Origin of the sequence: Lentzea sp. NPDC051838 (assembly GCF_040681245.1) — a bacterium.
Taxonomy (GTDB): domain Bacteria; phylum Actinomycetota; class Actinomycetes; order Mycobacteriales; family Pseudonocardiaceae; genus Lentzea.
The window spans coordinates 1-57,002 of record NZ_JBFAYI010000041.1 but is presented as its reverse complement, the minus strand read 5'-3'; the positions used below and the strand labels follow the sequence as shown (position 1 = coordinate 57,002).

Here is a 57,002-nt window from a genome sequence, read left to right as displayed (position 1 = left end):
GCCTCGCCGCGACACGCGAGCAAGTACGCGATGTTCTTGCCCTGCCGAGTCCATCGCGCGATGGCGCCCGCACCGCCGTACTCCATGTCATCGGGATGAGCGACGACGACCAGCGCGCTCGACCAGTCTTCCGGGACAGCTTGTAGATCAGCCATGCCCCGCAGGATGCGCGTGAACGTGCGCGCGCTGCAACCGATGTACCGAATGCCGCAGACGGTGCTCTACGTCGTGTGCGATCCGATGCGCTTCCACGAGAGAGGTCTCGCGCGCCACCACCACGGTCAGCTCGGCCAGCTGCCCGTGCCCGGACCAGCGCATCCGCACGTCCTCCACGGCGAGCACCCCCGGCGTCTCACCCGCGACCTCGGACGCCGACGCCACCACCACCGGGTCGGCCGCGTCGAGCAACCGCCCGAACACCTGCTTCCCCGCGTCGACCAGCACGACGCCGATCATCACCGCGACGGCCAGACCGACCACCGGGTCGACCCACCACCACCCCAGCCATGAGCCCAGCGCAGCAGCAAGCACCGCCAACGACGTGTAGCCGTCCGTGCGCGCGTGCAGTCCATCAGCCACCAACGCAGCCGAACCGATCCGCCGCCCCGCCCGGATCCGCCACTGCGCCACGAACTCGTTGCCCAGGAATCCCACGACCGCGGCCACCGCGACGGCCGGAACAGCCGTGACAGCACGGGGTTCGATCAGCCGCGACACGGCCTCGTATCCGGCGAACACGGCGGAGAACGCCATCAACGCCACCACGGCCACACCGGCGAGGTCCTCGGCCCGCCCGTAGCCGTAGGGGAAGCGCACCGACGCGGCCCGGCGGCTCAACCAGAACGCGATGCCCAGCGGCACCGCCGTCAGCGCGTCCGCGAAGTTGTGCACGGTGTCGGCGAGCAACGCCACCGACCCGCTGAACACCACGACGACGGCCTGCACCAGCGCCGTCGCCATCAGAACGGCGAACGACCACCACACCGTGTGCTGAGGATCGGTGTGGTGGCCGTGCCCGTGTCCGTGCCCATGCCCGAAGCCCATGGCAGAAGACGCTACCCTGAATTTGTCCACTGTGGACTAATGCACAGCTTTGCCTACTGCCAAAGGCTAGTTGTAACTAGAGCTGGGCGTTGATGACCGAGTAGTACGGCGCGATCCGACCGTAGACGCCGGGGTAGCGAGGCGCCGCGCAGCCCTGGCCCCACGACGTGTCACCGATGAGCTTGCCACCGAAGACCAGCGGGCCGCCGGAGTCGCCCTGGCAGGTGTCCACGCCACCCTGCGGGAAGCCCGCGCACACCATCGAGGTGTTGCTGTACTGCGAGTACGCGGTCTTGCAGGTCGCGTCCGAGGTCAGCGGCACGTTGGCCTTCAGCAGGTACCGGGACGCGGAACCACCGGAGGACGTGGTGCCCCAGCCGAGGATCAGCGCGGAGTTGCCCGCCGCGTACAGGGCGGTGTCGGCCGGGGTGGCGAGCGGCAGGGTGGCCGAGCTGATGTTGCGGTCCAGCGTCAGCACGGCGACGTCGTAGCCGGCGGTCGCGGTGGTGTAGCTCGGGTGGACCCAGATCTTGGTGACGTTGGCCGTGGTGCCGACGGTGGTCTGCTTGTCGTCACGGCCGTGGACGACGCGCGTGCTGGCGGGCGTGCGGCCCTTCACGCAGTGTGCGGCGGTGACGACCTTGTTGGCCTTCACGAGAGTGCCGCCGCAGAACTGGAAGTTGGCGGTCGTCGTCAGCATGACGACCCACGGGTACGTCGAGGTGCTGGCTCGCGTGCCACCGACGATCATCGGCGACACGTCGTCGGCATTCGCTGCCGGTGCGGTGAAGAAGATGCTCGCGAGTGATGTGACCACGACGGACAAGATCAGGCGACGCAGGGTTTTCGCCATAGCTGCCAGTCCTTCCCGATGACGCTGTGTGTGCACGGTGTCGAGCGGCGGCACACACAGCGTCACGGGCGGAGATTCGGCGGCATAACCGCCATTAGTCGTACATGTCCGACTTCACAATTGACTACTGGATGATTTTACGAGCCTTGAACGCGGCCGAGACCGTGGCGGCATCCGCGTCACCGTAGAGCTTCTTGGCCGTGGCGACGGTCGCGTTCGCGGCCTGGGCGAAGTTGGTCGACGGCGAGTACGAGAACTGCGACTCCAGCACGATCTTCGCCGACTTCTCGCGGCCGAAGGCCTTGTAGATGTCGAACAGCGCGCGCGACCAGATCTCGCCGTCGTCGTGCACCTCACCGGTCTTGTCGTCGGTGGTCTTGTTGGTGTCGGTGCGACGGATGCAGTGCGGCGTCGTGGTCGTGTAGGACGTCGAGTCCCAGTCCATGATGCACGCGAACGGCGTCGTGGCCGTGTCCTTCGAGTCGCGCGACGCCATGATCAGCGCCCACCAGTCGCCGAAGCCCTCACCGATCGCGCCGCCCTCCGCGGACGAGCCGAAGCCCGGCACCTGGGCGTCCTGGATCGCGTGGCCGAGCTCGTGCCACACCACCTCGAGGTCCTCGGCGTCGTCCACACCGCCCGTGCCGAAGGTGATCTGGTCCTTCGACGGGTCGTAGAACGAGTTGTCGTCGGTCAGTCCGAGCGTCGTGAACTTCTGCTTCTCGTTGTTGACGTTCTTGAAGCCGAGGCTCTGGATGTACTTCTGCGCCTCGGTGATGCCCCAGTAGGCGTTGGTCTGCTCGAAGAACGGGTTGTGCCTGGTGTACTCGAACTTCCGGGTGCTGCTCTTGGCGAGCTTGCTCGTGGCACCCGTGATGTACGCGAAGTCGCCCCTGAGGTACCCGGAGCTGTCCAGGTTGGTCACAGCGACGGACTTGTACGCGGTGGTGGGCACCGCCGAGTCGGCGTCGTTGCCGTCCTTGAGGCTCTCGTTCTGCAGCGCCACAACAGGGTTCGGGCTGAACACCTTGCCGGTGCCCTCGGCGTGCTTGACCAGGCTCTCGGAACGGACGACGGCGCCGGTCTCCGCGTGCACCAGGGTGCGCTCGGATCCCTTGCCGTTGTCGGAGATCACCTCGTAGACGAGGCCGGTGCCGGGCAGCACCTTGAGGTTCGCCCCTTCGGGCACACCGGCGGACTTCGTCTTGGCCGACTCGGCGGTGATGGCCGGCGTGACGTCGACCGACCCGACCGCGAGGCGACCGTCGTCCACGGTCTTCTCGCCGGTCGCCTTGTCGACGTGCTCGACGTAGTAGGCACCCAGCACGGGTTTGCCGTCGAAGGTCTGCTCGTACCAGGTGTGCGTGGCGGTCAGCGAGTCCTTGACCGTCAGCAGCCGCAGGCCTTCTTTCGGAGCCGCGGCCTGCGCGTTGACGGTCAGCAGGGAAATGGCGATGCCGGCGGTGCAGGCGACAGCGACGAGACGACGCGCTCTCATGTCGGTCTCCAGTGCTTCGGGCCCAAGGCAGGGGGAGGGCCGTGTGCATGGCGACGCTAATCAAGAAAAGTTGAGGAGAGACCCTACGAAAGAAGGAAAAACATCAGCGTTCCCACACTCCGGGAACAACAACTACGTCCGCTTCGACCGGATCGTCCAGCGTTGGCCCGGTTCCAAATGCGACGAACGCGACCGCCGCACCGTGCGCGGCCAAATCGCACGCGCCGTCGTGACGAACCTCCGTGCCGGCCCTCAAGATCGGCGAGACCGCGTCGATCGCTTCGGGAGTTCCCACCACGAACGCGGCGCGCCGGATCTCCGCCTCTGCCCGCGGCGTGCGTTCCTCCGCGTCGCCAGGACCGAGTCCGACCAGCGCCAGCCGCCCGCGCGGCAGGACTCGTGCCGCGGCCACAGTCACGTTGTCCCGCTTGAACTTCTCGGCCGCCAGCTCGACCGGCGCGCCGTGCCCGAGGATCTGGGCGCCGCGCACCGCCGCCGCCTCCGCCACGCTCGCGGTGCCCATCGAGTTGCGCACCACCGAGCTCGGGTTCGGCACACCGATCTCGGCCAGCTCCTCGGTGGGGAACGTCAGCAGCTCGGCCGTGTCGCCGTGCCAGAAACCCCAGTCCTCCACGGCGTCCACGATGCCCGGCTCGTCCGCTTTGGCGTCCGCCGTCGCGAACGCCTTGATGGCACGCAGATCCAGACCGCCCTGCGCGTCCAGTTCGGACAGTGCGGCACCGACGCTCGTGGCCGACGCACCCCGCGTCGAGCCCACACCGACGACCAACGTGCGCGGGATGATCCGCAGCACGTTGTCCTTCGGCCCGGCGGCGCGGTCGTCGATGACGATCATCCAGCTGGCGTCCTCGCCCGCCGCGACGACGTTGGGCGGCAACGCGGGCAACGGGAAGCCCAGTGGGTTGCGCAGCACGACCTTCTCGCCCGACTCGATGGCGGCGGCACAGGCTGCCAGGTTGCCGTCCGCGGTGGCGTCGAGCTGTTCGACGAGCTCGTCCAGCACCGAGTCGATCGACGGTCCGCCGGTCACCACCGCCGTGCGACCCAGCAGATCGGCGACGTGACGGGCGAACGTGTCCGCGTCCCCCGCCAGCGCCACCACGAAATGCGCGTCGACGCACACCACGGCGGGATCGGATCGCCTGTCCCGCAACAACGGCGCGATCAACCGGACCGCGGTGCCCGCGTCGAGGAAGAGGACGGCGGCGCCGAGACGGGGCCACAGACGAAGGACAGCGGGCTTGACGGCACCGTCGGGGACGACCGCGTCCGAGCCGAGCAGGCCCGCGAGATCGGCCGCGTCGCCGCGCTGCGCAGGGCCAGCGAAGACACCGATCACTTCTTGGTTCCCCACAACAAAGTCACCGGGACCGCCGGAGCGAAACCCGTGTCGAGCAGGCGGGAGGCGGTCCAGTGCACGCCCTCCACCTCGTAGCCGGCGGCCACCAACGCATCCCGCGCGGGCACGATCTCGGCGACGCTCTCCGTCGCGACGACCAGGCGTCGTGCGTTCACGGCCGCGCACGCCTTCACCTCGGCGAGCTGACCACGGCCGACGAACACCGCGTCCGGGCGAGGCAAGGCAGCCGTGTCCAGTTCGGCTTCTTCCACGCGCACATCAACGCCGTGCGCCGCGGCGTTCGCGATGATGCGCACGCACTGCACGGGATCCGGCTCGACCGCGAGCACCGCCGCACCCAGCCGGGCGCACTCCACGCCGACCGCGCCGGAACCGGCCAGCACGTCCCACACCAGCACGCCGGGACGCGGGGCGAGCCGCGCCAGCACGAACGCGCGCACCTCCGCCGCGAGCACGTGCGAACGGCTCGCGAACTCGTCGTCCGGCAGCGCCCAGCCGTCGTTCGACCGGAGGAACTCGTTGTCCGCCAAGCACAACACCGCGTCCGGGGACGTCCAGCGACGGGTCACCGCGTCACGCGGGTCCACCGGGATCAGCTCATCGGAGTCCGACACCGTCAGCGTGCGGCGCCAGCCCGCGAGGCCCGCGCCGATCTCGGCGGGACCGATGCCGTCGGTCAGCTTCACGATCACGGCGGACCGGGCGCGGCACACGTTCAGCGCGGGACGCAGGCCGTCCGCCGCGTCGACGACCTCGACGGGGCGCCCGGCTGCCTCCCGCAGCTTCTCGACTGTCATCAGTTGCTGGGCCGCTTCGGCCTACGGGCGGCGGGCTTCTTCTTCGCGGTCGACGTCGAGGCACGCACCGTCGGCGGCTTGGGCTTCTCCGCCGCGACCACGGTCAGCTTCGGCTTCGGGGCAGGCTCTTCGGCGGGCTTGCGCACCGACTGCTGTATTTCCTCGACCGCCGTCCACGCCGGGTTCGGTTCGGCCACCGGAGCCGTCGCCGGAGCGGGCTCCTCGACGCGAGCCGAGACGCGCTGGGCGGCACGGCGCGACCAGCGGGTCGGGCGGGCGGCGCGGATCGGTTCGTCGACAGAGGTCGTCGCGGACGTGGAGACCCGCCGCGTCGGCTGCTTCACCGCGGCGCCGACCAGGAACAACGTCGGCCGGTACAGCTTGTGCTTCTTCACGACCGACTCGAGCTCGCCGACCGTGGTGTGCACGACGAGCTCGTCGGCCTGGCTGACCTTGTAAGCGACGACGACCGGCGTCGACTCGCTGTACCCGCCCTGCAGCAGCTTCTCGACGAACTGACCGGTGCGCGCGCCCGAGACCGTGGCGGCCATCGTGGTCTGCAGCCCCGCGAACTCGGCGACCAGCTCGCTGCTCTCCGGCGAGATCAGCACCGTGGACGACGCCTCGGTCAGCGTGATCTCGCGGCCGATCCTGGCGGCAGCGGCGGCGACCACGGACACGCCCGGCACGACGTCGACCTCGAGGCCGAGACGCACGCACAGGTCGTGCTGCTCCTGCACACCACCACCGGTCGCGGCGTCGCCGGCGTGCAGACGGACGACCGTCTGGCGCGACGCGGCGGCACGGCGGTACAGGTCCGTGATCTCCTCCTGCGTCACGCGCGAGAAGTCGACCAGCTCGGCTTCCGCACGGGCGTGCTCGCGAACGCACTCGGCGTCCACCGCCGTGGGAGCCCAGATGACGACGTCGGCTTCCGCGATGCGGCGCGCGCCTCGGAGAGTGATGAGGTCGGCGGCACCCGGACCGGCGCCGACGAAAGAAACCCGACCGGTCGTCGTCACGACAGCTCCACAGGGGTTCGGACTTTGGCTTGAGCGAAGACCGTACCGCCTGTCGCTCCGGCCACGAACGGGTGGCAGGCCCGCACGAACCTGGCTACGGCTTCCGGATCACCGGCGGGGTGCGTGTGGAGGTACGACGCGTGCACTCCCCCGGCCACGAAACCCTCTGCGACCGGGCGGGAATCGACGCCGCGCCAGTGCCACGCGGGCGGGGTCGAGTGCGGTGTGGACAGCTGCGTGCGGTGGAACTCGTGGCCGGTCACGCGGCTGCCGGGCGGGTGCAGCGGTGAGCTCGTGGACGCGACGGCATCGCGGTAGCCCAAGGTCAACTTCGGTGTCATGAAGCCCTCGGCGTCGAGCACGCCGCACATCGGGTGACCGTCCAATGATCTTGCTAGATAAAGCAGACCGCCGCACTCGGCGTGGACCGGGGCACCCGATCGAGCGAACCGCGCGACGGCTTCGCGCAACTTCGCGTTGGCTGACAATGCTTCCGCGTGCTGTTCGGGGAATCCGCCGGGGAGCACGAGTCCCGCGGTGCCCGCGGGAAGATCTTCGTCGTTGAGCGGATCCACGACGGCCACGGCCGCACCCGCCGCCTTGAGGACCTCGACGTGTTCCGCGTAGCCGAACGTGAAAGCCGCTCCACCCGCGACCGCGATCAACGGTTCGCCGGTGACCGGTTCGACCTGGGGTTCCCACGCGGCGACAGCCATCGCCGGTACCGAGCTCGCCAGCCGGCGCACGGCGTCAAGATCAACGTGTTTGGCCACGGCAGCGGCGATCGCGTCTACAGCCGCAACTGCTTCCGAACCGTGTTCCGCTGCCGTGACGAGGCCCAGATGCCTTGAGGGCAAAGAGAACTGCGGGTCACGCGGCAGCACGCCGAGAACGTCGAGGCCAACCTCGTCGCACGCCGACCTGAGCACCTGTTCGTGGCGTTCCGACCCGACCTGGTTGAGGATCACGCCGCCGAGCCGGACCGTCGGGTCGTAGCCGCGGAAGCCGTGCAGCAGTGCCGCCAATGATCGGCTTTGGCCCCGTGCGTCCACGACGAACAGCACCGGCGCGTTGATCAACTTGGCGACGTGCGCGGTCGAGCCGACGCCCGCCGTGTCGACGCGGCCGTCGAACAGGCCCATGACGCCTTCGACGACCGCGATGTCGCAGCCTTTGGAACCGTGCGCGAACAGGCCTGGAATGCGGTTTTCGCCGACCATCACCGGGTCGAGGTTGCGGCCCGCCTTCCCCGTCGCCAGCGAGTGGTAGCCGGGGTCGATGTAGTCCGGGCCTACCTTGAACGGTGCGACCCGCGAGCCGGCTCGTCTGAGCGCGGCCATGAGGCCTGTGGCCACGGTGGTCTTGCCGCTGCCCGAGGCGGGGGCGGCGACGACCAGCCTGTTCACCACTCGATCCCCCGCTGGCCCTTCTGTCCGGCGTCCATCGGGTGCTTGACCTTGGTCATCTCCACCACGAGGTCGGCGGCCGCGATCAGCTTGTCCGGCGCGTACCGGCCGGTGATCACGACGTGCTGGTGGCCGGGACGGTTGGCGAGTGCTTGAACCACCTCGTCCACGTCGATCCAGCCCCAGTGCAGCGGGTAGGTGAACTCGTCGAGGACGTAGAAGCCGTGGCGTTCGGCTTGCAGTCGCCTTGCGATTTCCGCCCAGCCTTCTTGCGCGGCCGCGGCGTGGTCCTCCTCGGTGCCCTGCTTGCGGGTCCAGGACCAGCCCTCGCCCATCTTGTGCCACTCGACGGCGCCACCCTCGCCGGTCTCGTCGTGCAGCCTGCCGAGCGCCTTGAACGCGGACTCCTCGCCGACCTTCCACTTGGCGGACTTCACGAACTGGAACACGCCGATGTCCCAGCCCTGGTTCCAGCCGCGCAGCGCCATGCCGAACGCGGACGTCGACTTCCCCTTCATCTCACCGGTGTGCAGCATGAGCAACGGCCGGTTGCGACGCTGTCTCGTCGTCAGGCCGTCCTTGGGCACCTCGGTGGGCTGTCCCTGTGGCACTGGGGTTTCTCCTTATGCGGCGCGGACTACGCCGGCGAGGTGGTCGGCGCTGAGCTGGTCGAGACGGACGCAGGTGCCCTGCAGGGCTTCGGCGATCTTCTGCGCGAGACCGAGGCGGATGTGGCCCTGTTCGCAGTCGACGACCACCACGGCGGTCTGTTCGAGCAGGCTCGCTGCCTTGAGCGCGTCCTTGGTCGGGTCGCCGCCGAGTCCGGACGACGTGGCGCGGCCGTCGGTCAGGAGCACCACCAGCGGACGCTTCTGCGGGTCCCTGAGCCGTTCGATCTCCAGGATCCTGTGGGCCTTGAGGAGGCCGTCCGCGAGTGGCGTGCGACCGCCGGTGCGCATCTTCTTGAGGCGGGTCGCCGCCGCGTCGACAGAAGTCGTCGGAGGCAGAGCGACTTCGGCGGTGCCGCCGCGGAACGTGATCACGCCGACCTTGTCGCGGCGCTGGTAGGCGTCGCGGAGCAGCGAGACGACCGCGCCGCTCACCGCGGACATGCGCTGGCGTGCGGCCATCGAGCCCGAGGCGTCGACCACGAACAGGATGAGGTTGGACTCCTTGCCCTCCCGCACGGCCTTGCGCAGATCGGCTGCCTCGAGGATGAGGCCTGGGCTCGTGCGGCCGCGTGACTGCTGGTGCGGTGCGGCGTTCAGGAGCGTGTCGACGAGGTGGAGTCCCGATCCGTCCACTTTGGATGAACGGACGATCCTGCCGGTGCGCGCACGGGCCCTGGAACGCTTGCCCGGCGCGCCTTCTCCAACCCCGGGGACTTCCAGGAGGCGGGCTTTGAACGCCGGAGCGGGTTCCGGGGCCGGACGGTCGTTGGGCGCGTTTCCGTTGCCCTTGGGGCCTTCCTGCGGTTCGGGGAGCTCACCGCCGCCGGGGCCGTCGTCGTCCGGGGGTTCTTCGTCCGCGTGCTCGGCTGCCTGGCGCATGGCGTCCTCGAGCTGCTGCTCCTCGATGCCGGGCTCGTCGAACGGATCGCGGCGGCGCCGGTGCGGCAGGGCGAGCCTGACCGCGGTCTCGACGTCCAGTTCCTCGACTTCCTCAGCGCCTCGCCAGGCCGCGTGAGCCGTGGCGGCACGGGCGACCACGAGGTCCGCGCGCATGCCGTCGACCTCGAAAGCCGCGCAGACAGCGGCGATCCGGCGGAGCTCACTGTCCGGAAGGGACACTCGGGGCAGCTTTTCGCGCGCTGCGGTGATCTGCTGCTTGAGCTTGGCGTCCTCGTCCGCCCACTTGGCCGCGAACGTGGTGGGGTCGGCTTCGTAGGCGAGACGGCGCCGGATCACCTCGGTGCGGACCTCGACGTCCCGCGCGGCCTTCACCGCGACTGTGAGGCCGAACCGGTCGAGCAACTGCGGCCTGAGCTCGCCCTCCTCGGGGTTCATCGTGCCGACCAGCAGGAACTGGGACGGGTGCGACACGGAGACGCCTTCGCGTTCGACGTGCGCGCGGCCCATCGCGGCGGCGTCGAGCAGCAGGTCGACGAGGTGGTCGTGCAGCAGGTTGACCTCGTCGACGTAGAGCACGCCCCGGTGCGCGGCCGCGAGCAGACCCGGCTGGAACGCCCGGACGCCCTCGGTCAGCGCCTTCTCCAGGTCGAGCGAGCCGACCAGGCGGTCCTCGGTGGCGCCGACGGGCAGTTCGACGAGCTTGGCGGGCCGTCGTTCCGCGGCTTCGTGCGGGGCGTCGGGGCAGTCGGTGCTGCCCGGGACGCACCCGAAGCGGCAGCCCTTGGACACGTCCAGCTCGGGCAGCAGCGCGGCCAGGGCACGCACGATGGTCGACTTCGCGGTCCCCTTCTCGCCGCGGACGAGAACGCCGCCGATGCCGGGGTGCACGGCGTTCAGCAGCAGGGCCAGCCGGAGGTCGTCGTGTCCGACGACAGCCGAAAAGGGGTACATGCTCAGCGAAGTCCTTCCTCGGGTGTCCACGCCCGTGGCCGGTTGATCGACGAGGGGGGCGAGTTCCTGACTCCCAGGTCCTGCCTGGTCACAGTCGCGGGCACGGCGCCGGATTCGCACCGGCTTCCTCGCGTTCCCCTCACAGCCCCGGCATCGTCGCATTTCGCACCTGCCGGTCCAACAGCCAGGTGAGCGACATCGCGTCAGAGCAGGCTCTGGAAGTGCGCCCAGGCCTCCCCGACCTCGTCCGCCGTCCACTCCAGCGCGGGCTCGGCGACGGTGATCTCGGTCTTGGCGAGAGGCCCGTCCTGCCAGAACCCGCCGAGGAACTTCCCGCTCAGCTCCTTGAGCCGCGCCGGGTCGCCGGGCAGGTGCAGCGCGAACTGGTGGGTGTGCGGTTCGGGCAGGCCCATCGCCCGCGCCACGACCTTGGCGTGCTGCACCTGGGCGCCGAGCCGCGGCAGCACGGTGTCCAGGCCGTGCATCGCCGAGAGAGCGGCCGGCCACTGCTGGAAGAGCATGCCGCCGTAGCGGTGGCGCCAGACCCGTGCCTGGTCGACGAAGTCCTGGGTGCCGGCGAGCGCGGCACCGGAGATGCCTTCCAGCGACTTGTAGAACGAGACGTAGACCGAGTCGAACAGGCCCGCGATCTCTTCGAGCGGCTTGCCGAGGCCGTGGGTGCTCTCCCACAGGCGGGCGCCGTCCAGGTGGACCACGGCGTCGCGTTCCCGTGCCGCGTCGACGGTGGCCGTGAGGTCGTCCCAGGTCGGGAGGATGAAGCCGGCCTCGCGGTCCGGGACTTCGAGCAGCAGCGTGCCGAACGGCTCCGGGCAGGTGGCCACGTCGTCGTTGCGGACCTTGACGGGGCGCAGGCCGGACAGCACGGTCAGCGCGTCGTCCTCGTGGTGCAGCGGGTGGGCCTGCGGGTGCATCGCCACGATCGGGTTGTGGGTGCGGTCGGCCCAGCACCTGAGGGCGATCTGCTGCGCCATGGTTCCCGTCGGCACGAACAGGGCGGCCTCGGTGCCGAGTAACCGCGCTACACGGGTTTCGAGAGCGCCTACCGGGCCGCCGTCGCCGTAGCGGTCGGGTTCGACGTCCGGGACCGGGCCGAGCTGCTCCAGCAGTGTCCGCTTCCTGACTCCGGAGAGCTGTCGGTTCATCACGCTCGCATCAAACCTCGGTCAGCGGCTCACTGCCACCGACTTCGGCGCGCGGAACGACAGCAGGTTCAGCCACTCGGGGGTGTCGCCGGCGAGGTGCAGGCCCGGCTCGTGCCCGGCGACGGTCTGCAGCGTGACGGCGGCTTCCAGGCGGGCGAGGCCGGCGCCGAGGCAGAAGTGGCGGCCGTAGCCGAACGCCAGGTGCTTCGGGTCGGTTTCTTTGCCGCTCAACAACAACACGAGCTCGGCGCCCTTGGGCACGCGCACACCTGCGATGACCACCTCGCGCGCGGTCAGGCGTCGCCAGGTCACCACGGGGGTTTCCGTTCGCAGCACGTCTTCCACGAACGACTCGGCTGTCTCGCGCTGGGGCAGACGCGCCCACAGGTCGCGGTCCTGGAGGGCGCGCCGCAGGGCGGTGGACAGCAGCTGGGTCGTCGTCTCCTGGCCCGCGATGAGCAGGAAGTAGCAGAGGCCGGCGGAGTCCTCGGCGGACACGCCGGCGTCGGCGAGCGCCTGGAAGAACTCGCCGTCACGGGCGTGATAGCGCTTGATGAGCCACTGGTGGAAGTCGCCGACGTCGTCGACCAGCTCCAGCTGGCGTTCGGTGGAGATGTTGCCCCAGAAGAACTCCAGGGAACCCGTGCTCCAGCGCTTGAGCGTCGGGATGTCGACGTTCTCCAGGCCGAGGAGGTCCATCAGCACGATGGCAGGGAGATCCCAGGCGAGGTCGCGCACGAGATCCGTGCCACCCAGACGTTCCAAAACGAGCTCTCGGATGCGAGGCTCAGCCGCCACGACGCGTGAGGGCGTGAAGAACGACGCGACGAGTTTCCGCAGTTTGGCGTGCGACTCCGAACCGTTGTTCGCGAGGGTCGGCGGGAGCGAGAAGCGGGCTCTGACGAGGCTGCGCAGCGCGGCGGGCGCGACCGGCGTGACGGCGGTCAGGGCGTTGTCGGGCAGGTAGGTGACGGGATCGGCGAGGATCGCGCGCACGTCGTCGTAGGCCGACACCACCCAGCGGCCATCGCAGAACTGCACCGCTTCGGTGAGCTCGGCACGCGTGAAGGTGAACAGGTCCACAAGCGGCACGCTAGTGGGCGGATGGGATAGTCAGGCGGTGACCGTGAGCACAACTGAGGCGATTTCCAGTGGTGGTGAGTCGACGTTCGACTGGATCGACGTCCGCTCTGAAGCGCGCTCCAAGGCGGGTCTGACCCGTCGCGTCCGGCCGCGCACCGCGGACTCGACGGACCTCGACCTCGCCAGCAACGACTACCTCGGGCTCGCGAAGGACAAGCGCGTCGCGGGTGCCGCGGCCGCCGCCACGTTGAAGTGGGGCGCGGGCTCGACGGGATCGCGCCTGGTCACGGGTTCCACGGAGCTGCACGCCGAGCTGGAGTACGAGCTCGCGAACTTCTGCGGCTCGCAGTCCGCCCTGGTGTTCAGCAGCGGCTACCTGGCGAACCTCGGTGCGGTCACCGCGCTGTCCGGCCCCGGCACGGCGATCGTGGCCGACCAGCACATCCACGCCTCGCTGATCGACGGCACGCGACTGTCCAAGGCGGACGTCGTCGTCGCGGACCACTGCGACGTCGGCAAGGTCCGGCACGCTCTGGAGACGCGCGGCAAGCGTCGCGCGATCGTGGTCACGGACTCGGTGTTCAGCGTCGACGGCGACATCGCGCCGTTGAACGAGCTGCACTCGGCGTGCCGCGCTACTGGTGCGGCGTTGGTGGTCGACGACGCGCACGGGCTGGGTGTCGTCGGACCCGGCGGCCGGGGTGCGGTGGCCGAGGCCGGCCTCATCAAGGCGCCGGACGTGATCACGACGTTGACCTTGTCGAAGTCGCTCGGCGCGCAGGGCGGTGCGGTGCTCGGCCCGAGCCGCGTGATCAAGCACCTGGTCGACACCGCGCGCACGTTCATCTTCGACACCGGGCTGGCACCGTCCAGCGCGGCGGCGGCGTTGTCCGCGATCAAGATCCTGCGCGAGGAGCCGGACCGGCCCGAGCGCGCGCTGACCGTGGCGCACGACCTGTCGCACCGGCTCAAGGAAGCCGGTCTCCAGGTGAGCACGCCGACGGCCGCCGTGGTGAGCGTGCGGGCGCCGGGACCGGAGCAGGCGTTCCGGTGGGCGGAGGCGTGCCGGACCCAGGGCGTGATCGTGGGCTGCTTCCGGCCGCCTTCGGTGCCGGACCAGGTCAGCAGGCTGCGGCTCACCGCGCGCGCCGACCTGACCGAGGCCGACATCGAGCGCGCGGTTCGGGTGATCACGGAGTGCGCCGCGACTGCCGGAGTCGAGACGCGTCGCGGCTGACCGCCGCCGCACGGAGCTTTCGCACGTTCACAACGAACGAACGGGCTCCGCATGCGGTCGCCGCCGACCACCCTCGCTAAGAGCATTCGCACGTTCACAACGAACGAACGGGCTCCACATGCGGTCAGCCGAGGGGTGCGCGCCACCACCGCCGAAGCCCAGACACAGCCGCGCCGACCGCCACCCGCAACGAGCATTCGCACCTTCACAACGGACGAACGAGCTCCGCATGCGGTCAGCCGAGCAGTGCGCGCTACCACCAGCGGAGTCGAGGCGCGGCCTCTCTGAGCAGCCGGCCCGGCAGGGGTGGCGTCAGGGTGTGCGGCGCATCGTCAGGTGCGGGATGCCGTCCTCGATGAACTCCGCACCCTCCGCCACGAAGCCGAACGACGCGTAGAAGTCCGTCACGTACGTCTGCGCGTCAAGCACGCAGGACACGCCCCCGATGTCCGCCAGGGCAGCCTGCATCAGCCGGCGGCTGTACCCGCGGCCCCGGGCCATGCGCGCGGTGGCGACACGGCCGATTCGGAACGTCTCGTCCGGCTCCTCCAGCAGGCGGAGGTAGGCCAGGGGGTCGTGCGAGCCGTCGGCTTCCAGCCAGAAGTGCCGGGTGCCCTGTTCCAGGTCGCGGCCGTCCACGTCGCTGTAGATGCTGTTCTGCTCCACGACGAAGACGTCCTGGCGCAGTCTGAGGATGGCGTAGAGCTGGGCGGGGCTCAGGTCGAGGCCCCACTGCCGGCGCAGGGTGGCTGGAAACTGTGTGGTTCGCACCGGACCTTGGATATCAGAAGCCCAGTACGGACCGGTAGTGAGCCAGACGGGTGTAGACGCCCGGTTCATCCGCACGCGCGCAGCCTCGGCCGAACGACACGACACCGGCGAGCCTGCCCCGCACCACGAGAGGGCCGCCGGAATCGCCCGTGCACGCGTCACGGTTTCCGCGTCCTGCACACACCATCGCACCCGGCCGGTAGTCCGGCTCCTTAATCATGCACTCCTGGTCCGACAAGATCGGCACGGTCACCTTGCGCAGGGTCATGGACGGCGGGCTGTTCTCGGCGGTGCGGCCCCAGCCGAGCACCGTGCCCTCGTCGCCGACCTCGCCCAGCGCGATGACGCGGTACGGCAGCGCGCGGGCCAGCGTCAACACAGCCACGTCGTCGCCCTTGGTGACCTCCACGTAGTCGGGGTGCCGCCACACCGACGCGACCGGCGACTCGATGCCTTCACCCTGCACCCGCAGGTCGGTCCGGCCCGCCACCACGCGCAGCTGCTCGGCCGGGCGCTGGTTCTTGCCCAGCACGCCCTTCAACGTGGCGCAGTGCGCGGCCGTCATGACCTTGTCCGGAGCGACCAGGGCGCCACCGCAGATCAGCTGGCCGTCGGTGGTGGTGATCGCCACAACCCACGGGGTGTCCGCCACCCGCGCGGGTGTCCCCCCAACGATCGCATCGGCCGTCGATGAACCGCTGACCAGCGCGATCACCGCTGCGAGCACGGCCAACCGCTTACCCCTCACGGACCACTCCTCGTTGCGCCAGGTGGACGATCGGTCACCAACCGTAGCGATCGCGCTAGGACGGCGTCAAAACCGGAGATTCTCGTGTTAGTGTCCCGATAGGCCGGAGATTTTACGGCCAGTGGCGCAGATCACGGGGGTATGTACGGTGTTGTTCGACTTCGGCCAGGTTCCGGCCTTTCTCATCGCGTGCGCGGTCGTCATCGTGACCCCCGGTGTTGACGCGTTCTTGTTGCTGCGCACGTCACTGCGGTCGGGCACCCGCTCCGGACTGCTCGCGCTCGCGGGCATCCACAGCGCCGCGGCGGTCCAGGTCGCACTGGTGATCTCCGGGCTCGGCGTGGTGCTCGCGCAGTACCCGATGGTGCTCACGGCACTGCGCTGGATCGGTGCCGCCTACCTGCTCTACCTCGCGGTTTCCATCACGCGCGGCCTGCTCAAGCGGAACACCGAACAGCAGGAGGAGGTCATGAGCACCCGGCCGTTCCGGCAGGGCTTCCTGACCAACATCACGAACCCGAAGATGATCCTGTTCTCGCTCGCCTTCCTGCCGCAGTTCATCGGATCGGGTGAACCGGCGCCGCAGCTCGCGATGCTGGCCGTCGTGTTCCTCGGGCTCGCCGCGATCTGGGAGCTGATGATCGTCCTGGCGGCCTCGCGGGTGGCCGGGAAGCTCAAGAGGCCGGGCGTCACCACCGCTTTGGACGCCGTCTGTGCGGCTGTCTTCCTCACCATGTCCGTAGGCCTCGTGGTCTAGGTTCGGCAGGCGTGGCAGATCGACTGCAGGCCTTGCGCGACGCACTGGCCGCGCACCCCGGTGAACCCGTGCCGTTCGACCGACTGGTCGCCGAGGTCTGGCAGGACGACCCGCCGAAGCATCCACGAGCGGCGCTGCGCACGTTGGTCCAACGCCTGCGCAACACGGAGCGGGTGATCACCGAACCGTCCGGCTACCGGCTCGTCCCCCGCCCGCCCGCGCCGAACCAGCTGCCCGCGGACCTGCCGGACTTCGTTGGCAGGAAAGAGGAAATCGCGCGGCTGCAGCGGCTGGACGCGCCAGTGCGGGCGATCACCGGACTGCCGGGCGTCGGCAAGACCGTGCTCGCGGTGAGGGAGGCGCACCGGCTCGAGGACCAGTTCCCGGACGGCCGCCTGTACGTCAACCTGCGCGGCTACTCCACCGGCCCGTCGATGACCGTCGAGCAGGCGCTCGCCCGGTTCTCGAAGGCGCTCGGCGGCGGCCAGGACGACGACTACCGCGACCTGCTGCGAGGCCGGCGGGTGCTGGTGGTGCTCGACAACGCCACCGAGGACGTGATCGCCCCGCTCCTCCCGAACGCGCCCGGTTGCGCCGCGCTGATCACCAGCCGCGCGAACCTCCCGATGTTCGCGCAGGTCAAGCTGGGCGTGCTGGCGGAGCAGGAGGCACGCGAGCTGCTCGGCAACATGCGGGTCGAGGGCGACACCGGCGAGCTGATCGAGCTGTGCGCGCGGCTGCCGCTGGCACTGCGCATCGCCGGCGCGAACCTGGCCGGCCGCCACCTCCCGGACTACGTGGAGGAGCTGCGCGAGCACCGGCTGGCGGCGCTCGAGATCGAGGAGGACGACACCGCCGTGCAGGCGACGTTCGACCTCTCGTACCGGAAGCTGTCGGAACCGGCGCGGCGGACGTTCGACTTCCTCGGCGCGGTACCGGGTCCGGACATCCCGCGCGCCCTCGCCGGCGACGCGATCGACGAGCTCGTCGCGGCGAACCTGGTGCAGAGCACGGGAAACGACCGCTACCAGCTGCACGACCTGCTGCGCCTCTACGCCCATTCGCGGACGAGGAGCGGCAACGCGCGCACGATCTTCTACTGGTACCTGGTGCGGGTGGACGGCGCCGACGCCGCGCTGAGCTCCGGGTTCACCCGGCTGCTGCCGACCGTGCAGGAGCCGGTGCCGTACGCCTCCGAGCAGGAGGCGCAGGCGTGGTTCGAGGCCGAGCGGGCCAACCTGATCGCGCTCGCCCTGGACCAGCCGGACGCCGGCCTCGTCATCGGTCTGCGCGCGCACCTCCTGCTCACCGGTCACTTCTCCGACCTGCGCTCGATCGCCCGTGCCGCGCTCGAGGTGGAGGTGGGGCAACGAGCCGCCGCCATGCGCGTGTGCCTCGGTTACCTGGACTACCGCTTCGGCGAGCACCGATCAGCGATCGAGCACTGCGAGAAGGCGATCGCCGAGTTCCGGGCCGCCCTCATGCAGCACCAGGAGTCCGTGGCGCTCAACATCCTCGCCGGCGCCTATCACAACCTCGGCGAGCTCGATCTCGCGCGCAAGCACCTCAGCGCGGCGATCGAGCTGTACGTGGCGAACGACCTGCAGGCGCATCTGATGGGCGGTCTCGGCAATCTCGGGTTGCTGGAGATGGAGCTGGGCAACCACGGCACGGCGGTGGACTCGCTGCGCCGCGCGGTCGGCCTGGCGAGGGAAGCCGACCACGTGACGCTCGCGCACCAGCTCGGCAACCTCGGCACGGTGCTCACGGCGAACCAGGAGTTCACTGCCGCGGAGGAGGCGTTCCGGGAGGCACTGGAGCTGGCCCGGCAGCACGGCCTGCGGGCGATCGAGATGTCGGCGCTGGTCGAGTCCTCCGAACTGCTCGTCGCCGCCGGCAAGCGCGACGAGGCCCGCGACCACGCCCTGCGCGCGCTCGAACTGGCCGGCGAGGACAACCTGTTCATCGAGGTCAACGCCGGCCTCGTGCTGGCGGAGCTGAACCGGTCGATCACCGAGTACGACGAGGTGCTCAGGCGGGCGACCGAGTCCGGGTTCCTGATCATCGAGGTGCTGGCACTCGCGGGCAAAGCGGCGTTGCTGCGGGAGAACGGCGATGTCGAGACCGCGAACGCGTTGTGCCACAAGGCGATCGAGCGGGCGGAGGCGGCGGGCCTGCGCTACCGCGCCGATCTCGTGCGCGCTCAGCTCAAGTAACTCGTGACGCGCGTGTAGACGCCGGGGGCGTTGGGGCGAGCGCACCCGATGCCCCACGACACGATGCCCGCGAGCCTGCCGTCGACGACAAACGGGCCGCCGGAGTCGTCGATGCACGCGTCGACGCCGCCCTCCGGATAGCCGGCGCAGAACATGGCCAGAGCGTCGTACCGCACGTAGGTCGCGCCGCACTGCTCGTCCGACATGATCGGAATGGAAGCCTTGTGCAGCAACGGACTCTTGTTCGTGTCGTTCTCCGCCTGCCGCCCCCACCCGTACACGACGCCGACGTTGCGCGCCGCGTACACGTCTGTCGTGTCAGCTACCGGCAGCTGCGCGTACGGCATCGGCTCGCCGAGCGTCAGCAACGCGATGTCCTTGCCACGTGAGGGAGTCGAGTAACCGTCGGCGATCTGGTACTTCGTGGCGACGGACGTGGAACCACCATCCGTGCGGAGGTCGAGCCTGCCACCGATGACGGTGATCGAGCCGGGCGTGCGGCCGTAGACGCAGTGCGCCGCCGTGGCCACCAGAGCCGGACCGACCAAAGCGCCGCCGCAGAACTGGTAGCCCGACGACGTGGTCAGCGCGACCATCCACGGCGTCTCGTCCGCGTTCTCGACCACGACTCCGCCGACGACTCTGGGCTCGGCGTGCGACGGGGTCACCGTGATCACGAGCAGAGCCAGAACCGCCGCCAGCAGACGCATGCACCCCACTGAACCCAGGGGCCTAGGACCCGACAACTCCAGTCGGCAAAGCATCCACGACCGGGTGAAGGTCCTTCGCGTACCGGGCGAGCCGGACGTAGACGCCGGGCTTGCCCTTGCGCGCACAGCCCTCGCCCCACGACGTGACGCCGACGAGCTTGCCCTCCGCGACGATCGGGCCGCCCGAGTCGCCCTGACAGGTGTCGATCTTGCCGCCGTCGTAGCCCGCGCAGAACATGTCGGTCTTCACGAACTGCGGGTACGACTCGACGCAGTAGTCGTCCGGCAGCACCGGCACCTTGGCCTGCATGAGGTAGCGCGACGTCTTGCCGTTCTCACTGGTGCGGCCCCAGCCGAGCGCCCGCAGCTGCGTGCCGGGCTGGTAGAGCGCCCGATCGGTCAGTTCCGCGATGGGCAGCGGGGTGTACGGCAGCGGGCTCTTCAGCGTCAGGACGGCCACGTCCTCGCCCTCGTCCGCCGCGACGTACTGCTTGTGGATCCAGATGTCCGCGGGCGTCACGGACACCCCGGAACCGCGATCCTGCTTGTCCTCGCGCCCTGCGACGACGCGCAGCTCACGGGGTGAACGACCGAGCGCGCAGTGCGCCGCGGTGAGGACCTTGGCCGGTGCGACGATCGTGCCGCCGCAGAACTGCAGGCCGTTGTCGTCGGTCAGGTAGACGACCCACGGGTTGGCCTCGATCGAGGCCCGCTCGCCGCCAATGACCTGCTCATTGGCGGCGGCGGTGCCACTCGAAGCCAGCATTGCGACGAGAACCAGCACCAGGAGTCGTCTCATGACTCCAGATGGTAGCTACTCCGCTGCTCCGTTCGGAGCAACCTTGCTCCAGACCCTGCTCGCCGCGCCCATGACCGACTCGCCGATGTCGTTGATCGTCTTGATCAGCGGGTCGGCGGAGTTGCTCATGGACTCCTTGTACGACTTCGCGGCCGACTTCACGTCGTCCGTGAGGTTGCTCGCCGGCCTGTCGTCCTCGCGGCGCGGGTACGTGCCGCTGAGGATCTCGCGGTACTCCTCGGTCGCCGACCAGCGCTGCAGCTCGGCGGCCCGCACCACGACCAGCGGGTGCGACCGGTGCTCGGTGTGCAGGAGCTTGAGGAGGCTGTCGCGGATGTCCTCGACCTCCTCGTACTCCTTCGCCTGGGCGAGGAACGACGCGATGTCCACCTGGCCACCCAGGTCGCCGGCCATCGCGAGGTGCGTGCGCAACGCGGCCTGCGGGTCCTGGCACGCGAGCAGGCCCGCCCTGTCGCAGGACAGCTCGGTCTTGCGCTGCCACTCGCGCAGTGCCGCGATGACCGCCCGCATGGCGATGGCGCCCGCGGGCACCCACGCGAACGACGTGGTCAGGTCGATGAGCCGGCGCAGCAGCGTGTTGTAGAGCGCGTGGCCCGACATCGCGTGGCCCATCTCGTGGCCGATGAGGAACCGCAGCGACTCGTTGTCGAGCAGGTCGACCGCGCCGGTGCTGATCACGATGAACGGCTTGTCGATGCCGTAGGTGAAGCCGTAGACCTGCGCGTTCCGCTCGACGTAGAGCTCGGGAACCTCGTCGAGGTCGAACGTCGCCGCCGCCTCGTTGCGGATCCGGTCGATCAGCGGGTACTGCTTCGGGCCGACTCGCACGGAGGAAGCGACCTGAAGCAGACGCTCACCACGCTCGGAGAAGGCTCCGGCGACCGCCTTGAGGATCGGTGCCACGGCGGGCACCGCCCTCAGCACCGCGAGGGCGCCTCGGTCGGCAGGATGTTCATAGGCGCGCGGGCTGATGCCCGGGAAGCGCACCCTCGATGACTGCTCAATATCCCCCGTCACACCTCCAGGTTAGACACGATCCGGACAAGGCTGCACGGAATCGGCGCCGGATGGTTGCAAACTGACGCGGTGACCGACGAAGACACCACCGTCCTGCCGCTGCGTGGCGGTGCCGTGGCGACCCTGGTGCGCAGGCGTGCCGCGGCCAACGACCGCGGCGCGATCCTCTACGTGCACGGGTTCGCCGACTACTTCTTCCAGGAGCACGTGGCCGAGCACTACACGGCCCAGGGCTACGACTTCTACGCCGTCGACCTGCGTGGATACGGCCGTTCGCTGCGTGACGGCGAGGTGCCGAACTACACGACGGACATGGCCGTGTACTTCGAGGAGATCGACGCCGCGATCGCCGTCGTTCGCGAAGAACATTCGCGTGTGGTGCTGATGGGGCACTCGACCGGTGGCCTCACCACGTCGTTGTGGGCGCACGAACGGCGCTCCAGCGACCTCATCAGCGCGTTGGTGCTCAACAGTCCGTGGCTGGACGTCGTCGAACCGCCGTTCGTGCGCCAGCTGGTTCGCTTGATCGGTCAGGTCGCGCCGAAGGTGAAGATCCGCGCGAACCTCGGCGACGCCTACGGGTCGGCGATCCACAGCTCGAAGCACGGCGAGTGGGACTTCGACCTGAAGTGGAAGCCGCTCGCGGGCTTCCCGGTGCTCGCCGGGTGGATCCGGGCGATCCTGATCGCGCAGGAGAAGGTCCACAACGGACTCGACGTGCGCGTGCCCGTCCTGGTGCTGCACTCGGACAAGAGCATGTTGAACGCCAAGCAGTGGAGCGAGGACGTGTCCAAGGCGGACGCGGTGCTCGACGTCGAGGGCATGAGGAAGTGGGGCCCGAAGATCGGGTCGTCGGTGCGCGTCGTCGAGATCAAGGACGGCATGCACGACCTGTTCCTGTCTACCGAGCCGGTGCGCGTCGCGGCCCTCGACGCGATCGACGAGTTCCTGAAAACGGCTTGACCTCGTTGTAGGTCGAGGTTCGAGACTGGTCGTCATGAACATCGACTTCAACGCCTGGTACGCGCTCGAAAGCGCGATGCAGGACGAGAAAAATCGTCGCGTCAGCCGGGCGACGTTGAAGCGCGTCGCCCGGTTCGCACGTCCGCAGCGCCGTGCCGTGTACGCGTTGCTGGCCACGAGTGCTTTCGCCGCGGTGCTGGCCGTGGCGTCGCCGGTGCTGGCGGGACGGGTGGTCGACCAGATCGTCGGCGGGCGCGACCTGGGGCTGGTCGTGTGGCTGGCACTGGCGATCGCCGGCGTGGCGGTGCTGGAGGCCGGGTTCTCGCTGGCCGAGCGCTGGCAGTCGTCGAGGGTCGGCGAGGACCTGATCCTGCGGCTGCGGCAGGCCGTTTTCGACCACGTGCAACGGATGCCGATCGCGTTCTTCACCCGCACGCGGACGGGTGCGCTGGTCTCGCGGCTGAACAACGACGTGATCGCGGCGCAGCGGGCGTTCTCCGAGACGATCTCCGGGGTGGTCACCAACGTGATCGCTCTGGTGCTGACCCTGGTCGTGATGCTGACGCTGTCGTGGCAGGTCACGGTGCTCGCGATGGTGCTGCTGCCGATCTTCCTGATCCCCGCGCGGCGGATGGGCAAGCGGTTGGCATCGATGCACCGCGAGGCCGCGAACCTCGACTCGGCGATGACGACGCAGATGACCGAGCGGTTCTCCGCGCCGGGTGCCACGTTGATCAAGCTGTTCGGGCGGCCGTCGTTGGAGAGCTTGGAGTTCGGAGCGCGCGCTCGCCGGGTGCGTGACATCGGCGTGCGGACCGCCGTGGCGCAGTGGTTGTTCCTCGTGGCGTTGACGCTCGTGTCGTCGTTGGCGCTGGCGTTGGTCTACGGACTGGGCGGGTACTTCGCGATCGCCGGAACCATGGCGCCGGGCACCATCGTGACGCTGGCGTTGTTGTTGACGCGGTTGTACGCGCCGTTGACAGCTTTGGCCGGCGCACGGGTCGACGTGATGACCGCGCTGGTGTCGTTCGAGCGGGTCTTCGAGGTGCTGGACCTGCCGCCGCTGATCAAGGAGAAGGCCGACGCGGTCGCGGTTCCGGACGGGCCGGTGTCCGTGGAGTTCTCGGACGTCCGGTTCGCCTACCCGTCCGCGGACAAGGTGTCGCTGGCGTCGCTGGAAGAGGTCGCCTCCCTCGACACCCGTGGTGGCGAGGAGATTCTCGGCGGGGTCTCGTTCACCGCCGAGCCCGGTTCGCTGATCGCGCTGGTCGGCGCGTCGGGTGCAGGCAAGTCGACGATCGCATCTTTGGTTCCTCGCTTGTACGACGCGGACACCGGCGCGGTACGACTGTCCGGTGTGGACGTTCGCTCGTTGTCGTTCGACTCGATCCGCGAGACCGTCGGCATGGTGACGCAGGACGGGCACCTGTTCCACGAGTCGATCGGCGCGAACCTGAGGCTGGCGGCACCCGGCGCCACCGACGACGAGTTGTGGGACGCGTTGCGGCGGGCGCGGCTGGCGGATCTGGTGTCGTCGTTGCCGGATCAGTTGGACACCGTTGTGGGAGAACGGGGATACCGTCTGTCGGGTGGTGAACGGCAACGACTCACGATCGCCCGGCTGCTCCTGGCCAAGCCGCGCGTGGTGATCCTGGACGAGGCGACCGCGCACCTGGACTCGCGTTCCGAGGCGGCGGTGCAGGAGGCACTCGTCGAGGCGCTGGCGGGGCGGACGTCACTGGTGATCGCGCACCGGCTGTCGACGATCCGGGCGGCGGACCAGATCCTCGTCGTCGACCACGGCGAGATCGTCGAACGTGGTACGCATGACGAGTTGCTGGCTCTGGAGGGCCACTACGCGAAGTTGTACCGCACGCAGTTCAGCGAAGAGCCGATCGGAACGCCATGACCATTCCCTCGCCCGACAACCTCTACCCGTTGCCGGACATCGCCCGGACGGTGCAGCTCAAGCCGTTGGTGAAGAACCCGCAGATCGAGATCGGCGAGTACACCTACTACGACGACCCGCATCACGCACTCGAGTTCGAGCACCGCAACGTGCTCTACAACTTCGGCGCGGAGAAGCTGGTCATCGGACGGTACTGCGCGATCGCCGAGGGGACGCGGTTCATCATGTCCGGCGCCAACCACCGGACCGACGGCGTGTCGACCTTCCCGTTCACGATCTTCGGCGGGGTGTGGGGCGAGAAGACGCTCGACATCGCGCTCGGGGCCGCCTCGCGCGGGGACACGGTGGTGGGCAACGACGTGTGGATCGGGTACCAGGCGCTGATCATGCCGGGCGTGCGGATCGGCAACGGGGCGATCATCGCGTCCGGGTCGGTGGTGGTGTCCGACGTGCCGGCCTACGGCGTGGTGGGCGGGAACCCCGGGAAGTTGTTGAAGAAGCGGTACAGCGACGAGGACATCGCGCTGCTGGAACGCATCGCCTGGTGGGACTGGCCGGTCGAGAAGGTCACCGAGCACGTGCGGGTGATCATGGCCGGGACGCCCGCCGAACTGGCCGAGGTGGCGGGCATCGAGTGAGACGGCGCTGGTTCGCGGTGGGCGCGGTGGTCCTGCTGGCCGCCGCGTCGGCGCCGTTCATCCTGCGCGACGAACCGATCGTGCCGGCAGGTGCCGTGCGGGCACGGATGTACGTGGACTGGCACGCAGTGCGCGACTGGCCAGCGGACGCCGCCGTCGACAGGGACCTCGCCGGAGTTGTCAGCGCGCTGAACGCGTTGCCCAGCACGAAACTCGGCGAAGGCTGCCTGGCGATGCTCCGCCCCGGGTACCGGATGCGGTTCGAGTACGCGGACGGCTCGGACCACACGGTCGTCTTCGACCTGAACTGCGGGAGCGTCCGGCGCGGTGACATCGCGCGGTACGGGGAGATCACCAAGGTGCTGGACGTGTTCGCCGAGCGCTACCGCGCGCAGGGCGGCGTCGTCCCCGATCCGCCGTGGCAGTGGTGATCCGAGATGGCGAGTGGAGATCGGTTCGGTGGCGGACGAGTGAACTTTCGCGACGAATGATCCTGATCGCGCGACCATGAGCACATGGAGTACGACCGCTACTGCGACCTGACGATGCGCGGCGGCACGACCAGCGGTGTTGTCTATCCGCTGGCGGTTGCGTCGTTGGCGCGCCACTACGAGTTCAAGCAGATCGGTGGCGCGTCCGCGGGAGCGATCGCCGCCGCGTTCACGGCGGCTGCCGAACGGGGGCGCGGTGATGGTGGCTTCGAGAAGCTGGTCAGGCTGATCGACTGGTTCACCTCCGGCACGGGGGCGGAGCAGTGGCGGCTGGCGCAGTTGTTCCAGCCCAACGGGAAGACTCGCGCGCTGTACCGGATCGTCGTGGCGACCATGCAGAAGCGGGAGACGACTGGTCGTAGTGCGATCTCGTGCCTGTTCTTCGCGCTGCTGGGTGCGGTTGGCCTGCGGGCCAAGGGTGTGCTCGGGCTGATGGCGTTGCTGTGGCTGGGCGGGCCCGTACTCTTCTCCGCCTGGCTGGCCCCCGCCGCGTATCCGACGTGGCTGGCGGTGCTGGTCGTCCTGCTCGCGGTGGCGTGTCTGGTGACGGTTCTGTGGCCGTTGCGCGCGAGTTTGCCTTGGCCTGCAGCGGTGTTCGTCATCGTGCCGCTCGTGCTCGGGCTGGCGTTCTCGCGGCACTACGCGACGGCCGCGATCGTGTTGCTGGTGTGGCTGGTGCTGACGTTGGCGGCTGTCAGCGCGTTGACCGTCACGTACGGGTATGCGATGCAGCAGTACCTGAAGCACAACGCGCGGTCCATCCACTTCGGACTCGTGCCGGGTACGGGTGACTTCACGCCGTCGTGGCTGGACCGGTTGGCGGGCATGCCGAAGTCGACAGGTGTGCCGCCGCTGGCCGACTGGATCGCGGACCAGCTCGACGACCTCGCCGGGACCGAGCGGGCGGTGACGTTCGGGGATCTGGGCGAGATCAACCTCGTGCTGATGACCACGGACCTGTCGGAGGGGCGGCCGTACCGGTTGCCGTTCAAGGGGAACTGGCAGTACTGCGAGGAGTGCCTCGGGTACGTGCTGCCGCGCAGGGTGGTCGAGCAGATGAACGGGCCGCGGACCCCCGCGAAGTGCCCGGAGCACGAGCACATGCCGTTGCGCGAGCTGCCTGGACGCGACGACCTGCCGGTGGTGCTGGCGGTGCGGATGTCGTTGTCGTTCCCCGGGCTGATCGCGGCGGTGCCGTTGTGCCGCGACGGGCGGGTGCACTGGTTCTCGGACGGCGGCATCACGAGCAACTTCCCGATCCACTTCTTCGACTCGTTGCTGCCGCGCTGGCCCACGTTCGGGCTGAGCCTGCAGCCGTACCCGAACGGCGACACGAACGAGGTGTGGCTGCCGGAGCAGGACGCATCCACCGCGGGGACGCACTACGGGACCATCGCGTCGATGCCGAAGTTCCTGGCGTCCATTTTGGACACGTTCCTGGACTGGCGGGACACGATGCAGTCGGCGTTGCCCGGCTATCGCGGGCGGATCGCGCACGTGCGTCAGGCGGACGACGAAGGCGGCACGAACCTGTTCATGCCGCCGGCCACGATCCGCAAGCTGGCGTTGCGCGGGCAGAAGGCCGGGGATCTGCTGCGCGAGCGGTTCGAGCAGCAGCAGAACACCGACAGGTACAGGTGGATCCGGTTGCGCATGGCGGTGCGGGAGTACCAGGAGCTCGGCGTGCAGGCCTCGGAACGGGACGCGATGTACGAGGAGCTGCTCGCGCGGTTCGAGATTCCCGAGGCGCTGCACGAGTGGTTCCGCACTCCCCCTGCCGACGGTGACCCGTTCCGCGCGCAGGTCGAGGTCGCGCTGGACCACGTGGGCAAGCTCAAGGACGACGGGCCGTTCGACGGGGTGCCGCCGGTGGATCCCGATTTGCGGCTGACGCCTCCCGAGTAGGCGCGCTAACCTGGGTTCATGACGCGATTTAGCCACCCCCGACCCGCGGCGGTGGCGCGCGTTTAAAACCTTCCCGTTGGTCGGGGGACTCCGCACCCCACCCAGACCACGCAGAACGGGAAGAAACCCATGTACCGCACCGATGAGCTCGTGCACGCCCTGAACGTCCGGGACCTCAGCGATCCATCCCAGGGTCCGCACGCGATGCAGTTGCTGATCGCCGATCTCAAGGCCGCGCTCAACGAACCCAGGGAAGTCCGGCACCACCCGCTCGTCCCCGTGGAGCACAACTACGAGCGGCTCGGGTATCCGGCGGACGCCGTCACCAGGGAAGAGCGCTACACCAGGTACGTCAGCGAGACGTGCATGCTGCGCAGCCACACGACCGCGATGATCCCGCCCGCGCTGGACGGGGCGACGCCTGACGTGACGCTGGTCTGCCCCGGGCTCGTATACCGCCGTGACACCGTCGACCGGCTGCACACCGGCACCCCGCACCAGCTGGACGTCTGGCGGATCAGCCGGAGCCAGGAGGATTTCAACGATCTCGTGGCGACGGTGGTCACGACGTTGTTGCCCGGCAAGCGTTATCGCCTGGTCGACGCGGAGCACCCGTACACGACCCACGGCAAGCAGATCGATGTCGAGCACGACGGCGAGTGGGTGGAGATCGGCGAGGGCGGACGGGCCGCGCGGCACGTGCTGAAGGACCACCCGCACGGCCTCGCGACGGGGTGGGGGCTGGATCGGATTCTGATGCTGCGCAAAGGGGTGCCGGACATCCGGCTGTTGCGCAACCCCGATCCGCGCATCGCCGGCCAGATGCAGGACCTCGACGAGTACCGACCGATCTCACGGCATCCCGCCGCGATCAGGGACATCTCGATCATGGCCGACGAGAGCGAGGACGTCGAGACGCTGGGCGACCGGATCCGGGCACTCACCCCGGAAGACGTGATCGAGGAGATCGCGATCCTCAGCGAAACGCCCACCGAGCGACTACCGGAACACGTTCAACTGCGCCTGGAAGCCAGGCCGGGCCAGAAGAACGTGCTCATCCGCGTGACGATGAGGGCGCCGGAACGCACCCTCACCGACCGCGAGACGAACGAGATCCGGGACAGGCTGCTTCAGGGCTTGCGGGCCACGGCGCCGTAGACGCCTGTGCGGTCCTCATAGGAGTCGGGCCGCCACTTGTCCACCGTGACCACGCCCGGCTCCAGGAGCTCCATCCCGTCGAAGAACCTGGTCACCTCGGCATGAGTGCGGACGGTGACCGGGTTGTCGGTGTTCTGGTAGACCTTCGTGATCCGGTCCGCCATGGCCTTCTCCTCCTCCGTGATGCCGTCCTGGGTGCCGTGCGTGATCACCAGGTACGAATCGGAGGGGAGTGCGTCCATGTACCGGGCGACCGAACCGTACGGGTCGTCCGAGTCGGGGACGAAGTGCAGCGCGGCCACGATCAGGACGGCGACCGGGCGGGAGAAGTCCAGCACGTCGCGCGCGCTGCCCAGGACCGCCTCCGGGTTGCGCAGGTCGGCCAGCACCGCCGTGGCGTACGGGTTGTCGGCCAGCAGGGCGTTGCTGTGCGAGACGGCCACCGGTTCGAAGTCGACGTAGACCACGTGGGCGTTCGGGTTGTCGTGCTGCGCGATCTCGTGGACGTTGCCCACGGTCGGGATGCCGGAGCCCAGGTCGAGGAACTGGTCGACACCCTCCGCGACGAGGTGGCGGACGACCCTGCGCAGGAACGACCGGTTCGCCTGGGCGCTCTGGGCAACGCCGGGGAAGATCTGCTCCACCTGCTTGGCGGCGGCGCGGTCGGCTTCGAAGTTGTGCGAGCCGCCCAGGTAGTAGTCGTACATCCGCGCGACGCTCGGACGCGTGACGTCGACCGTGGACGGGACCCACTTCAGCTCTTCCATCACGGGCGCATCCTCGCTCGTGTGCACACGAGTGTCCACCGACATCACCCGTTGCGCGGTGCTCGCTCACAGCGAACAGCCGAGGGGAACACCACCACGCTCCAGATGGTTGAGCGGTACAGACTCAACTTTGGAGGGTGACGAGATGGGCGAAACTCTGGCCCTGCCGGTACTGCCGCTGGACGACGTCGTGGTGCTGCCCGGCATGGTGGTGCCGATCCGCATCTCCGGTGCGGACGCGAGCGCCGAGGCCCGTGCGGCCGTAGACGCGGCTACGACCGCCGCAGATCATCAAGTGCTGCTGGTTCCACGCCTGGACGGGAAGTACGCGGCAGTAGGCACGCTGGCCGAGATCGAGCAGGTCGGACGCCTGCCCGGCGGCGAGCGCGCGGCCGTCGTGCGCGGCACCAAGCGCGTGCGCATCGGCACGGGCACCACGGGGCCGGGCGCGGCGCTGTGGGTGAACGCGACGATCGCGGACGACTCCGTGATCACCGAGCGCACCCGTGAGCTCGCCCGCGAGTACCGGGCGCTCGTGACGAACATCCTGCAGACGCGCGGCGCGTGGCAGATGGTCGACTCGGTGAACCAGATCAGCGACCCGTCGGCACTGGCCGACCTCGCGGGGTACGCCTCCTACCTCGACGAGAAGCAGAAGATCTGGCTGCTGGAGACGTCCGACGTCACCACCCGGCTGGAGAAGCTGGTCGAGTGGGGCCAGGCGCACCTGACCGAGCTGGACGTCAACGAGACGATCGCGAAGGACGTCAAGGAAGGCGTCGAGAAGCAGCAGCGGGAGTTCCTGCTGCGCCAGCAGATGGCCGCGATCCGCAAGGAGCTCGCTGAGCTCGACGGCAAGCCCGCCACCGAGCAGGAGGACTACCGGGCTCGCGTCGAGGCCGCCGACCTGCCGGAGAAGGTGCTCAAGGCCGCGCTGACCGAGGTCGACAAGCTGGAGCGCACCTCCGAGCAGTCCCCCGAGGTGGGCTGGATCCGGACGTGGCTCGACACCGTCCTCGAGATGCCGTGGAACGAGCGGACCGAGGACTCCTACGACATCAAGGCGGCGCGCGAGATCCTCGACGCGGACCACGCCGGGCTCGACGACGTGAAGCAGCGCATCACGGAGTACCTGGCCGTGCGCAAGCGTCGGGCCGACCGCGGCCTGGGCGTCGTCGGCGGACGTCGTTCCGGCGCGGTGCTGGCTCTGACGGGCCCTCCCGGCGTCGGCAAGACGTCGCTCGGCGAGTCCGTGGCACGGGCGATGGGCCGCAAGTTCGTGCGGGTGGCGCTGGGTGGCGTGCGCGACGAGGCCGAGATCCGCGGTCACCGCCGCACGTACGTCGGCGCGCTGCCGGGCCGGATCGTCCGGGCGATCAGCGAGGCAGGGTCGATGAACCCGGTCGTGCTGCTCGACGAGATCGACAAGGTCGGCTCCGACTACCGCGGCGACCCCACGGCGGCGTTGCTCGAGGTGCTGGACCCGGCGCAGAACCACACGTTCCGCGACCACTACCTGGAGGTCGAGCTGGACCTCTCGGACGTGGTGTTCCTCGCGACCGCGAACGTGCTGGAGTCGATCCCGGCGCCGTTGCTCGACCGCATGGAACTGGTGCAGCTCGACGGCTACACCGAGGACGAGAAGGTCACCATCGCGTCCGACCACCTGCTGCCGCGCCAGCTCGACCGCGCCGGCCTCACCAATGAGGACGTCACGTTCGAGAAGCCCGCGTTGCACCAGCTGGCGAGCGAGTACACCCGTGAAGCCGGTGTGCGGCAACTGGAGCGTGCGCTGGCACGGGTGCTGCGCAAGGTGACCGCGAAGGTCGCGCTGGGTGACTCGGAACTGCCGGTCGTCGTCGACCAGCCGTCGCTGAAGTCGTACCTGGGCAGCCCGAAGAACACCCCGGAGTCGGCCGAGCGCACCTCGGTTCCCGGTGTGGCAACGGGTCTGGCCGTCACGGGTGTCGGTGGCGACGTGCTGTTCATCGAGGCTTCGCTGGCACCCAAGGACACCGGCGCGTCCGGCGTGACCTTGACGGGTCAGCTCGGTGACGTGATGAAGGAGTCCGCGCAGATCGCGTTGTCGTACCTGCGTTCGCACGACGACAAGGCCGCGGCACTGGACGGCAGGGGCGTGCACATCCACGTTCCGGCTGGTGCGGTGCCGAAGGACGGTCCGTCCGCGGGCGTAACGATGACGACGGCGCTGGCGTCGCTGCTGTCGGGTCGCCCGGTGCGCTCCGACGTGGCGATGACGGGCGAGATCTCGTTGACCGGCCGGGTGTTGCCGATCGGTGGCGTGAAGCAGAAGCTGCTCGCCGCCCACCGCGCCGGCATCACGACGGTGCTGCTGCCGTCGCGCAACGAGCCGGACCTGGACGACGTGCCAGAGGCGATCCGGGAGCAGCTGACGGTGCACCTGGTGTCGGACGTGTCCGAGGTGCTGGAGCACGCGCTCTCGAAGGAGACCGTCGCGACCGTTGCGGCGTAACGGTTTTTGACAGACCCCTCGTGGGGGCAGTAGCGGCGACTGCTGTCCCCACGAGGCTTTTTCGTTGCTACAGACCGATGTCGATGACAACCCGGTTGGGGTTCGTCAGCGTGAAGACCCGGTGCCACGAGTTGGTGTTGCTGTAACCCACGGCGATGGTGAGCACCGCTTCGAAGTCGCACGTGAGCGCGACGCGGCGGACGTTGGTGGTGTTGGCCGGCGTGAAGTTGCGCGGCCCGGTGTAGGTCGGGTTCCCGTTGTCGTCGTGCGCCGCGGCGCCGAACATGACGACCTCGAGGATCTCGTTGCTGCCGGGCATGGGAACCACGTTCCCGGGCCCGCAGTCGCGGACCGAGGTGACCTCGCGGACCCGGTGCTCGGCGGGCAGACCGGACATGTCCAGCACGACCCGGTTGAAGCCGGTGTGCGCGCCGGTCCGGATGTTCGACAGCGTGGGCGTGCTCTGCGCCGACGCCATCGGCACTGCGAAGGTGAAGACCGCGAGCACTGCCACCAGCATCGCGGCCAAGCGTCTGTTCTTCATCATTGGCCCCCTCTCAGGGCTGCTCGATGAAAGAACAGACGCGTGACCCGCGTCACAGTTGCGTCAGCTGTGATAGATGTCCACGACGTAGCGCAGCGGACCGGTCAAGAAGAAGGCGTCGACTCGCCGGCCCGTGTCCTTCACACCGATCGCGACCGACAGGTCGGCCTCGAAGTCGCAGGTGAACACAACGCTCTTCACCTGGACCAGGTTCGGCCGGAAGTTGCGGGACCCGGTGTAGGTCGGGTTCCCGTTGTCGTCGTGTGCGGCGGCCGGCTGCAGCCGCACCTCCACGAACTCCGCGCCCGGCGCCGAGATCGGCTTGCCGGAACCGCAGTTCGTCGGCTCGGTGATCCGGGAGTAGCTCGCCCCCGGCTGGTCACCGGTCAGGTCGAACACCACGCGGTCGAACGTCGGGTGCTGCCCGGTCCTGATGTCGGTCAGCTGCGCGTTGCCGGCGGCCGACGCACTCGGAACGATCGTCACCGCCATCACGGCAGCGGCGAGCACAGCGATGAAACGCTTCATGAAGATCCCCCTCTTCACGGACTTGCCTTACCCCAGAAAGTCCTCCAGTGGCACTGGAGTGAGTCCATCTTGCTTGGCGCGGTTCAAGAACGCGGTGAAATCCTCAACGAACGTCGTCCGGAAGTGCATCAGCACGATGTCACCGGGCTTGAGCTTGTCGCCCATCTGGAACTGCACGCGCCCGTCGTTGACCGCGGCCGTCCAGTTGACCAGCGCCTTGAACCCGCAGCTCGCGGCGGCCTTGCGCGTCGTCGCGTCGTAGTTGCCGAACGGCGGCCGGAACAGCGTCGGGCGCTTGCCGTACTCGGCGGCGAGGAAGTCCGCGTTGCCGCAGATCTCCTGCTTCTGGAACTCGAACGGCTTGCCCTGCAGGTTCGGGTGGTTCGAGGTGTGGCTGTGGATCGTGGCCGGTAACTGCTTGAAGTAGTCCTTGTGCCCCTCGGCGTACTTGGTGTTGAGGAACAACGACGGCCAGATGCCCGCGTTGATCATCAGTTCCTGCGCCTTCGGGTGCTGCACCGCGCCGTCGTCGATCGTGATGAACACATATGGCTTGTCCATTGGAATGTGCGTGACGACGGGCACCATGCCGTCGACGGTCGCGGGCGCGTGAGCCTGCACCGTGCCGTACGCGTACGGCGGTTCGAACATGCGCTTCGGGCGCTCGGTCGTGGTCGTCGTCGGCGCCGGCGAAGACGTCGTGAGAACGGGACCACTGGGTTGCGCGTCGGGTGTCTCTCCGCAGGAGACGAGCCCGGCAACCAGTACAAATGCAGCGGCAAGCCGCAACCTGGACATCGAATTTCCCCCTCCACGCGGAAGACGCCGCGCAGGCCTTCATGGTTGCACGGGGATAGGCTCGAACTGATCACAAAGAGGAGGAGATCCGATGAGCCTCGAGCGCCCAGTCGCTCCCGATCCGTATCAGCTGCTCCCGCAGGTCGGCACCTTCGACGTCACCTCGTCGGACGTGCGCGACGGCGACCAGCTCCCCGACGCCCAGGTCTTCGAGGGCGGTAACACCTCGCCCCAGCTCTCGTGGTCCGGCTTCCCCGCCGAGACGCGCGGATTCGTGGTCACCTGCTTCGACCCCGACGCCCCCACCCCCTCCGGTTTCTGGCACTGGGTGGCCGTGAACCTCCCCGCGACCACCACCTCATTGGACACCGGCGCCGGGGCCTCCGACGCCACACTTCCGGGTGACGCGTTCCACGTGCGGTCCGACTACGGCACGCGCGCGTTCGGTGGTGCCGCCCCGCCCAAGGGCGACCACCCGCACCGCTACTACTTCGTGGTGCACGCGCTGGACGTCGACAAGCTCGACGTGGACGGGGACGCGTCTCCGGCTGTCGTGAGCTTCAACCTGGCGTTCCACACGCTGGCGCGGGCGATCATCACGCCGACTTACCAGCACTGACCACCCGGCCGGCTCGCTGGGACGTGCCCAGCGAGTTGGCCAGGCTGGCACCGCAGATCAGCACGATGCCGACGATCTGCAGCGGGTGGATCCTGGTGCCGTAGACCGACATGTCGACGACGATCGCGACCGCCGGGTAGATGAACGACAGCACGGCGATGAGCGACGTCGGGAGCTTCTGGTAGCTCGAGTACAGCAGGATGTACATGACGCAGGTGTGGATCACGCCGATGCCGACGAGCCAGGCCCAGCCCGTGCCGATCGTCGCGGTGCCGGAGAAGTCGACGAACGGCAGCAGCAGGAACACTCCGGCGCTCACCTGGGTCAGTGCGATCACGTGCGGCCGAATTCCCTTGAGCTGCTTGGCGATGATGGTGGCGAACGCGTAGAGCAACGCCGCGAGCAGCGCCTGGCCGATGCCGAGCAGGTAGTTGCCGCTGATGGTCACACTGGTGATGTCGGTGACCAGGACGACGCCGACGAACGCCACGGCGATCCAGCCGAGCTTCACCGCGGTGAGCTTCTCCTTGAACACCAACGCTCCCAGCAGCACGACGTAGAACGGCTGCGTGTGGTAGACGACGGTGGCGAGCGAGATCGACGTCTTCGAGTAGGCGGAGAACAGGAAAGCCCAGTTGTAGACGAGGAAAACGCCGCCCAGCAACGCCAGCAGGAACGTCTTGCGGGTGAAGCGCGTGTCGCTGAGGAAACCCCGGATCCAGCAGTACAGCCCCAGCGCGACGGCACCGAACACGCACCGCCAGAACGCCACGGTGAACGGCTGCGCGCCGGACTCGAAGACGAACACACCGATGGTTCCGGACAGCACCATGGCGATCGTCAGCTCGACGACACCCTTTTTCTGCAGGTCAGCCGCTTGAATGGTCATGGCGCTAAGTTTGCGATGGTTCAGATACCGCCAACAGTGGCAGCGTTGACACCCTTCGCTAAGATCCTGCCATGCTGCGTACAGTTGCGGTGGTCCTGATCGACGGGGTCGCGCCGTTCGAGTTCGGTGTCGTGTGCGAGGTGTTCGGCATCGACCGCACCGAGGACGGCGTGCCGTCGTTCGAGTTCCGGGTGTGCGGGGAACGGCCGGGCGAACCCGTCGGCACCAACGTCGGCGTGCAGCTGGTTCCGCAGCTCGGACTGGACGCGCTGGCCGGGGCGGACCTCATCGCCGTGCCCGCCGCGAAGTTGCGCGAGCACTACCCACCGGCCGTGCTGCAGGCGTTGCGCGAGGCCCACGCGAACGGCTCGACGTTGCTCTCGGTGTGCAGCGGCGCGTTCCTGCTCGGTGAGGCTGGACTGCTGGACGACCGGCCGTGCACGGTCCACTGGCATCACGCCGCCGCGTTCACCGAACGGTTCCCCAAGGCGGTCGTCGACCCGAACGTGCTCTACGTCGACGACGGCAGCATCGTCACGAGCGCGGGCACGGCGGCGGGCATCGACGCGTGCCTGCACATCGTGCGCCGCGAGCTCGGCACCGGACCGGCCACCGCGATCGCGCGGAGGATGGTCGTGCCGCCGCAACGGGAAGGCGGGCAGCGGCAGTTCATCGACATGCCGGTGCCGACGGATGCGGCGACGAGTCTGCAGCCGGTGCTCGACTGGATGCTGGAGTCGATCGACAGCGAGCAGACGGTCGCCGAGCTGGCTCGCCGCGCCCAGCTGTCGGAACGCACGTTCGCACGGCGGTTCGTCGCGGAGACCGGCACGACTCCGGTCCGCTGGCTTACCACGCAACGCGTCCTGCACGCCCGCAAGCTGCTGGAGGAGAGTTCGATCCCGGTCGAGGAGGTCGCGCGCAGGAGCGGGTTCAGCACGGCTGCTCTGTTGCGGCACCACTTCTACAAGGACGTCGGCGTCTCCCCCAACGCGTATCGGCGCACGTTCGCCAACGCGTAAGACCCAGGTAACACCCGACCGGGGAACACCGGTCCACGTCAGATGGTTGGATCGACATGTGAGGCACTTCGACCTGGTCATCATCGGTACCGGCTCCGGCAACTCCATCCCGAGCGACGCGATGGCGCACTGGAACATCGCCATCCTCGAGAAGGGGACCTTCGGCGGCACCTGCCTGAACGTGGGCTGCATCCCCACCAAGATGTTCGTCCACACCGCCGACCAGGCCGCGGCGCCTGCGAACGCCAAGAAGCTCGGCGTGGACGCCCACCTCGACGCCGTGCACTGGCCGCAGATCCGCGACCGGATCTTCGGCCGGATCGACCCGATCGCCGAGGGCGGCCGCAACTGGCGTGCCAACGAGAACGCGAACGTGACGGTCTACGAGGGCACGGCGACGTTCCTCGACGCGCACACCATCGACACCGGAACCGGCGAGACGATCACCGCCGACCGGATCGTGGTGGCCGCGGGCAGCAGGCCGACGATTCCCGCGATCGCGGACATCGAGACCGTCGGCTACCACACCAGCGACTCGATCATGCGCCTCGACGAGCTGCCCGAGAGCCTGATCATCGTGGGCAGCGGCTTCATCGCGTCCGAGTTCGCGCACGTGTTCAGCAGCTTCGGCGTGAAGGTCACGATGATCGCGCGCTCGAACCTGTTGCTGCGCCACGAGGACCTGGAGATCGCCGAGCGCTTCACCGAGATCGCGAAGCAGAAGTGGGACGTCCGGCTGCAGCGCAAGACCGTCAGCGCGGAGAAGACCGAAACCGGCGTCCGCCTGCACATGGAAGGCCCGAACGGCGAGGAAACCGTTGAGGCGCAGCAGCTTCTCGTCGCGGTCGGCCGTCAGCCCAACACCGACCTGCTCGACGCGACCAAGGCAGGGCTGGAGCTGCACGACGACGGCCGGATCAAGGTCGACGAGTTCCAGCGCACCAGCCAGCCGCACATCCTGGCGATGGGCGACATCAGCTCGGAGTACCAGCTCAAGCACGTGGCGAACCACGAAGCCAAGGTCGTGCAGCACAACCTGCTCAACCCGGACGAACCGCGCGCGAGCGACCACCGGTTCGTGCCGGCCGCGGTGTTCTCCAGCCCGCAGATCGCGAGCGTCGGCCTGACCGAGGAAGAGGCCAAGGCGCAGGGAATCCGTTACGTCACCTCGTCGCAGGCCTACGCGTCCATCGCGTACGGCTGGGCGATGGAGGACACGACCGGTTTCGCCAAGCTGATCGCGGATCCCGCCACCGGACAGCTGCTCGGCGCGCACATCATCGGCCCGCAGGCGTCGACGGTGATCCAGCCGCTGATCCAGGCGATGAGCTTCGGTCTGGACGCGAAGTCCATGGCACGTGGGCAGTACTGGATCCATCCCGCGATGCCGGAACTGGTCGAGAACGCGCTTCTCAACCTTCCGCTGGACTGAAGGCCTTAAACGACAGGGACTTCCGCCGCTGCCGTCAACGGCGTTGACCAACAACGATGCAGCGATGACTGACAGAGTCCTCGTCGCGTACACCTCGCAGATCGCCGCCACCGACGAGATCGCCCAGATCATCGGCACCGAACTCGCAGGCTGCGGGCTGAGAGTCACCGTGCTCTCGGTCGCCGCCGCCGACACACTTCACGGGTTCGGTGCCGTGATCATGGGTGACGCCGCGACCCGCGATGCGCATCGGTTCGTGCGGCGGCACAAGAGTTCGTTGAAGCACACGCCCATGTGGTTGTTCCATCGTGGTAATCCGCCCGTACCGAACGATGTCACCCGCATGGTGCGGAAGCTAGGGGCCAGTGGGCCGGTGAGCTTCGCGGGTGCGGCACCGGACTGGGACCGGGCGAAGGCATGGGCCCGCTACCTCGCCGATCAGCTCACGGTGCTGCACCGCGGGTTCGTCTCCAACTAGACCTGGATGATCCGCACGTTGTTGCCGGCCGGGTCGCGGAACACGCAGTCACGCGCGCCCCACGGCTGATCGGTCGGCTCCTGCACGACGTCACCGCCCGCCGCCTGCAGCTTGTCGAAGACACCGTCGAGGTCAGGCGTGGACAGCTGGATGTATCCGTACGAACCGCCCTCGATCATTTCGGCGATGGCGGTCTTCTGCGTGTCCGTGAGGCCCTCGGCCATGGCCGGCGGTTCGAGGACGACGGACGCGCTCGACCCCACCGGCGCGACGGTGATCCAGCGCATCGGGCCCTGGCCGACGTCGCCGCGCACCTCCCAGCCGAGCAGGTCGCGGTAGAACGCCAGCGAGGCGTCGGGGTCGGTGTGCGGGAGGAACGTGGCGTGCAGGTTGATGTCCATGCCGACAACGCTAGAAGCGCACAACGCTGGTCGCTTCTCGATTCCTGACCACCTTCTGACCTGCTGTTCCAGTCGCGTCCCAGCGTGATCCAGATCCGTCCCAGAGCCCCTGTGTCGACTTGGGCCCGGCGCTCGAACGAGCACCGCAAGACGACATGCGAGGGGCGAATGCGAAGCATCAGGAAGACGTTCATCGCGGGAGTGCTGTCCGCGATCATCAGCGCGTTGCTGATCGGGTCATCGGCGACCGCTGCCACGGCCGAAGAGGTCCAGATCTCGTCGGCCGCCGACATCGTGCGCATCGCGACCAACGAGGTCGGCTACAAGGAGGGGGCCGGCAACTGCACCAAGTACAGCAAGGACTGCGCTGCCTGGTGCGGCATGTTCGCCCGGTGGGTGTGGAACAAGGCGGGCGTGAAGAAGCTGCCGCCTGCGGGCTACGGCAAGGCGTGGGTGGCGACGTACTGGGCCAAGTGGGGTGCGGACCAGGGCCTGCTCAAGAAGCGTCCGGCCGGCACGCGCGGCGGCAGCCCGAAGGCCGGTGACGCGATCGTCTTCGGCAACCCCGGCAGCCTCAACGGGTACGTCGGGCTCGTCGTGAAGGTGCACGCGGACGGCAAGCTGACCACGATCGACGGCAACCTGTCCGACAAGGTCACCAAGCGCACGATCGACCCGAAGACGGCCACCACCAACGGCGGCGCGGTCTACGGCTACGTGAAGCCGACCTTCTAGAGGCGTTCGACCGTGAACTCCTGATCGGCACCACCGGTGCACTGCTCCAGCACCACCTCGGCACCCGGTGCCAGCGGCTCCTGCACCCCGACGCACAGGTCGGTGTGCAGGGGCCGCAGCCGGTAGCGGTCCTGGCCGACGCGTTCGAACCGGAACTGCTGGAACGTCATGTCGTCCCGGCACTTGTCCCACGGCTCCAGCCGCGCGCCCTCCTGCGCCGTGCCACCCATCGCGCTGAGGCAGCCCAGGCCGTTCTGCGGGTGGTCCCACCAGATCCTGTCGTTGTCGCCGCCCACCGGTTCGATCAACGTCTTCGGTGGTGCGTCGGAACAAGCGCCCTGCACGGCGATCGGCGGGCCGTCGTGCGTCTGCCGGTCACGGCCCTCGGTCACGCACAGATCGCCTGCCTTCAAGCGGGCCGCGTACTTGCCCGTGGGCGCGGAAGACGGCTGTGTGGGGCCACCTTGGTTGACCAGCACCGCGATCAAGGCGACCACCGCCACCCCGGCGACGGCCAGCACCACGGCGTTGCGGGGACGGCGCAGGGCAGGCAGCTCGATTCCGGACGGCTCGGCCTCGGTCAGGATCCGGTGGTGCAGATCGCGCAGCACCGCGCTGGGATCCGTGCCGAGCTCCTCGGAGAGCGTGCGCCGCACCCGTTCGAACGTCTCCAGCGCCTCCGCCGGCCGCCCGCTGCGGTGCAGGGCGAGCATCAGCTGACCCGCGACCCGTTCGTCGAGCGGATGATCAGCGGCCCGCGCGATCAACCCCGCAAGCACCTCGCCGTGGCGACCTTCGCGCAGCGCGACCTCCGCGCGTTCGGTCTCGGCGACGTGCTTCTCCTGCAGCAGCCGGTCCCGCGCGGAGTCGAGCCACGGCGACTGCAGCCCGGCGAACGGTTCCCCGCGCCACAACGCCAGCGCGTCCTCGTACCGACCGGCCGAGATCAGCTGCGAGAACCGGTGCAGATCGGTCTCTCCGACCAGCGCGTACCCGCCGGCCTTCCGCACGATCACGTCGTCGCCGAGCACCTGCCGCAACCGGTAGAGGTAGCCGTGCAGCGCGTCCCGCGGCTTGGCGGGCGGATCGTCACCCCAGACCCGTTCGGTGAGCTGGTCGAGCGAGACCGGTCGCCCGGCCTCCACCGCGAGCACGGCGAGAACGCACTGCTGACGCGCGTGCCCGACCTTCAGCTCCTGCCCGTCCCGCGAAACGACGACGTCGCCGAGAAAACCCAGTCTCACGGGATCAAACGTAGCGAGGACGACCCGCGATCATGCCCAGAACGGTCAAGGCGGCGAGCAGCACCAGCTGCAGCACCAGCGAGGTGGTCCACGCGCCGGTGGCGTCCCGGAGCATGCCGAACGCGAACGGTCCGGTCGCCGCGATCAGATAGCCGAGGCTCTGCGCCATCGCCGACAGCCGCGCGGTGTCCGAAGTGGACTTCGTGCGCAGCGACATGACCAGCAGCGCCAGCGGGAACATGCCCATGCCGAACCCGATCAGCACCACCCACAGGCCGGGTGCGGCGGCGGGTGCCACCAGCATGCCGAGGATGCCCGCGAACGACAGCACGCCCAGCGCGAGCACCATCGGGCCCTGGCTCTTGAAGCGTGCGGCGATCGGCGGAACGAACAACGACACCGGGACGCTGAGCAGCATCGAGACGGCGAGCAGCATGCCGGCGGTGTTCCGGTCCACGCCCGAGTCGACGAGCATGGCGGGCAACCAGCCCATGACGGTGTAGGCGAACAGCGACTGCAGACCGAAGAACACCGTGATCACCCACGCCAGCGGGCTGCGCAGCAACGATCGCTTCTCGACCGGAGTGGCCGAGCGGACGACCGTCGACTCCTGACCGTGGCGTGCGGCGGCGAACCACACGATCACCGCGCCGGCTGACAAAAGCGCCCACACCCCGACGGCGAGGCGCCACGAACCGAAGAAGTCCTCCAGCCGTGGCGTGAGCGCGGCGGCGAGTGCGGCGCCGGCGGACAGAGTTCCCGTGTAGACGCCGGTGATCAGGCCGACCTTGTCCGGGAAGGACGCCTTCACCACCACCGGGATCAGCACGTTGGACACCGCGATGCCCGCACACGCGATGAAGGTGCCGCCCAGCACGACCCACGGACCGTCGATCACGCGCAGCACCAGGCCGAGCGTGAGCACCCCCAAGGACAGTCCGATCGCGCGGGCCATGCCGAGGCGGCGACCCAGCCAGGGGGCCGCGAACGCCGCGAAGCCGAAGCAGAGCGCCGGAACGGCCGTCAACGCGCTGGTCCAAGCGGCCGAAACCCCCAGGGCGGCGCGGACATCGCCGAGGACCGAGGCCAAACTGGTCACCGCAGGGCGGAGATTCGCGGCAGCGAGGGCGACCCCGATCGCGAGCAGCGTGGACCCGACCAGCGGAACGTGACGATTCTTGACGACCGTCACCCTGCGACCCGGATCGGTGGCAGTCTGTGCGGCACTAGTCGTCTGCTGAATCGTCACGCGCACCACTATCGCAGACATGGGATGTTCGGATGAAAGGATGACGCTGTGCCGTTGGCCACTACCCGACGTGCAGGCCTCGTCGACCAGGTGATCGAGCAGATGCGAAGCGCGATCACCAGCGGCGAATGGCCCGTCGGGCAGCGCATCCCGCCCGAGCCCGAGCTGGTCACCGCGCTCGGGGTGGGTCGGAACACGGTTCGTGAAGCCGTGCGCGCTCTCTCGCACGCCGGCCTGCTGGAGGTGCGGCAGGGCGACGGCACGTTCGTCCGCGCGACCAGCGAGATCTCCGGCGCGGTCCGCCGCATGTGCGGGACCGAGCTGAAGGAAGTCCTCCAGGTCCGCCGCACGCTGGAGATGGAAGGCGCACGCCTCGCCGCCAAGCACCGCACCGACGCCGAGCTGGCACGCCTCACCGAGCTGCTGCGCAAGCGCGACGCGGCGATGGAGGCCGAGCAGTGGAGCGAGGTGATCGAGCACGACACGGCGTTCCACGTGCTGCTCGTGCAGTGCTCGCACAACACGCTCCTAGCGGAGCTCTACCAGGGCTTGACCGAGGCCGTTAAGGCTTCGGTGGCGGCATCTGTCGACACCAGTCAGCCTGGTCAGGACCAGGTGTCGCACACCGGGCTGCTGCACGCGGTCCGGGACGGCGACCAGGAGAAGGCGGCGATCGAGGCGGGCGGGTTCTTCGAGGAGCTGATCGAGAAGTTCTGCTGAAAAATGCGGACCAAAGTAGTCCGCATCAGGTCATAGCGTGGGGGCCATGGAAACGACGCCGTTTCGCATCGAGATCCCGCAGGCCGAGGTCGACGACCTCCGTGCGCGCCTGGCTCGGACGCGGTGGCCCGAGGACGACCTGCCGGGCGTCGGCTGGTCCTACGGCATCCCCCTGACCTACCTGCGCCCGCTCGCCGCCTACTGGGCCGACGGGTTCGACTGGCGTGCGCAGGAGGAGCGGATCAACTCCTACCCGCAGTTCACGACCGAGATCAGCGACCAGCGGATCCACTTCGTCCACGTGCGGTCGAAGAAACCCGACGCGCTGCCGTTGCTGCTGATCCACGGCTGGCCGGGCTCGTTCGCCGAGTTCCTCCCCGTGATCGAGCCGCTGTCCGAGGACTTCCACCTGGTGATCCCGTCGATCCCCGGTTTCGGCTTCTCCGGGCCCGTGCGCAAGACCGGCTGGAACGTGCTGCGCATCGCCTGGGCGTTCGCGAAGCTCATGGAGGGCCTCGGCTACGACCGCTACGGCACGCAGGGCGGCGACTGGGGTTCGGGCATCGCGCAGGAGATCGGCCGGGTGTTCCCCGAGCACGTCGTCGGCGTGCACGTGAACATGCTGCAGACCTTCCGGCCGTCCGGGGTCAACGACCTGACGCCGGAGGAACTCAAGTCGCTGGAGTCGCTCGACCACTACCAGAAGGAGCTCTCCGGCTACATGCACGTCCAGCGCACCCGGCCGCGCACGCTCGGGTACGGGCTGACCGACTCAGCCGTCGGGCAGCTGGCGTGGATCGTGGAGAAGTTCCACGACTGGACGGACAACGAGGGCGTGCCAGAGGACGCGGTCGATCGCGACCAGATGCTGACCAACGTGTCCATCTACTGGTTCACCGGCACGGCGGGCTCGTCGGCGGCGCTCTACAAGGAGCAGGCGGCGTCGTGGGGCCAGCAGCAGCCGACGACGGTACCGACGGGCGTGGCGATCTTCCCGCACGACATCAGCGCGCCGGTGCGGTCGCTGGCGGAGAAGATGATTCCGACGCTCGTGCACTGGACGGAGTTCGACCGAGGCGGGCACTTCGCCGCGATGGAGGAGCCGGACCTGCTGGTCCAAGACATCAGGAAGTTCTTCGGATCGCTGTGACTTTCTTCCCACGCCGTCCGGGCCTCGACGTGACAGCGCAAAGCCCGCACCTCACCAACACAACGAGCAAGACGCCTCCCCGGTCGGAGGGTCGTGAACTCCACCGGAGGCCGCAGTGACCACAACGCTGTCGAACCGCACCCTCAACCGGACGCTGCTCGCCCGGCAACTCCTGCTGGAGCGGACGGACATGCCGATCGTGCAGGCCGTCGAGCACCTCGGCGGGCTGCACGCCCAGGCGCCGGTGCCGCCCTACCTCGCGCTGTGGACGCGGCTCAAGCCGTTCAAGTTCGACGCGCTGAGCAAGCTGATCGTGGACCGGTCGCTGGTGCGGATGACGTTGTGGCGCGGCACGTTGCACCTGATCTCGGCCTCCGACGTCTACCTGATGCGCACGGCGTTGCAGCCGGAGCTGAACAAGTGGGCGCGCAACGCGATGCCGCCCGCCGAACGGGTCGAGATCGACCTCGACAAGCTGGCGCGGATCACCCGCGAGTTCGTCGACACCGAGCCGCGGACGGTGGCGGAGATCGGCACGCACCTCGAGGAGCACTTTCCCGAGGGCAGGGCGCGGGAGCTGTCGACGCAGGCGCAGATGCTGGTGCCGATGATCCAGGTGCCGCCGCGCGGAATCTGGGGTGTGGGCGGCATTCCGCAGAACATCGCGATGGCCACGTGGCTCGGTCGCGACCTGCCGGAGGAGGCCGCGGTGGCGGAGCTGATCACGCGGTACCTGCGGGTGTTCGGGCCGGCGACGCTCGCGGACATGCAGGCCTGGTCGCGGTTGATCGGGTTGAAGGCGCACGCGGCCGACCTCGATCTCGTGGAGTACCGCAACGAGGCGGGCAAGGTGCTGCTGGACGTGCCGGACGGGCTGATCGTGGACGAGAGCACGCCCGCGCCCGCACGGCTGCTGCCGGCGTTCGACAGCGTCATGTTCGGGCACGCCGACAAGAGCCGGATCATGAGCGACGAGGCGCGGGCGCGGTGGGGTGCGGTGCGCAACGCCGTGTTCCCGCCGACGTTCCTCGTGGACGGGTTCGTGCGCGGCACCTGGAACGTGGTGGAGACCAAGGACACCGCCACGTTGCACATCGAGCCGTACTTCAAGACCTTCAAGAAGGACATCGCGGGTGTGGTGCGCGAGGCCAAGGCGGTGCTGAAGGTGATGGCGCCCAAGAAGACGCACGTGATCGCTGCCCCTTAGGGCGGAATTCTGTGCCCTCAAGGGTGTCTGGCGGGCGTGTTCCAGGTCGTGAGGCCAGTTCACGCTCGTCCCATGGTCGCCGCACGCCGATCAGCCGAAGCGAAGGTCACAGACGCTCTCGCGGACGGTAAACGGAGAGCGGGCCCTGTCGGCCTGCACGCTCTGCTCGCCTTGCAACGCGACGCGGGCAACGCGGCCGTGGGCGCGCTCATGGCGGCCAAGCAGAAGCAGCCGGACGAGGCGTCGATCGACGCTGCCCTGAAAGAGGTTCGCCGCGACGAACCGGACATCGACACCGTCGAGAAGGGGTTGAAGGCGGCGCAGTCGGCGGGTGTTCCGGTGACGTTGGAGGGGCCGAAACCGCCCGCGTCGGCGCTGGCCGTGACGACGACCGGGTTCGGGCCGAACGCCGTGCAGCCCAAGAAGCCCGTGCCGCCACCGAAACCGGTGCCCGCTCAGTCGAAGCTCGGCAAGGCGGGCGCGAAACCAGCGGCCAAGACCGGTGGTGCGGCCGCGAAACCCGTTGCGGCACCTGCGGTTCCTGCTGTCGCCGCGGCAGATCCGGCGTTCATGCAGGTAACGGCGAAGGTCAAGGGGTTCGCTGCAGCCAAGAAGGCGCACCCGCCCGCCTCCGCGAAGGCCAAGGAGGCGCAGGACGCGGCGGTCGCGCCCACCGACGACTTGGCCGGGCAGGCGAAGGCCTCGAAGGTCGACGCGATGGACGCGCAGCAGGCGGGGTCGTTCGACAAGCAGGCGTTCATCGCGGCCGTGAAGACCGCGATCGAGGCGAAGTCGCCGAAGACGTTGCAGGACGCCACCTCTCCGGAGGGCAAGGCCGACGGGGTCGCGTCCGAAGTGAAAGGCATGGTGTCCCAAGGCACTCAGGGACAGGCCAAGGATGTCGCGGCAGCCACCGACGCGCCGCCGGATCAATCAAAAGCCGTACCGAAGCCCGTTACGCCGATGGCACCCGAGAACCCCGGTGCCGCCCCGGCGATCCCGGCTGCCGGTGCCGCACCGAAGCCCGCCGCGCCGGCGCAGACCGACCTGTCCGCCGGCAAGCAGCAGGTCGCTCAGGAACAGGGTGACGTCACCGACGAGCAGCTGCGGCAGTCGAACGAACCGCAGTTCCAGCAAGCCCTGGACGCCAAGCAGACCGCCGCCGCCCACGCCAGCACCGCCCCCGGCGAGTTCCGCACGCAGGAACAGCAGGTGATCGGACAGACCAAGGCCGATGCCTCCGCCGAGACCGCCGCGGGTGTGGCGGGAATGCAGGGCGCGAAGGGTGCCGCACTGGCGAAACTGGTGGCGGACAAGGGGAAGACGAAGACCAAGGACGAGGCCAAGCGCGCCGAGGTGACGACGAAGGTCCAGAGCATCTTCACGGCCACCGAGGCCGAGGTGAAGAAGATCCTGGAAGGCATCGACCCGAAGGTGGACGCGGCGTTCACTCAAGGCGAGGCTCAGGCACGGCAGGCGTTCGAGGCGTTCGTGGCGGCGAAAGTCGGTGCCTACAAACAGGATCGCTACTCCGGCTGGCTCGGCGGGTTCCGCTGGGCCAAGGACAAGCTGCTCGGCATGCCGGACAAGGTCAACGAGTTCTACACCGCCGGCCGCGAGCTCTACCTGAAGCAGATGGACGGCGTGATCTCCCGCGTCGCCGACATCGTGGGCAACGACCTCTCCCTGGCCAAGCAGAAGATCGCGGCGGGCAAGGCCGAGATCGCCGCGTACGTGAAGACGTTGTCGCCAGACCTGCAGAAGGTCGGCGCCGAGGCGTCCGAGGAGATCAACTCCAGGTTCGAGCAGCTCGAAAGCGACGTCGCCGACAAGCAGAACTCCGTCGTGGACTCGTTGGCCAGCAAGTACGTCGAGGCACGCGCTGGGCTCGACGAGCGCATCGAAGCGTTGCAGGCGGAGAACAAGGGCCTCGTCGACGCCGCGATCGACGCCGTCAAGGGCGTGATCAACACGATCCGCGAGCTCGCCGCGATGCTGCGCGACGTGCTGTCCCGCGCGGCCGGAGTCGTCGGCGACATCATCAAGAAACCGGTCGAGTTCCTCGGCAACCTGATCGCGGGCGTGAAGGGCGGCATCCTCAAGTTCAAGGACGAGATCGTCGACCACCTGCGCAAGGGCCTGATGAGCTGGCTGTTCGGCGCCCTGGCCGAGGCGGGCATCGAACTCCCCGAGAAGTTCGACCTGAAGGGCATCATCAAGCTGCTGGCGTCGATCTTCGGCCTGACCTGGTCGAACATCCGCAACCGCCTGGTGAAGCAGATCGGCGAGAAGGCCATGGCCGCGGCCGAGAAGGGTGTCGAGATCTTCCAGGTCCTGACCTCGCAGGGCGTCGCCGGTCTGTGGCAGATGCTGCTGGAGAAGCTCGGCGACATCAAGAACATGATTCTCGAGCAGGTGAAGGACTTCGTGATCACGAAGATCATCACCGCCGGCATCACCTGGCTGATCGGGCTCCTGAACCCCGCCGCCGCCTTCATCAAGGCCTGCAAGCTGATCTACGACGTCGTGATGTTCTTCGTGAACAACGGCAGCCGCATCCTGAAGTTCGTCAACACCGTCATCGACTCGGTGGCCGACATCGTGCGCGGCAACGTGAGCGGCGTCGTCAACAAGATCAACGACGTGCTCGGCCAGATGGTCCCGATCATCATCGGCTTCCTCGCGAGCGCGATCGGGCTGGGCGGCATCGGCGCGAAGATCAAGTCGATCATCGAGACGCTGCAGAAGCCGGTGAACAAGGCCCTGGACTGGGTGATCAAGAAGGGCCTCACGCTGGCCGGCCCGATCATCAAGGGCATCAAGGGGATCAGCGGCAAGGTCAAGGCGAAGGTCGCCGCGGGCAAGGCGTGGGTGAAGGGCAAGGCGGAGGCCGTCAAGGACAGGCTGACCGGCGGCAAGAAGGAGCCCGCCGCGCCCGCGACCCCGGCGAACATCAACATCGAGAAGACCTTCGACATGGACGGCGCCGGGCACACCCTCTACGCGAAGAGCGAGGGCGGCAAGCTCGTCGTCCAGATGGCTTCGGCACGACGGGAGAACCTGAAGGACCTGCTCCAGTACGCGTGGAACGAGCTCGCCGACCGCGACAGGAGCAACCTGCCCAGGAAGGGGCTCAGGAAGAAGCTCGAGAAGGTGAGCCGTCAGCTCGTCCTGGCCGAGAACCTGGAGAAGTCGCCGAGCACCCATGGCGTCAAGATGACCGCCGCCATCGAGAAGGAGATCAACGAGCACATCGTCAACGCGGCCGGCCTGCTCGTGGACATCGGCCGCGAGTACAAGATGAAGAGCCTGAAGAGCCTCGCGCACGGTTCGGAGTGGGTCACGGCCGAACAGGAGCTCAAGAGCAACTATCGCGGCAAGAAGTTCCGCCCTGAGGTGTACGGCAGCTGGAACAAGGACAACGACACCCGCGGCAAGAACCGCAGGGCCGCCTTCGACTCGCTCCGCCTGCTCGTCCCGGCCGCCTCCCCCCTGGCGAGCGACAAGAAGGCCTACTTCTGCCCGCACTGCAAGCAGGTTCGCCTGAACAAGAAGGGCGGCGCGCCGCTCACGTTCGACCACGAGCCGTCGGTGATCACGCACTGGCAGACCAAGGGCGGCAACAACATGAGCTACGACGAGCGCAACGCCTGGTACAACGACGCGTCCGCCGCGAAGCTCGACCCGATGTGCGGCCCGTGCAACTCGGGCAAGGGCGGCGAGAACGAGGAGCCGAACGACTTCAAGGTCGGCCCCAACTTCCGCGGTCGCGGCGAGGGCAAGGCCTCCTAGACCGCGACCTGCTTGATCACGTCCAAAGCCGCGGTGATCGCCGGACGGCGTGACGCCTGCGTGCGCCACACCGCGTACAGCCGCCGCGTCGGGTTCGGCCGCAACGGCACGACCCGCACACCCGCCGGCATCTCTCCCCTGCCCAGCCGCGGAATCAGCGCGACGCCGATTCCCTTCTCCAGCAACGCGAACTGCGTGTGGTACTCGTTGATGCGGTAGGCCAGCTTCGGCTCGACACCGGCCGCGCGGAACGTCCGTACCAGCCAGTCGAAGCAGATCGAGCCTTCCTGCTGGCACATCCACCGCTGCCCCGCGAGGTCGGCGGGTTCCAGGAACTCCTTCTGCGACAAGGGGTTGGACGCGGGGATGAGCACCTCCGCCACGTCCTCGACGAGGAAGGCCCTGGACAGCGAGTCCGGAATCGGCAGCGGGGTGTTCTGCCAGTCGTGCACGATCGCCATGTCCAGCTCGCCGCGCGCCACGGCCTCGATGGCCAGGGGCGGGTCGATCTCCTTGATCCGGACGTCCAGCGCGGGGTGCTGGTCCGCGAGCGCGACCAGCACGTCCGGGAGGAGGCCTCGGGCGGCGGTGGCGAACGAGCCGATGCACAGGCGGCCGATCGCGGCACCGCGCTGTTCCTCCAGGGCGACCTCGGCCTCCTCGACGAGCTTCAGCACCTGGCCGGCGGTCTCGGCCAGCAGGTGCGCCGCGTCGGTGAGGCGAACGCCTCGGCCTCGGCGTTCCAGCAGCGTGGTGCGGGTTTCGCGTTCGAGCTTGGCGATCTGCTGCGAGACCGCGGACGGCGTGTAGCCGAGCACCTCGGCCGCGGCGCCGACGGTGCCGTGGACGGCGACGGCGTGCAGGGCCTTCAGTCTTCCCAGATCGAGCATGTAGCGATGCTAAACCCATCACCTAACAAAGCGGAACTGGTGCTAAATAGTTAGCGCCTGCAAGCTTAAGGGCATGAACCCCCGTCACCTCCTGCTCGCCGTGCTGGTCGCCGCCATCTGGGGCTTCAACTTCGTCGTGCTCAAGGTCGGCCTGGACGAGTTCCCGCCGATCCTGTTCTCGGCGCTGCGGTTCCTCGCCGCGACGGTGCCGGCGATCTTCTTCGTCGGGCGGCCGCGGGTGGCGTGGCGCTGGATCATCGCGGTCGGGCTGGTGCTCGGCGTCGCGAAGTTCAGCTTCCTGTTCATCGGGCTCAAGGCGGGCATGCCGGCAGGGCTGTCCAGCCTCGTCCTGCAGAGTCAGGTGATCTTCACGACCGTGTTCGCCGCCGTGGTGCTGCGCGAACGGCCGCGGCCAGTGCAGATCACCGGCATCGCGCTCGCGGTGGCGGGCATCGGGATCATCGCGTGGGACTACGGGCTGAGTTCGCCGCTGCTCGGGTTCATGCTGCTGGTCGCGGCGGCGGCGTGCTGGGGCGTGTCGAACGTGCTGATGCGGTACGCGCGGCCCGCGGACACGTTGCGGTTCATGGTGTGGGTGAGCGCTGTCGCCGTGCTGCCGTTGTTCGCGCTGTCGTTCCTGACCGAGGACGTGTCGGCGCTCGGCAGGCTCGACTGGGCGGGCGTGGGCGCGATCGGGTACGTCGCGTGGATCTCGACGCTGCTCGGGTTCGGGATCTGGGGGCTCCTGCTGCGCAAGTACGAGTCTTCGGTGGTGGCGCCGTTCTCGTTGCTGGTGCCGGTGTTCGGGATGCTGTCGGCGTGGGCGTTCCTCGGCGAGGGTCTGAACGGCGTGCAGGTGGCGGCGGGCGGGCTGGTGCTGGCCGGGCTCGCTATCCCGCAGCTGGTGGGGCGCCGGGCGGCACGAACGGAAGGCCGGCCGGAGCTCCTCGTTCCAGCAGGTCGATAACGGCCTTGGTGTCGAGGTTCTCCGCGACCAGGTCGCCCAGCAGGTTCAGCTGAGCCTCGCGGGCGGCCTGGAAGCTCACCTCGCCCGGCACGAAGTCCCGTCCGGCGCGTTCGGCGGCCCACAGCAGGAACTTGCGGCGGAACCCGTCGTTCTCCAGCAACCCGTGCCAGTGCGTGCCCAGAACCCGGTCCGTCTCGGCGCCCTCCTCGTCGATGAGCGGGTTCTCGTTGCTGCGCACCACTTGGCCGTGGTGGATCTCGTAGCCGGTGACCGGTTCGTCCCACGCGACGGCGCTGGGGTTGGCGAGGGTTTTCTGTTGCTGGAAGCGGATGTCGACGTCGAGCAGGCCGAGTCCGTCGGTCACGCCGTCCTTGGACTCCACGTCGTCCTCGATGCGCTTCGCCAGCATCTGGAAGCCGCCGCAGATCCCCAGGATCGGACCGTCGAACCGCCGAATCGCTTCCGCCAGACCGGTTTCGCGCAGCCACGCGAGGTCCGAGACAGTGGCCTTGGAACCGGGCAGCACGACCAGATCCGCGTCCGCCAGCCGTGACGGCTCGGTCACGAACCGCACGGAAACGCCTGGCTCGCAAGCCAAAGCCTCGACGTCGGTGGCGTTGGAGATTCTGGGCAACCGGATCACGGCGACCCGCAGCCAGTCCCTGACCGGAGGCCGCGGCCGTCCGATCACGCCGTCCGCGTTGTAGGACAACGAGTCCTCGGCGTCGAGCCACAGCTCCTCGCGCCACGGCAGCACGCCGAGCACCGGCCGTCCGGTCAGCGCCTTGAGCTGGTGCAGGCCCGGTTCGAGCAGGCGTGCGTCCCCGCGGAACTTGTTGATGACGAAGCCCGAGACGAGTGCCTGATCGGCCGCGTCGAGCACCGCGACCGTGCCGAAGAGGTGCGCGAACACACCCCCGCGGTCGATGTCGCCGATGACCAGAACGGGAAGCTGGGCCCGCGTCGCCAGGCCCATGTTCGCGATGTCGTTGGCGCGCAGGTTGATCTCGGCGGGCGACCCGGCACCCTCGCAGATCACCACTTCGTGCGAGGCGCGCAACCCGTCCAAAGTGGACAAAACCGTGTCGAGCAGCTGCTGCTTGCGCTCGCGGTAGCTGAGCGCCGACACCTCGCCGACCGCCTTGCCGAGCACCACGACCTGTGACGTGCGGTCACTGCCCGGCTTCAGCAGCACGGGGTTGAACCGCACGCTGGGCTCCTTGAACGCCGCCCGCGCCTGCAACGCCTGCGCCCGCCCGATCTCGCCGCCGTCGAGTGTGACGAACGAGTTGTTCGACATGTTCTGCGCCTTGAAAGGCACGACGTCGACGCCCTGGCGTGCCAGAAAGCGGCACAAACCCGCGACCAGAACGCTCTTGCCCGCGTCCGAGGTCGTCCCACAGATCAACATCGCGCCCCGCATGGACGCCAATGCTGCCATCATCACCCCCATGGTCACCGTCGTCCTCATGCACAGCCCTTTCCTCGGCCCGTCGAGCATGCGCCCGCTCGCCGACGAACTGGCCTCCGACGGGGTGGCCGTGCTGCTGGTCGACCTGCAGATGACCGTCAACGAGGCCCCCGTCCACCAGCGGCTGATCGGCGCTTTCGCGGACGCCCTGGAGGACTCGGGCGTCGCCGGACCACTCGTGCTGGTGGGTCACAGCGGCGCCGGCCCGTTGCTGCCGAGCTTCGCGGACGCGCTGGAACTCGACGTGGCCGGTCTGGTGTTCCTCGACTCCGACCTGCCGACGCCCGGCAAGGCGTGGCGCGAGACGGTCGACCCCGCGCTGGTGCGGCAGGTCAAGGCGTCGGTGCGGGACGGCAGGCTGCCGCGCTGGGACCGGTGGTTCGACGAGGACCCGTTGCGGCTCGTGCCGGCGGACCTGCGCGAGGAGATGCGCGACGAGGCGCCCGAGGTGCCGTGGGAGTTCCTGAAGGAGCAGCGCCCGGTCGTCGAGTGGTCCGGGGCGTGCGGGTACGTGCTGCTGTCCGCGGCCTACGACGACGCAGCCGACAAGGCGGAAGCGCTGGGCTGGCCCGTCGAGCGCGTCGAGTCGCACCACCTGGCGGCCGCGACGTCGCCTTCGACGGTCGCGGCCGCGCTGCGGTCCGTCATCAGCAGTCTGTGACCTGGCGCAGGAGGATTTCCTTCAGTTCCGCCAGGGTCTGGATCCGGTGGGCGGCTCCGGAGAAGTCCTGTCCTTTCGTGAACTCGTTGTGGACGACGGCACAGTCGATGCCGGCCGCCACCGCCGAGCGCAACCCCCGTGCCGAGTCCTCGACGACCAGGGTTTCCTCCCTGCTCGCCCCCAGCCGAGCCAGGCCGGTCAGGTACGGCTCCGGGTGCGGCTTGGCGAGCGTGTAGTCCTCCCGCGCGAGAACGAACTCCATGAACCGGGTGATCTGGCGCTGCTCGTGGATGATGTCGAAATCCACCCGCTTCGCGGTGGTCACGATGGCCATGCGGACGAACTTCGACAGTTCGGCCAGGGTCTCCACGACGCCCTCGATCTCGATCGACTCGGTTCGCAGGTACTCCTGGTAGTACGCGTCCCGGACCGCGCGCTGCCTGCGGATGGTCTGCTCGTCGACCCCTGCCGCCTTCGCCTGGGCCCAGGTCCCCAGTCCCTGGCCCATGTCGCTGAGGTACCGATCCTCGTCCAGGGTCACACCGATCTCGGCGAGAGCGCGTGCTCCCGCCTGGAAGTACCAGAACTCGGTGTCGACCAGAACGCCGTCGTGATCGAACAGGACGCAGCGCTTCACCGGTGATCAGCAGACCGTGAGGATCTCCGAGCCCGTCTCGGTGACGACGAGCGTGTGCTCGAACTGAGCGGTCCAGCTCTTGTCCTTCGTGGTGACGGTCCAGTTGTCGTCCCACATGTCGTGCTCGAAGTCGCCGAGCGTGATCATCGGCTCGATCGTGAACGTCATGCCCGGTTCGAGCACGGTCTTCACCGACGGCTCGTCGTAGTGCAGGACGACCAGGCCGCTGTGGAACGAGCGGCCGATGCCGTGGCCGGTGAAGTCGCGCACCACGCCGTAGCCGAAGCGCTTGGCGTACGCCTCGATGACGCGGCCGATGACGTTGATCTCACGGCCGGGCTTGACGGCCTTGATCGCGCGCATGGTCGCCTCGTGCGTGCGCTCGACCAGCAGCCGGTTCTCCTCGGAGACGTTGCCCGCGAGGAAAGTCGCGTTCGTGTCGCCGTGCACGCCGCCGATGAACGCCGTCACGTCGATGTTCACGATGTCGCCGTCCTCGACGACCGTGGAGTCCGGGATGCCGTGGCAGATGACCTCGTTGAGCGAGGTGCAGCACGACTTCGGGAAGCCGCGGTAGCCCAGCGTCGACGGGTACGCGCCGTTGTCGCACAGGAACTCGTGCGCCACCGCGTCGATCTCGTCCGTGGTCACGCCGGGAACGACGACCTTGCCCGCCTCCTGCAGCGCCTGGGCGGCGAGACGCCCGGCGATCCGCATGGCCTCGATGATCTCCGGCGTCTGCACCCACGGGTCGGTGCCGCGCTGGGGCGCGGGCTTGTCCACGTACTCGGGACGCGTGATGCGCGAGGGCACCTGACGCCGTGGAGACTGGACACCGGGTTGCAGCGGAGCACGAACAGCCATGCGCCCCACATTACTTGGCGGCGACGGAACCGCCTCGGACCTGGTCCTTGCCCCGCATCCACGGCGGAACGTCCTGCTCCAGCGACTCACGGGGCGCGGGGAGCAGCACGCCCGCGCGGAGCAGGCGCTCCCGCAAGGTGAGCAGGTCAGGTCTGGTCATCACGGCACCGCCTTCAGGAACCTCGCCGCCACGTCCACGGCTGGAGTTGAAGTTTCTCCACTCAGGACCAGCGTCGCGAACGCGAGATCGCCTCGATAGCCCATGAACCACCCGTGTGAGTGCACGCCGTCGCCGAACTGTGCGGTACCAGTCTTGCCCCTCACGTCTCCGTACGGCTTGAGTTGCGGTGCAGTGCCGTAGTCGACGACCTCGCGCATCATCTGCCGCACGGGGTCGAGCGCGGCCGCGGGCGGCCCTGCGGGCTGTTTGTCCGCTTTGGTCTCCTTGCCGCGCACCAGTTGCGGGGTCGGCATCGAGCCCTTCGCGATGGACGCGCTGACGAGCGCCATGCCGAACGGCGACGCCAGCACCTTGCCCTGCCCGAACGCGTCCTCGGCCCGTTCCACGACGTCGGTCGCGGGCGGCACAGACCCGGTGATCGTGGTCAGGCCCGGGATGTCGAAGTCGACGCCGAGGCCGAGCGACTGGGCGGTGTTCGTCAGCAGGTCGGCCGGCATGTCGACGGCGAGCTGCGCGAACGTCGTGTTGCAGGAGAACGCGAAGGCGCTGCGCAGCGGGATCGTGCCCTTGTCGAACTCGTTGGAGTTCGGCACGATCCGGCGCCCGTCGATCGTGGTCTTGCCGGGACACGGCAGCGGCGTCTCGGCGGTGACCTTGCCGGACTGGATCGCGGCGAGCGCGGTCACGGCCTTCTGCGTCGAGCCCGGCGGGAAGCGGCCGGTCAGCGAGATCGCGCCCTGGGCGTCGGCGGGGTCGTTCTGCGCGACGGCGAGGATGTCGCCCGTCGACGGCTGGATCGCGACCAGCACCGTGGGCTGCTGCACGGGCTCGATGGCGTCCTCGGCGGCGGCCTGGATGGCCCTGGACAGCGCGATGTTCACGGCCTTGGCGGGCTCGGGGGCCTTCGAGGTCAGCTCCTCGACCTCGGCACCCTGCGCGTCGATCGTGGCGATCCGGAAGCCCGCGTTGCCCGCGATGTCGTTCTCGACGAGCTTGCGCACGGCCGGCAGCACCTGCGACCCGAAGTTGCGGCTGGGTGCGAGCAACGACGTCTGCGTGCTGAACCGGACGCCCGGCAGGTCGTAGATCTTGGCCTTCACCGACTGGTAGTCGGGGTCGCGCAGCGCCGCCACCTGGTACGCCTGGCCCTCCGGGGTCTTGCCGGCGCCTTCGGTGATCGACTGCTGGGTGATCGCCTTGTCGAGCGGGTTCAGCGCGTCGGCCAGGGACTTGGCGACCGCGTTGACGTCACCCGCCTCCTTGGCGACGAGCAGCACCGACACGACTCGTTCCGGGGCCAGCAGCGGGGTGCCCTCGCGGTCCAGCACCGGCGCCGGGTCCGGCTTGAGCTCGGTGAGCAGGATGGACTGCTGCGGCGCGAGCTTCGGGTGCGGCACCGAGGTCTGCCAGTGGACCTTCCAGTTCTCGCCCTCCTGGCGGACGTCGAACTTCGTCGGGTACGTCCAGTGGCGGTTCTTGTCGAGGTCCCAGTCGAGGGTGACGCTCGCCTCGGACGCCGTCTCGCCGTTCTTGCGCAGCTGGTCGACCTTGCTGGTCAGAGCCTTGGGCTTGAGCGCCGCCCGGAACTTCTCCAGCGTCTCCTTGGCCTCGTTCGGGTTGTCCGTCAGGTTGGCGGCTCCCTGGACGTCACCGGAGGCGAGCTTCGCCAGGAAGTCGTTGGTGATCTCCGGAGCCCCCGGTTCGGACTTGAACAGGCCGCAGCCGCTCAGGCTCACCGTCAGGACCGCTGTCAGGACCGCTGGCGTGATCTTCGCGAGGCGCACCTCGGCGAGTATGCCCCGTCAGAAGAGGACAGTCGCGTATTGACCGACTTGTTCGAAGCCGATCTTGCGGTAGGCGGCTTGGGCGACGTGGTTGTAGCCGTTGACGTAGAGGCTGGCCGTGCGGTTGAGGACTCTGGTCAGGCGGTCCGCCACTGCTGCGGTGCCGGCTTGGCCGATGCCTTCGCCTCTCCGGTCCGGGCGGACCCAGACGCCTTGGATCTGGCCCACCCGGCTGGACATGGCGCCGATCTCGGCCTTGAAGACGACCTCGCCGTGTTCGAACCTCGCGAACGCCCTGCCTGCGGCGATCAGTTCGCTGACTCTGGCTCGGTAGCCTGCGCCGCCGTCTTCCGCGCAGGGGTCGATGCCCACCTCTTCGATGAACATCGAGATGGCTGCGGGGAGGTATCTCGGCAGTTCGCTGGGGCGGACCTGTCTCACCAACGGGTCTGGGGTGATCTTGGGGGCTTGGGAGATCGCCATGAGGGGCTGGTCTCCTCTTACCTCCCTGGCCGGGCCCCAGTCCGGTTGGAGTTCATCCCACAGAGTTAAGACCTGTTCTGCCGGGCCTACGAGGCTGGAGCACATCCTGCCTCGTCTGCGGGCTCGGTCGGCGAACATGCGCATGGCGTTGGCTGAGCCCTTCAGAGGGATCAGGTTGGGGCCGGAGAAGCAGATTCCGTCCACTTTGCCTCGGATTGGCCTTGTGTCCGAGCCCCACATTTCGCCGCCCAGGCGCCACGGGTCCAGGCCGGCTGCTTCCACCCTCGCTGCGACCATGCACGCGGCTACGGGGTCGTTGTCGAAGACCCCGCGTACGTCGATCAGGTCGCGTTCGTCCAGCACGCGCGCTCCGGCCAGCCTCAGCACGTTCACCAGATTGCCAGATAAGACGTCCGTATGGCATCAGCCAACAGTGCCTACTGGGCGTGACCGTGCGCACCTGGGGTTCTGGGGGGCGCGCCGGTTGCCGTTGTTGTCTCCCTGTTGCGTCGGCGGGTGCCTGTTTCGTGTCCGTAGGTGGTCTTGTTGCGTGCGACTGTCGCCTTGCGAGTCGCGACCTTGCGGGTGGTCGCCTTGCGTAGGGCGCGTTCCTGTTGCGTGCTTCCCTCTTGGAGCTCTGCCCCAAACCCCGCCAATCTGATCAGGGGGCCAGCGCTGCGGGTGGGTTGATGGCACGCCTGTTGCTTACAGCGGCTGCCTGTTCCGTAGGTGGTGCGGTCCGGCGGGCCCCGTCACGAGTCGTGCCGGAGCGAGCCACACCAGAGGGGTTGGGTCAAGTCGACGAAAAGCGTGTCGACTTGACCCAACCCCTCGGCTGCGGCCAACGATCAGGCACGACTCGTGACGGGGCCCGCCGGAGCGCACG

General features: G+C 68.5%; 53 protein-coding genes and 1 riboswitch (1 of these 54 running past the window's edge). Of the genes, 21 read left to right on the top strand and 32 right to left on the bottom strand.

The genetic code is table 11. From position 1 onward, the window contains the following. From AB0M24_RS43590 to AB0M24_RS43535, 12 genes are all read right to left on the bottom strand, one after another. On the bottom strand, positions 1-155 hold the beginning of the coding sequence (locus AB0M24_RS43590; RefSeq protein WP_363780307.1) for a PIG-L deacetylase family protein. It extends 559 nt beyond the left edge of the window; only the first 155 of its 714 coding nucleotides appear in the window; the start codon lies at positions 153-155; its stop codon lies beyond the left edge, outside the window. Next, positions 148-1,044, bottom strand: coding sequence for a cation diffusion facilitator family transporter (locus AB0M24_RS43585; RefSeq protein ID WP_363780305.1), 897 nt, complete (start codon positions 1,042-1,044; stop codon positions 148-150). The genes AB0M24_RS43590 and AB0M24_RS43585 overlap by 8 nt, the downstream gene beginning before the upstream one ends. Before the next feature lie 76 nt (positions 1,045-1,120). Beyond that, a complete protein-coding gene (locus tag AB0M24_RS43580) occupies positions 1,121-1,897 on the bottom strand; it encodes a serine protease (RefSeq protein WP_363780303.1) in 777 nt (258 codons plus the stop codon). A 124-nt stretch (positions 1,898-2,021) separates the two neighbouring features. Beyond that, the gene (locus AB0M24_RS43575) at positions 2,022-3,395 is read right to left on the bottom strand and encodes a M36 family metallopeptidase (protein ID WP_363780301.1); all 1,374 of its coding nucleotides are present in this window, start codon (positions 3,393-3,395) and stop codon (positions 2,022-2,024) included. A gap of 103 nt (positions 3,396-3,498) precedes the next feature. Then, the gene (locus AB0M24_RS43570; protein WP_363780299.1) at positions 3,499-4,755 is read right to left on the bottom strand and encodes a cobalamin biosynthesis protein; all 1,257 of its coding nucleotides are present in this window, start codon (positions 4,753-4,755) and stop codon (positions 3,499-3,501) included. After that, positions 4,752-5,573 carry a hypothetical protein gene (locus AB0M24_RS43565; protein ID WP_363780297.1) on the bottom strand — a complete coding sequence of 274 codons (822 nt, stop codon included), beginning with the start codon at positions 5,571-5,573 and terminating at the stop codon, positions 4,752-4,754. The genes AB0M24_RS43570 and AB0M24_RS43565 overlap by 4 nt, the downstream gene beginning before the upstream one ends. Beyond that, complete coding sequence (locus AB0M24_RS43560) at positions 5,573-6,595, bottom strand: SAM-dependent methyltransferase (RefSeq protein WP_363780295.1); 1,023 nt, start codon at positions 6,593-6,595, stop codon at positions 5,573-5,575. Before AB0M24_RS43560 ends, AB0M24_RS43565 begins: the two co-directional genes overlap by 1 nt. After that, positions 6,592-8,001 (bottom strand): cobyrinate a,c-diamide synthase, encoded by a 1,410-nt coding sequence (locus AB0M24_RS43555; RefSeq protein WP_363780293.1) that lies wholly within the window; start codon positions 7,999-8,001, stop codon positions 6,592-6,594. The genes AB0M24_RS43560 and AB0M24_RS43555 overlap by 4 nt, the downstream gene beginning before the upstream one ends. Beyond that, on the bottom strand, positions 7,998-8,612 hold the full coding sequence (cobO, locus tag AB0M24_RS43550) for a cob(I)yrinic acid a,c-diamide adenosyltransferase (RefSeq protein ID WP_363780291.1): 615 nt from the start codon (positions 8,610-8,612) through the stop codon (positions 7,998-8,000). Before cobO ends, AB0M24_RS43555 begins: the two co-directional genes overlap by 4 nt. Before the next feature lie 12 nt (positions 8,613-8,624). Then, positions 8,625-10,523, bottom strand: coding sequence for a putative cobaltochelatase (locus tag AB0M24_RS43545; RefSeq protein ID WP_363780289.1), 1,899 nt, complete (start codon positions 10,521-10,523; stop codon positions 8,625-8,627). A 39-nt stretch (positions 10,524-10,562) separates the two neighbouring features. After that, positions 10,563-10,688, bottom strand: a riboswitch (cobalamin riboswitch). A 38-nt stretch (positions 10,689-10,726) separates the two neighbouring features. Continuing rightward, on the bottom strand, positions 10,727-11,686 hold the full coding sequence (locus AB0M24_RS43540; RefSeq protein ID WP_363780317.1) for a beta-eliminating lyase-related protein: 960 nt from the start codon (positions 11,684-11,686) through the stop codon (positions 10,727-10,729). A gap of 21 nt (positions 11,687-11,707) precedes the next feature. Then, the gene (locus AB0M24_RS43535) at positions 11,708-12,769 is read right to left on the bottom strand and encodes a hypothetical protein (protein WP_363780287.1); all 1,062 of its coding nucleotides are present in this window, start codon (positions 12,767-12,769) and stop codon (positions 11,708-11,710) included. Positions 12,770-12,812: 43 nt separating this feature from the next. Between AB0M24_RS43535 and AB0M24_RS43530 the strand changes: the two genes are divergently transcribed. Further along, on the top strand, positions 12,813-14,006 hold the full coding sequence (locus AB0M24_RS43530) for an 8-amino-7-oxononanoate synthase (RefSeq protein ID WP_363780285.1): 1,194 nt from the start codon (positions 12,813-12,815) through the stop codon (positions 14,004-14,006). Between the two features lie 312 nt (positions 14,007-14,318). Here the strand turns inward: AB0M24_RS43530 and AB0M24_RS43525 are convergent, their stop codons facing one another. Both AB0M24_RS43525 and AB0M24_RS43520 read right to left on the bottom strand, forming a co-directional pair. After that, positions 14,319-14,777 (bottom strand): GNAT family N-acetyltransferase, encoded by a 459-nt coding sequence (locus AB0M24_RS43525; protein WP_363780283.1) that lies wholly within the window; start codon positions 14,775-14,777, stop codon positions 14,319-14,321. Positions 14,778-14,790: 13 nt separating this feature from the next. Continuing rightward, positions 14,791-15,525: a serine protease gene (locus tag AB0M24_RS43520; RefSeq protein WP_363780281.1), complete on the bottom strand. Its 735-nt coding sequence runs from the start codon at positions 15,523-15,525 to the stop codon at positions 14,791-14,793. Between the two features lie 148 nt (positions 15,526-15,673). Here AB0M24_RS43520 and AB0M24_RS43515 point away from each other — a divergent pair, with 148 nt between their 5' ends. After that, positions 15,674-16,282, top strand: coding sequence for a LysE family translocator (locus AB0M24_RS43515; protein ID WP_363780279.1), 609 nt, complete (start codon positions 15,674-15,676; stop codon positions 16,280-16,282). 11 nt (positions 16,283-16,293) lie between these two features. After that, positions 16,294-18,498 (top strand): tetratricopeptide repeat protein, encoded by a 2,205-nt coding sequence (locus AB0M24_RS43510; protein ID WP_363780277.1) that lies wholly within the window; start codon positions 16,294-16,296, stop codon positions 18,496-18,498. On the opposite strand, the gene AB0M24_RS43505 is transcribed toward AB0M24_RS43510, so the two are convergent. The 3 genes from AB0M24_RS43505 to AB0M24_RS43495 are packed head-to-tail and all read right to left on the bottom strand — an operon-like array spanning position 18,486 to position 21,045. Continuing rightward, positions 18,486-19,208, bottom strand: coding sequence for a serine protease (locus AB0M24_RS43505; RefSeq protein ID WP_363780275.1), 723 nt, complete (start codon positions 19,206-19,208; stop codon positions 18,486-18,488). The genes AB0M24_RS43510 and AB0M24_RS43505 overlap by 13 nt on opposite strands. A gap of 22 nt (positions 19,209-19,230) precedes the next feature. Next, on the bottom strand, positions 19,231-20,007 hold the full coding sequence (locus AB0M24_RS43500; RefSeq protein WP_363780273.1) for a serine protease: 777 nt from the start codon (positions 20,005-20,007) through the stop codon (positions 19,231-19,233). A gap of 15 nt (positions 20,008-20,022) precedes the next feature. Next, positions 20,023-21,045 (bottom strand): M48 family metallopeptidase, encoded by a 1,023-nt coding sequence (locus tag AB0M24_RS43495; RefSeq protein WP_363780271.1) that lies wholly within the window; start codon positions 21,043-21,045, stop codon positions 20,023-20,025. 69 nt (positions 21,046-21,114) lie between these two features. Here AB0M24_RS43495 and AB0M24_RS43490 point away from each other — a divergent pair, with 69 nt between their 5' ends. From AB0M24_RS43490 to AB0M24_RS43465, 6 genes are all read left to right on the top strand, one after another. Continuing rightward, positions 21,115-22,008 carry an alpha/beta hydrolase gene (locus tag AB0M24_RS43490; RefSeq protein ID WP_363780269.1) on the top strand — a complete coding sequence of 298 codons (894 nt, stop codon included), beginning with the start codon at positions 21,115-21,117 and terminating at the stop codon, positions 22,006-22,008. A 34-nt stretch (positions 22,009-22,042) separates the two neighbouring features. After that, complete coding sequence (locus AB0M24_RS43485) at positions 22,043-23,917, top strand: ABC transporter ATP-binding protein (RefSeq protein ID WP_363780267.1); 1,875 nt, start codon at positions 22,043-22,045, stop codon at positions 23,915-23,917. Next, positions 23,914-24,555, top strand: coding sequence for a CatB-related O-acetyltransferase (locus AB0M24_RS43480; protein ID WP_363780265.1), 642 nt, complete (start codon positions 23,914-23,916; stop codon positions 24,553-24,555). Before AB0M24_RS43485 ends, AB0M24_RS43480 begins: the two co-directional genes overlap by 4 nt. Next, positions 24,552-24,986: a hypothetical protein gene (locus AB0M24_RS43475; protein ID WP_363780263.1), complete on the top strand. Its 435-nt coding sequence runs from the start codon at positions 24,552-24,554 to the stop codon at positions 24,984-24,986. Before AB0M24_RS43480 ends, AB0M24_RS43475 begins: the two co-directional genes overlap by 4 nt. A gap of 84 nt (positions 24,987-25,070) precedes the next feature. Beyond that, on the top strand, positions 25,071-26,951 hold the full coding sequence (locus tag AB0M24_RS43470) for a patatin (RefSeq protein ID WP_363780261.1): 1,881 nt from the start codon (positions 25,071-25,073) through the stop codon (positions 26,949-26,951). Between the two features lie 129 nt (positions 26,952-27,080). Then, positions 27,081-28,109: a hypothetical protein gene (locus tag AB0M24_RS43465; protein ID WP_363780259.1), complete on the top strand. Its 1,029-nt coding sequence runs from the start codon at positions 27,081-27,083 to the stop codon at positions 28,107-28,109. Here AB0M24_RS43465 and AB0M24_RS43460 read toward each other — a convergent pair. Then, positions 28,082-28,915, bottom strand: a complete 834-nt coding sequence (locus AB0M24_RS43460) for an SAM-dependent methyltransferase (RefSeq protein ID WP_363780257.1) — start codon at positions 28,913-28,915, stop codon at positions 28,082-28,084. The two genes, AB0M24_RS43465 and AB0M24_RS43460, sit on opposite strands and share 28 nt — an antisense overlap. A 106-nt stretch (positions 28,916-29,021) precedes the next feature. Here AB0M24_RS43460 and lon point away from each other — a divergent pair, with 106 nt between their 5' ends. Then, the gene (lon, locus tag AB0M24_RS43455) at positions 29,022-31,370 is read left to right on the top strand and encodes an endopeptidase La (RefSeq protein ID WP_363780255.1); all 2,349 of its coding nucleotides are present in this window, start codon (positions 29,022-29,024) and stop codon (positions 31,368-31,370) included. A 67-nt stretch (positions 31,371-31,437) separates the two neighbouring features. Here lon and AB0M24_RS43450 read toward each other — a convergent pair whose 3' ends face one another. From AB0M24_RS43450 to AB0M24_RS43440, 3 genes are all read right to left on the bottom strand, one after another. Next, positions 31,438-31,914, bottom strand: coding sequence for a hypothetical protein (locus tag AB0M24_RS43450; protein WP_363780253.1), 477 nt, complete (start codon positions 31,912-31,914; stop codon positions 31,438-31,440). Positions 31,915-31,977: 63 nt separating this feature from the next. Beyond that, the gene (locus AB0M24_RS43445) at positions 31,978-32,442 is read right to left on the bottom strand and encodes a hypothetical protein (RefSeq protein WP_363780251.1); all 465 of its coding nucleotides are present in this window, start codon (positions 32,440-32,442) and stop codon (positions 31,978-31,980) included. Positions 32,443-32,469: 27 nt separating this feature from the next. Further along, entirely contained in the window at positions 32,470-33,240 is a 771-nt protein-coding gene (locus AB0M24_RS43440; RefSeq protein WP_363780249.1) for a polysaccharide deacetylase family protein, read from the bottom strand. Between the two features lie 91 nt (positions 33,241-33,331). On the opposite strand from AB0M24_RS43440, the gene AB0M24_RS43435 reads away from it, so the two are divergent. After that, positions 33,332-33,859, top strand: a complete 528-nt coding sequence (locus AB0M24_RS43435) for a YbhB/YbcL family Raf kinase inhibitor-like protein (protein ID WP_363780247.1) — start codon at positions 33,332-33,334, stop codon at positions 33,857-33,859. Here AB0M24_RS43435 and AB0M24_RS43430 read toward each other — a convergent pair. After that, positions 33,837-34,748, bottom strand: a complete 912-nt coding sequence (locus tag AB0M24_RS43430; RefSeq protein ID WP_363780245.1) for a DMT family transporter — start codon at positions 34,746-34,748, stop codon at positions 33,837-33,839. The two genes, AB0M24_RS43435 and AB0M24_RS43430, sit on opposite strands and share 23 nt — an antisense overlap. A gap of 71 nt (positions 34,749-34,819) precedes the next feature. Between AB0M24_RS43430 and AB0M24_RS43425 the strand changes: the two genes are divergently transcribed. From AB0M24_RS43425 to AB0M24_RS43415, 3 genes are all read left to right on the top strand, one after another. Beyond that, positions 34,820-35,770: a helix-turn-helix domain-containing protein gene (locus AB0M24_RS43425; RefSeq protein ID WP_363780243.1), complete on the top strand. Its 951-nt coding sequence runs from the start codon at positions 34,820-34,822 to the stop codon at positions 35,768-35,770. A 58-nt stretch (positions 35,771-35,828) separates the two neighbouring features. Beyond that, on the top strand, positions 35,829-37,202 hold the full coding sequence (locus AB0M24_RS43420; protein WP_363780241.1) for a mycothione reductase: 1,374 nt from the start codon (positions 35,829-35,831) through the stop codon (positions 37,200-37,202). Between the two features lie 64 nt (positions 37,203-37,266). Continuing rightward, entirely contained in the window at positions 37,267-37,680 is a 414-nt protein-coding gene (locus AB0M24_RS43415) for a hypothetical protein (protein WP_363780239.1), read from the top strand. Here the strand turns inward: AB0M24_RS43415 and AB0M24_RS43410 are convergent. Then, a complete protein-coding gene (locus AB0M24_RS43410; protein ID WP_363780237.1) occupies positions 37,677-38,081 on the bottom strand; it encodes a VOC family protein in 405 nt (134 codons plus the stop codon). The genes AB0M24_RS43415 and AB0M24_RS43410 overlap by 4 nt on opposite strands. Before the next feature lie 168 nt (positions 38,082-38,249). Here AB0M24_RS43410 and AB0M24_RS43405 point away from each other — a divergent pair, with 168 nt between their 5' ends. Further along, a complete protein-coding gene (locus AB0M24_RS43405; RefSeq protein ID WP_363780235.1) occupies positions 38,250-38,816 on the top strand; it encodes a CHAP domain-containing protein in 567 nt (188 codons plus the stop codon). On the opposite strand, the gene AB0M24_RS43400 is transcribed toward AB0M24_RS43405, so the two are convergent. Together AB0M24_RS43400 and AB0M24_RS43395 are read right to left on the bottom strand one after the other, a co-directional pair. Further along, positions 38,813-40,060, bottom strand: a complete 1,248-nt coding sequence (locus AB0M24_RS43400) for a BTAD domain-containing putative transcriptional regulator (RefSeq protein WP_363780233.1) — start codon at positions 40,058-40,060, stop codon at positions 38,813-38,815. The two genes, AB0M24_RS43405 and AB0M24_RS43400, sit on opposite strands and share 4 nt — an antisense overlap. Positions 40,061-40,064: 4 nt before the next feature. Continuing rightward, complete coding sequence (locus AB0M24_RS43395) at positions 40,065-41,309, bottom strand: MFS transporter (protein ID WP_363780231.1); 1,245 nt, start codon at positions 41,307-41,309, stop codon at positions 40,065-40,067. A gap of 48 nt (positions 41,310-41,357) precedes the next feature. Here AB0M24_RS43395 and AB0M24_RS43390 point away from each other — a divergent pair, with 48 nt between their 5' ends. The 4 genes from AB0M24_RS43390 (at position 41,358) to AB0M24_RS43375 (ending at position 48,178) form a co-directional block, all read left to right on the top strand. After that, entirely contained in the window at positions 41,358-42,029 is a 672-nt protein-coding gene (locus AB0M24_RS43390) for a FadR/GntR family transcriptional regulator (protein WP_363780229.1), read from the top strand. Positions 42,030-42,075: 46 nt separating this feature from the next. Then, the gene (locus tag AB0M24_RS43385; RefSeq protein ID WP_363780227.1) at positions 42,076-43,179 is read left to right on the top strand and encodes an epoxide hydrolase family protein; all 1,104 of its coding nucleotides are present in this window, start codon (positions 42,076-42,078) and stop codon (positions 43,177-43,179) included. A gap of 115 nt (positions 43,180-43,294) precedes the next feature. Next, a complete protein-coding gene (locus AB0M24_RS43380) occupies positions 43,295-44,386 on the top strand; it encodes a winged helix DNA-binding domain-containing protein (protein WP_363780225.1) in 1,092 nt (363 codons plus the stop codon). Positions 44,387-44,458: 72 nt separating this feature from the next. Continuing rightward, on the top strand, positions 44,459-48,178 hold the full coding sequence (locus tag AB0M24_RS43375) for a hypothetical protein (protein WP_363780223.1): 3,720 nt from the start codon (positions 44,459-44,461) through the stop codon (positions 48,176-48,178). Here AB0M24_RS43375 and AB0M24_RS43370 read toward each other — a convergent pair. After that, the gene (locus tag AB0M24_RS43370) at positions 48,175-49,068 is read right to left on the bottom strand and encodes a LysR family transcriptional regulator (RefSeq protein ID WP_363780221.1); all 894 of its coding nucleotides are present in this window, start codon (positions 49,066-49,068) and stop codon (positions 48,175-48,177) included. The genes AB0M24_RS43375 and AB0M24_RS43370 overlap by 4 nt on opposite strands. Positions 49,069-49,141: 73 nt before the next feature. Here AB0M24_RS43370 and AB0M24_RS43365 point away from each other — a divergent pair, with 73 nt between their 5' ends. After that, positions 49,142-50,035: an EamA family transporter gene (locus tag AB0M24_RS43365; protein WP_363780219.1), complete on the top strand. Its 894-nt coding sequence runs from the start codon at positions 49,142-49,144 to the stop codon at positions 50,033-50,035. Here AB0M24_RS43365 and AB0M24_RS43360 read toward each other — a convergent pair. Beyond that, positions 49,959-51,458 carry a cobyric acid synthase gene (locus AB0M24_RS43360; protein ID WP_363780315.1) on the bottom strand — a complete coding sequence of 500 codons (1,500 nt, stop codon included), beginning with the start codon at positions 51,456-51,458 and terminating at the stop codon, positions 49,959-49,961. The two genes, AB0M24_RS43365 and AB0M24_RS43360, sit on opposite strands and share 77 nt — an antisense overlap. A gap of 28 nt (positions 51,459-51,486) precedes the next feature. Here AB0M24_RS43360 and AB0M24_RS43355 point away from each other — a divergent pair, with 28 nt between their 5' ends. Then, positions 51,487-52,167, top strand: coding sequence for a hypothetical protein (locus tag AB0M24_RS43355; RefSeq protein ID WP_363780217.1), 681 nt, complete (start codon positions 51,487-51,489; stop codon positions 52,165-52,167). On the opposite strand, the gene AB0M24_RS43350 is transcribed toward AB0M24_RS43355, so the two are convergent. From AB0M24_RS43350 to AB0M24_RS43330, 5 genes are read right to left on the bottom strand one after another with little or no spacing between them, the layout of a single operon-like run. Further along, positions 52,154-52,804, bottom strand: a complete 651-nt coding sequence (locus AB0M24_RS43350; protein ID WP_363780215.1) for an HAD-IA family hydrolase — start codon at positions 52,802-52,804, stop codon at positions 52,154-52,156. The two genes, AB0M24_RS43355 and AB0M24_RS43350, sit on opposite strands and share 14 nt — an antisense overlap. A 6-nt stretch (positions 52,805-52,810) precedes the next feature. Next, a complete protein-coding gene (gene map, locus AB0M24_RS43345) occupies positions 52,811-53,668 on the bottom strand; it encodes a type I methionyl aminopeptidase (RefSeq protein WP_363780213.1) in 858 nt (285 codons plus the stop codon). A 10-nt stretch (positions 53,669-53,678) separates the two neighbouring features. After that, positions 53,679-53,828 carry a hypothetical protein gene (locus tag AB0M24_RS43340; RefSeq protein ID WP_363780211.1) on the bottom strand — a complete coding sequence of 50 codons (150 nt, stop codon included), beginning with the start codon at positions 53,826-53,828 and terminating at the stop codon, positions 53,679-53,681. Then, the gene (locus AB0M24_RS43335) at positions 53,828-55,633 is read right to left on the bottom strand and encodes a penicillin-binding transpeptidase domain-containing protein (RefSeq protein WP_363780209.1); all 1,806 of its coding nucleotides are present in this window, start codon (positions 55,631-55,633) and stop codon (positions 53,828-53,830) included. Before AB0M24_RS43335 ends, AB0M24_RS43340 begins: the two co-directional genes overlap by 1 nt. A gap of 18 nt (positions 55,634-55,651) precedes the next feature. Further along, the gene (locus AB0M24_RS43330) at positions 55,652-56,503 is read right to left on the bottom strand and encodes a GNAT family N-acetyltransferase (protein ID WP_363780207.1); all 852 of its coding nucleotides are present in this window, start codon (positions 56,501-56,503) and stop codon (positions 55,652-55,654) included. Between the last annotated feature and the right edge of the window lie 499 nt (positions 56,504-57,002).

Bases quoted from the DNA above. Each gene is read 5' to 3' on its own strand.
- AB0M24_RS43580 (WP_363780303.1), bottom strand. From the start codon at position 1,897: ATGGCGAAAACCCTGCGTCGCCTGATCTTGTCCGTCGTGGTCACATCA.
- AB0M24_RS43480 (WP_363780265.1), top strand. From the start codon at position 23,914: ATGACCATTCCCTCGCCCGACAACCTCTACCCGTTGCCGGACATCGCC.
- AB0M24_RS43505 (WP_363780275.1), bottom strand. From the start codon at position 19,208: ATGCGTCTGCTGGCGGCGGTTCTGGCTCTGCTCGTGATCACGGTGACC.
- lon (WP_363780255.1), top strand. From the start codon at position 29,022: ATGGGCGAAACTCTGGCCCTGCCGGTACTGCCGCTGGACGACGTCGTG.
- AB0M24_RS43500 (WP_363780273.1), bottom strand. From the start codon at position 20,007: ATGAGACGACTCCTGGTGCTGGTTCTCGTCGCAATGCTGGCTTCGAGT.
- AB0M24_RS43575 (WP_363780301.1), bottom strand. From the start codon at position 3,395: ATGAGAGCGCGTCGTCTCGTCGCTGTCGCCTGCACCGCCGGCATCGCC.
- AB0M24_RS43545 (WP_363780289.1), bottom strand. From the start codon at position 10,523: ATGTACCCCTTTTCGGCTGTCGTCGGACACGACGACCTCCGGCTGGCC.
- AB0M24_RS43470 (WP_363780261.1), top strand. From the start codon at position 25,071: ATGGAGTACGACCGCTACTGCGACCTGACGATGCGCGGCGGCACGACC.
- AB0M24_RS43465 (WP_363780259.1), top strand. From the start codon at position 27,081: ATGTACCGCACCGATGAGCTCGTGCACGCCCTGAACGTCCGGGACCTC.
- map (WP_363780213.1), bottom strand. From the start codon at position 53,668: ATGGCTGTTCGTGCTCCGCTGCAACCCGGTGTCCAGTCTCCACGGCGT.
- AB0M24_RS43430 (WP_363780245.1), bottom strand. From the start codon at position 34,748: ATGACCATTCAAGCGGCTGACCTGCAGAAAAAGGGTGTCGTCGAGCTG.
- AB0M24_RS43385 (WP_363780227.1), top strand. From the start codon at position 42,076: ATGGAAACGACGCCGTTTCGCATCGAGATCCCGCAGGCCGAGGTCGAC.
- AB0M24_RS43405 (WP_363780235.1), top strand. From the start codon at position 38,250: ATGCGAAGCATCAGGAAGACGTTCATCGCGGGAGTGCTGTCCGCGATC.
- AB0M24_RS43565 (WP_363780297.1), bottom strand. From the start codon at position 5,573: ATGACAGTCGAGAAGCTGCGGGAGGCAGCCGGGCGCCCCGTCGAGGTC.
- AB0M24_RS43445 (WP_363780251.1), bottom strand. From the start codon at position 32,442: ATGAAGCGTTTCATCGCTGTGCTCGCCGCTGCCGTGATGGCGGTGACG.
- AB0M24_RS43485 (WP_363780267.1), top strand. From the start codon at position 22,043: ATGAACATCGACTTCAACGCCTGGTACGCGCTCGAAAGCGCGATGCAG.
- AB0M24_RS43440 (WP_363780249.1), bottom strand. From the start codon at position 33,240: ATGTCCAGGTTGCGGCTTGCCGCTGCATTTGTACTGGTTGCCGGGCTC.
- AB0M24_RS43375 (WP_363780223.1), top strand. From the start codon at position 44,459: ATGGTCGCCGCACGCCGATCAGCCGAAGCGAAGGTCACAGACGCTCTC.
- AB0M24_RS43415 (WP_363780239.1), top strand. From the start codon at position 37,267: ATGACTGACAGAGTCCTCGTCGCGTACACCTCGCAGATCGCCGCCACC.
- AB0M24_RS43450 (WP_363780253.1), bottom strand. From the start codon at position 31,914: ATGAAGAACAGACGCTTGGCCGCGATGCTGGTGGCAGTGCTCGCGGTC.
- AB0M24_RS43410 (WP_363780237.1), bottom strand. From the start codon at position 38,081: ATGGACATCAACCTGCACGCCACGTTCCTCCCGCACACCGACCCCGAC.
- AB0M24_RS43370 (WP_363780221.1), bottom strand. From the start codon at position 49,068: ATGCTCGATCTGGGAAGACTGAAGGCCCTGCACGCCGTCGCCGTCCAC.
- AB0M24_RS43425 (WP_363780243.1), top strand. From the start codon at position 34,820: ATGCTGCGTACAGTTGCGGTGGTCCTGATCGACGGGGTCGCGCCGTTC.
- AB0M24_RS43365 (WP_363780219.1), top strand. From the start codon at position 49,142: ATGAACCCCCGTCACCTCCTGCTCGCCGTGCTGGTCGCCGCCATCTGG.
- AB0M24_RS43585 (WP_363780305.1), bottom strand. From the start codon at position 1,044: ATGGGCTTCGGGCATGGGCACGGACACGGGCACGGCCACCACACCGAT.
- AB0M24_RS43340 (WP_363780211.1), bottom strand. From the start codon at position 53,828: ATGACCAGACCTGACCTGCTCACCTTGCGGGAGCGCCTGCTCCGCGCG.
- AB0M24_RS43435 (WP_363780247.1), top strand. From the start codon at position 33,332: ATGAGCCTCGAGCGCCCAGTCGCTCCCGATCCGTATCAGCTGCTCCCG.
- AB0M24_RS43355 (WP_363780217.1), top strand. From the start codon at position 51,487: ATGGTCACCGTCGTCCTCATGCACAGCCCTTTCCTCGGCCCGTCGAGC.
- AB0M24_RS43540 (WP_363780317.1), bottom strand. From the start codon at position 11,686: ATGAACCGACAGCTCTCCGGAGTCAGGAAGCGGACACTGCTGGAGCAG.
- AB0M24_RS43360 (WP_363780315.1), bottom strand. From the start codon at position 51,458: ATGCGGGGCGCGATGTTGATCTGTGGGACGACCTCGGACGCGGGCAAG.